The sequence below is a fragment of the Azospirillum brasilense genome, assembly GCF_001315015.1.
Lineage (GTDB): Bacteria > Pseudomonadota > Alphaproteobacteria > Azospirillales > Azospirillaceae > Azospirillum > Azospirillum brasilense.
The window spans coordinates 379,211-436,881 of the sequence record NZ_CP012916.1 but is presented as its reverse complement, the minus strand read 5'-3'; the positions used below and the strand labels follow the sequence as shown (position 1 = coordinate 436,881).

42 protein-coding genes and 1 pseudogene (2 of these 43 running past the window's edge) are annotated in these 57,671 nt (G+C 68.0%); 20 read left to right on the top strand and 23 right to left on the bottom strand.

What is annotated here, in order from left to right:
• From AMK58_RS23345 to AMK58_RS23325, 5 genes and pseudogenes are all read left to right on the top strand, one after another.
• Positions 1 to 362, top strand: the 3' portion of a protein-coding gene (locus AMK58_RS23345) for an MFS transporter (protein ID WP_035679307.1). Its footprint begins 1,228 nt before the window's first position; the window shows 362 of its 1,590 coding nt (coding positions 1,229–1,590); its start codon lies beyond the left edge, outside the window; its stop codon occupies positions 360 to 362.
• Positions 338 to 481, top strand: a pseudogene (locus AMK58_RS30655) (IS3 family transposase); the annotation flags it as partial. The gene AMK58_RS23345 and the pseudogene AMK58_RS30655, both read left to right, overlap by 25 nt.
• Before the next feature lie 384 nt (positions 482 to 865).
• A complete protein-coding gene (locus tag AMK58_RS23335; protein WP_158283153.1) occupies positions 866 to 2,917 on the top strand; it encodes a glycosyltransferase family 2 protein in 2,052 nt (683 codons plus the stop codon).
• Positions 2,918 to 2,933: 16 nt separating this feature from the next.
• Positions 2,934 to 4,478 (top strand): DUF6212 domain-containing protein, encoded by a 1,545-nt coding sequence (locus AMK58_RS23330; RefSeq protein WP_035679310.1) that lies wholly within the window; start codon positions 2,934 to 2,936, stop codon positions 4,476 to 4,478.
• 120 nt (positions 4,479 to 4,598) lie between these two features.
• On the top strand, positions 4,599 to 6,413 hold the full coding sequence (locus tag AMK58_RS23325) for an ABC transporter ATP-binding protein/permease (protein ID WP_035679311.1): 1,815 nt from the start codon (positions 4,599 to 4,601) through the stop codon (positions 6,411 to 6,413).
• 6 nt (positions 6,414 to 6,419) lie between these two features.
• Here AMK58_RS23325 and AMK58_RS23320 read toward each other — a convergent pair whose 3' ends face one another.
• Both AMK58_RS23320 and AMK58_RS23315 read right to left on the bottom strand, forming a co-directional pair.
• Positions 6,420 to 8,492 carry a tetratricopeptide repeat protein gene (locus tag AMK58_RS23320; RefSeq protein WP_059399513.1) on the bottom strand — a complete coding sequence of 691 codons (2,073 nt, stop codon included), beginning with the start codon at positions 8,490 to 8,492 and terminating at the stop codon, positions 6,420 to 6,422.
• A gap of 7 nt (positions 8,493 to 8,499) precedes the next feature.
• Entirely contained in the window at positions 8,500 to 9,876 is a 1,377-nt protein-coding gene (locus AMK58_RS23315; protein WP_301340813.1) for a GH1 family beta-glucosidase, read from the bottom strand.
• A 105-nt stretch (positions 9,877 to 9,981) separates the two neighbouring features.
• Here AMK58_RS23315 and AMK58_RS23310 point away from each other — a divergent pair, with 105 nt between their 5' ends.
• Positions 9,982 to 11,307: a GH1 family beta-glucosidase gene (locus AMK58_RS23310; RefSeq protein ID WP_035679341.1), complete on the top strand. Its 1,326-nt coding sequence runs from the start codon at positions 9,982 to 9,984 to the stop codon at positions 11,305 to 11,307.
• 178 nt (positions 11,308 to 11,485) lie between these two features.
• Positions 11,486 to 11,953, top strand: a complete 468-nt coding sequence (locus AMK58_RS23305) for a Ros/MucR family transcriptional regulator (protein ID WP_014242569.1) — start codon at positions 11,486 to 11,488, stop codon at positions 11,951 to 11,953.
• 83 nt (positions 11,954 to 12,036) lie between these two features.
• Here the strand turns inward: AMK58_RS23305 and AMK58_RS23300 are convergent, their stop codons facing one another.
• From AMK58_RS23300 to AMK58_RS23290, 3 genes are all read right to left on the bottom strand, one after another.
• Positions 12,037 to 13,266 (bottom strand): polysaccharide deacetylase family protein, encoded by a 1,230-nt coding sequence (locus AMK58_RS23300; protein ID WP_236778306.1) that lies wholly within the window; start codon positions 13,264 to 13,266, stop codon positions 12,037 to 12,039.
• A gap of 259 nt (positions 13,267 to 13,525) precedes the next feature.
• Entirely contained in the window at positions 13,526 to 14,188 is a 663-nt protein-coding gene (locus tag AMK58_RS23295) for a class I SAM-dependent methyltransferase (protein WP_035679314.1), read from the bottom strand.
• A 117-nt stretch (positions 14,189 to 14,305) separates the two neighbouring features.
• Positions 14,306 to 15,214 (bottom strand): alpha/beta hydrolase, encoded by a 909-nt coding sequence (locus tag AMK58_RS23290; protein ID WP_051140654.1) that lies wholly within the window; start codon positions 15,212 to 15,214, stop codon positions 14,306 to 14,308.
• Between the two features lie 101 nt (positions 15,215 to 15,315).
• Between AMK58_RS23290 and AMK58_RS23285 the strand changes: the two genes are divergently transcribed.
• The gene (locus AMK58_RS23285; protein ID WP_051140655.1) at positions 15,316 to 15,711 is read left to right on the top strand and encodes a PRC-barrel domain-containing protein; all 396 of its coding nucleotides are present in this window, start codon (positions 15,316 to 15,318) and stop codon (positions 15,709 to 15,711) included.
• A gap of 91 nt (positions 15,712 to 15,802) precedes the next feature.
• Here AMK58_RS23285 and AMK58_RS23280 read toward each other — a convergent pair whose 3' ends face one another.
• The 18 genes from AMK58_RS23280 to AMK58_RS23195 all read right to left on the bottom strand — a co-directional run bounded on the left by AMK58_RS23280 (position 15,803) and on the right by AMK58_RS23195 (position 38,553).
• Positions 15,803 to 16,564, bottom strand: coding sequence for an SDR family NAD(P)-dependent oxidoreductase (locus AMK58_RS23280; RefSeq protein WP_035679316.1), 762 nt, complete (start codon positions 16,562 to 16,564; stop codon positions 15,803 to 15,805).
• Between the two features lie 37 nt (positions 16,565 to 16,601).
• A complete protein-coding gene (locus tag AMK58_RS23275) occupies positions 16,602 to 18,251 on the bottom strand; it encodes an electron transfer flavoprotein-ubiquinone oxidoreductase (RefSeq protein ID WP_059399576.1) in 1,650 nt (549 codons plus the stop codon).
• 49 nt (positions 18,252 to 18,300) lie between these two features.
• Positions 18,301 to 19,128, bottom strand: a complete 828-nt coding sequence (locus tag AMK58_RS23270; protein WP_035679318.1) for a universal stress protein — start codon at positions 19,126 to 19,128, stop codon at positions 18,301 to 18,303.
• Positions 19,129 to 19,159: 31 nt separating this feature from the next.
• Complete coding sequence (locus tag AMK58_RS23265) at positions 19,160 to 20,059, bottom strand: hydroxymethylglutaryl-CoA lyase (protein WP_035679319.1); 900 nt, start codon at positions 20,057 to 20,059, stop codon at positions 19,160 to 19,162.
• Between the two features lie 2 nt (positions 20,060 to 20,061).
• On the bottom strand, positions 20,062 to 22,065 hold the full coding sequence (locus AMK58_RS23260) for an acetyl-CoA carboxylase biotin carboxylase subunit (protein ID WP_035679348.1): 2,004 nt from the start codon (positions 22,063 to 22,065) through the stop codon (positions 20,062 to 20,064).
• 20 nt (positions 22,066 to 22,085) lie between these two features.
• A complete protein-coding gene (locus AMK58_RS23255) occupies positions 22,086 to 22,868 on the bottom strand; it encodes an enoyl-CoA hydratase/isomerase family protein (RefSeq protein WP_035679321.1) in 783 nt (260 codons plus the stop codon).
• 17 nt (positions 22,869 to 22,885) lie between these two features.
• Positions 22,886 to 24,493, bottom strand: coding sequence for a carboxyl transferase domain-containing protein (locus tag AMK58_RS23250; RefSeq protein WP_035679323.1), 1,608 nt, complete (start codon positions 24,491 to 24,493; stop codon positions 22,886 to 22,888).
• Between the two features lie 28 nt (positions 24,494 to 24,521).
• A complete protein-coding gene (locus AMK58_RS23245) occupies positions 24,522 to 25,655 on the bottom strand; it encodes an acyl-CoA dehydrogenase family protein (RefSeq protein ID WP_035679325.1) in 1,134 nt (377 codons plus the stop codon).
• A 118-nt stretch (positions 25,656 to 25,773) separates the two neighbouring features.
• Positions 25,774 to 26,955, bottom strand: coding sequence for an acetyl-CoA C-acyltransferase (locus AMK58_RS23240; RefSeq protein ID WP_035679327.1), 1,182 nt, complete (start codon positions 26,953 to 26,955; stop codon positions 25,774 to 25,776).
• Between the two features lie 36 nt (positions 26,956 to 26,991).
• Positions 26,992 to 28,164 (bottom strand): isovaleryl-CoA dehydrogenase, encoded by a 1,173-nt coding sequence (locus AMK58_RS23235; protein ID WP_035679329.1) that lies wholly within the window; start codon positions 28,162 to 28,164, stop codon positions 26,992 to 26,994.
• A gap of 234 nt (positions 28,165 to 28,398) precedes the next feature.
• The gene (locus tag AMK58_RS23230; protein ID WP_035679330.1) at positions 28,399 to 29,892 is read right to left on the bottom strand and encodes an aldehyde dehydrogenase family protein; all 1,494 of its coding nucleotides are present in this window, start codon (positions 29,890 to 29,892) and stop codon (positions 28,399 to 28,401) included.
• Between the two features lie 60 nt (positions 29,893 to 29,952).
• Entirely contained in the window at positions 29,953 to 31,182 is a 1,230-nt protein-coding gene (locus tag AMK58_RS23225; RefSeq protein WP_035679331.1) for a phenylacetate--CoA ligase family protein, read from the bottom strand.
• A 144-nt stretch (positions 31,183 to 31,326) separates the two neighbouring features.
• Entirely contained in the window at positions 31,327 to 32,187 is an 861-nt protein-coding gene (locus AMK58_RS23220) for an ABC transporter ATP-binding protein (protein WP_014241708.1), read from the bottom strand.
• Between the two features lie 79 nt (positions 32,188 to 32,266).
• Positions 32,267 to 33,550, bottom strand: coding sequence for an ABC transporter substrate-binding protein (locus AMK58_RS23215; protein WP_035679333.1), 1,284 nt, complete (start codon positions 33,548 to 33,550; stop codon positions 32,267 to 32,269).
• Positions 33,551 to 33,601: 51 nt separating this feature from the next.
• The gene (locus tag AMK58_RS23210) at positions 33,602 to 34,675 is read right to left on the bottom strand and encodes a branched-chain amino acid ABC transporter permease (protein ID WP_035679334.1); all 1,074 of its coding nucleotides are present in this window, start codon (positions 34,673 to 34,675) and stop codon (positions 33,602 to 33,604) included.
• A gap of 15 nt (positions 34,676 to 34,690) precedes the next feature.
• Positions 34,691 to 35,578, bottom strand: coding sequence for a branched-chain amino acid ABC transporter permease (locus tag AMK58_RS23205; protein WP_014241711.1), 888 nt, complete (start codon positions 35,576 to 35,578; stop codon positions 34,691 to 34,693).
• A gap of 156 nt (positions 35,579 to 35,734) precedes the next feature.
• Positions 35,735 to 37,666, bottom strand: a complete 1,932-nt coding sequence (locus AMK58_RS23200; RefSeq protein ID WP_035679335.1) for a long-chain fatty acid--CoA ligase — start codon at positions 37,664 to 37,666, stop codon at positions 35,735 to 35,737.
• A complete protein-coding gene (locus AMK58_RS23195; protein WP_014241713.1) occupies positions 37,666 to 38,553 on the bottom strand; it encodes an ABC transporter ATP-binding protein in 888 nt (295 codons plus the stop codon). Before AMK58_RS23195 ends, AMK58_RS23200 begins: the two co-directional genes overlap by 1 nt.
• 202 nt (positions 38,554 to 38,755) lie before the next feature.
• On the opposite strand from AMK58_RS23195, the gene AMK58_RS23190 reads away from it, so the two are divergent.
• The 12 genes from AMK58_RS23190 to AMK58_RS23135 form a co-directional block, all read left to right on the top strand.
• A complete protein-coding gene (locus tag AMK58_RS23190) occupies positions 38,756 to 40,414 on the top strand; it encodes an AMP-binding protein (protein ID WP_035679353.1) in 1,659 nt (552 codons plus the stop codon).
• 414 nt (positions 40,415 to 40,828) lie between these two features.
• On the top strand, positions 40,829 to 42,379 hold the full coding sequence (locus tag AMK58_RS23185; RefSeq protein WP_236778346.1) for an ABC transporter substrate-binding protein: 1,551 nt from the start codon (positions 40,829 to 40,831) through the stop codon (positions 42,377 to 42,379).
• 16 nt (positions 42,380 to 42,395) lie between these two features.
• Positions 42,396 to 46,037: a hybrid sensor histidine kinase/response regulator gene (locus tag AMK58_RS23180; RefSeq protein ID WP_059399510.1), complete on the top strand. Its 3,642-nt coding sequence runs from the start codon at positions 42,396 to 42,398 to the stop codon at positions 46,035 to 46,037.
• Positions 46,038 to 46,067: 30 nt separating this feature from the next.
• Positions 46,068 to 46,487, top strand: a complete 420-nt coding sequence (locus tag AMK58_RS23175) for a response regulator (protein WP_035682094.1) — start codon at positions 46,068 to 46,070, stop codon at positions 46,485 to 46,487.
• Positions 46,488 to 46,778: 291 nt separating this feature from the next.
• Positions 46,779 to 47,084, top strand: a complete 306-nt coding sequence (locus AMK58_RS23170; RefSeq protein WP_236778345.1) for a hypothetical protein — start codon at positions 46,779 to 46,781, stop codon at positions 47,082 to 47,084.
• 3 nt (positions 47,085 to 47,087) lie between these two features.
• A complete protein-coding gene (locus AMK58_RS23165; RefSeq protein WP_035682097.1) occupies positions 47,088 to 47,405 on the top strand; it encodes a hypothetical protein in 318 nt (105 codons plus the stop codon).
• A 43-nt stretch (positions 47,406 to 47,448) separates the two neighbouring features.
• Complete coding sequence (locus tag AMK58_RS23160) at positions 47,449 to 49,074, top strand: PepSY-associated TM helix domain-containing protein (RefSeq protein ID WP_035682101.1); 1,626 nt, start codon at positions 47,449 to 47,451, stop codon at positions 49,072 to 49,074.
• 217 nt (positions 49,075 to 49,291) lie between these two features.
• Complete coding sequence (locus AMK58_RS23155; protein WP_059399509.1) at positions 49,292 to 51,214, top strand: TonB-dependent receptor domain-containing protein; 1,923 nt, start codon at positions 49,292 to 49,294, stop codon at positions 51,212 to 51,214.
• 106 nt (positions 51,215 to 51,320) lie between these two features.
• Positions 51,321 to 52,583 (top strand): enterobactin transporter EntS, encoded by a 1,263-nt coding sequence (gene entS / locus AMK58_RS23150; protein WP_035682107.1) that lies wholly within the window; start codon positions 51,321 to 51,323, stop codon positions 52,581 to 52,583.
• Complete coding sequence (locus AMK58_RS23145) at positions 52,580 to 53,665, top strand: efflux RND transporter periplasmic adaptor subunit (RefSeq protein WP_079285780.1); 1,086 nt, start codon at positions 52,580 to 52,582, stop codon at positions 53,663 to 53,665. Before entS ends, AMK58_RS23145 begins: the two co-directional genes overlap by 4 nt.
• Before the next feature lie 171 nt (positions 53,666 to 53,836).
• A complete protein-coding gene (locus AMK58_RS23140) occupies positions 53,837 to 56,986 on the top strand; it encodes an efflux RND transporter permease subunit (RefSeq protein ID WP_035679361.1) in 3,150 nt (1,049 codons plus the stop codon).
• A gap of 234 nt (positions 56,987 to 57,220) precedes the next feature.
• Positions 57,221 to 57,671: the 5' end (the start) of an isochorismate synthase gene (locus AMK58_RS23135; RefSeq protein ID WP_051140657.1), read on the top strand. 755 nt of this gene lie beyond the right edge of the window; the window shows 451 of its 1,206 coding nt (coding positions 1–451); the start codon lies at positions 57,221 to 57,223; the stop codon falls past the right edge of the window.

Here is a 57,671-nt window from a genome sequence, read left to right as displayed (position 1 = left end):
TCAACACCGGTCGCCAGCTTGGCGGCCTGATGGGAGTCGCGGCGCTCCAGACCCTGATCGACCATGACATCTCCGCCAACGTTGCGGTCCTCGGCGCCAACGTCACCGCGGGAGGCTCCATGCCCATCGAGTGGCTGGTGTCCACCGCAGCGACGCTGACGGCGAAGGGGCTGGAGGCGGCCGCCGCGAGCCGGGTCGCAACGAGCCTTCTGGGCCGGACCGTGACGGGGCAGTCCACGGTGATCGCCTTCGACACGGCGTTCACCGCCGTCGCCCTGCTCTTCGTCATTGCCGCTCCCGTGTTGGTCGGCATCAAGATCGGCCTCTCCCGCCGCACGACTGGGCGACGCGCAAGGTCCTGATTTGACGGCTGTTGAACAGTATGGACGTCGAGTTCTGCATTGTGGCCGTGGAGAAGGCGATGGCGCGGTACGGCTGGCCAGACATCTTCAACACCGATCAGGGCAGCCAGTTCACGTCCGGGCAATGGGGAGCATTTCACTTTTGCGTTGCGCGCCATCGCGCGGACGCAAACGAATTGCAAACGTCATGGCTTATCAAGGGGTCGAAGTTCTGACGGGGACGGAGCGGCGTCGGATCTGCAGGGCGGGGGAGAGCGAAACTCCCCGGCGCTGGAATCAACCGCCTCAATCAGTCCGCCTGCCTTCCAGCCTGATTGAGCTAGGGGGAGCAGAAAGGTGGTTGCGGACTGGACCGCTCTGGTCCGCGATTTATCACATCGGCTCCAAGCGGAAGCGGTGCTATCGACAGCGGAACGTCATCACTTCGTTTCCCCATGCATTCCATTGGAACCGATATCGATTCAAGGTCCGGTGACGGCGAAGATGTCCGCGCGGCCATTGTCGTGCCGACCTACAAGCATTCGGGTCTGCTGGTCGAGGCTTTGTCCACCGCGCTCGCCCAGGATACGGACTTTGCCTATGCCGTGGTGGTGGTCAACGACGGCTGCCCCTTTGCAGAGACCGGGCAGGTCTGCCGGGAGTTCGCGGCGGCCCATCCGGGGCGGGTCTATTATCTGCACAAACGCAACGCCGGGCTGAGCGCGGCGCGCAACAGCGGGATCGCCTTCGCATTGAACGCCTTTCCGGCGTTGGAAGCCATCTACTTCCTCGATTCCGACAACCGCATCCACCCCCATCTGCTGCAACGGATGTTGGACGCGCTGCGGTCGGCGGGGGTGGAGGTTGGCTGGGTCTATCCGGATGTGGACAAGTTCGGCTTTTTCGAATTCTGCGACATGTCGGGCGCCTATTCGCCACTGGAGCATCTGTTCCGCAACGTCAGCGAGGCGGGTAGCATGGCCTCGCGCCGCCTGCTGGACAGTGGCGCCCGCTTCGACGAGGCGATGCGACAGGGCAGCGAGGACTGGGAATTCTGGCTCCAAGGGCTGGAGCGCGGCTTTCACGGCGTGCATGTGCCGGGCACCGGATTCGGCTACCGCCGCCGTGGCGAGAGCATGCTGACCGAGTCGGAGCGTGACTACCGCCCCATCCTGACCCACATCCAGAAGCGCCACCCCGCGCTGTTCACGGTCCGGGCCGTGTTGCGGGCGGAGGTGGCGGTCGGTCGACGCTACGCTGTCTATATGCCGGACCGTGCCTCCGTTCGCTGCGTCACCGACCCGGCGTTGGGGGAGGAGGAGGTGCCACTCGCCACCTTCGTGCGCCGCGCTCTGCGCGCGCCGGAGCGTCCCGGCTATGGGGAGTGCCCCGGCCTGCTGGTGGTGATGGATTCCGGCCTTTACGACCTGCTGATGCGCCATGGCCTGCTGCGCGGCGCGCTGTGGGTTCTGGAGCGTGCAACGGCGCAGGCGACGCTGGTGCGCGCCGAGGTGACGGCGCGGGCGGCTGGGGGCGGCTGTGCGTTGTCCTGGTCCGGGATGCCTGTTGGGCTGCAGGCGGACGCGCCGTTCCCCCTGCCTGACGGAGGGGCGGCGATGACGATGCTGCCGACGACGGTCCTGCTCGACCTCGTGCGGCGCCAGCCGGTGGGCACCCCCTTGCTGGAGCGGGACCCCCGGAAGTCCTGCGCCGAGGCCCGGTTGAGCCTCGGCCTCGCATTGCCCGACGCGGTGCAACCGCCGGCCAGCGCCGATGCCGCCCTGCTCGCGCTGCGCGAGGAGATGGCCGCGGCGTGGTCGCGGCCGTCCAACGGCGGCTGGGCGGCGGCGCCCATCGACCGCTATCGCGCCGGGGTCGCCATGCCGGAAGATGTCTACCAGACGGTGCATCGCCTGCCCTCGGTGCTGCCGCTGCTCCCCCCGGCGGGAAATCGTCGTCTGGCGGCGCTGGTGGCGGAGCCTGCCGACACGGAGGGGTTGGATACCGCCGTCCGCATGGCCCGCTGGCTGGCCGGGAAGGGCTATGACGCGCATCTCGTGGCGCTGGGCGGCGGTCATCTGTCCCTCACAGAGGCGGCGGCGGAGGTCTTTGCGTCGATCATCCCCCATCCGCTGCCGCTGGTGCTGCCCGAACACCCACTGACCCGCCGCAGCGCCTATCTGGGAACGCCCCTGCGCCCGCTGGGCGTGGACGAGGAGGACATGGCGGTCGGCACCTTGGCGGTCTTCGATCTGGTGGTGACGGTACGGCATGGCGTGGCGCATTCGCTGATGGGTCGGCTGCGCGCGCTCGGCGTGGCGGGCTGGGCGCTGCTGGGACCATCCGTGGCCCCGGATGCACCAACGCTGGCCGATGCGGTCAACGGCTGCGCCGCTTTCGAGCACGCCTATCAGGCCATCGTCCCCCTCGACGCCCGGACTTTTCGCCTGTGCCAGGCGCTGGGCCTTCCGCCGGACAAGCTGCGGCGCTGGGAGGATGCGATGGAACCCGACACCGATTGGCTCGCTTGTCCGCCTCTGTCCATGTGTCTTTCCGAACCATCCGCGGCCGCCTGATAAGGGTGTCATCATCATGAAGCTCTCCGCCCCCGCGGCCCAGTTCGCCTCCCTCTACGACGGCACGCCGAAGCTCATCGCCGTCGGCGCTTGCGCCGGGTTGGAAGCGGGCGCCATGCCCCTTCGCCTGCTGCGGCTGGTCCGTCATGACGGCGGCTATCTGCTGCTGTCCGAGGGCGCCGGAGCGGCGGAGGGCGAGGCGTTGCGACCATTGGCCATCCCGCCCGCCGCCGTCCAGGCGCTGTGGTCCTGCGACGAGGCGGCGCGGCGGGACGCCGAGCGGCTGCTCGACTGGTGGGAGGAGGCCGGAGGGCAGGGCAGCGCGCCGCCCCAAGCGACGGGCGACGCGTCCACGGTGCTGCACGGCCTGTTGACCCAGGCCCTTGCGGAGATCGACGGGCTGCACCGCCGCAACGCCGGGCTTCAGCGCACGTTGTCCACCCTGCGGGAGGAATGGGGCCGCTCCGTCCGCTTGCCGCCGGAAGCGGTGGAACTTCTGGACGCCCTGCGCCTCAGCCCGCCGCGGCTGGTCTTCGCAACGCCGCGCCCGGTGGGAGCGCTGGCGGTGCCGTTGCGTCATGGCCGGAATCCCGCAGGGGCGGCAGAGATCGTGCAGCGCCTGCCGGCGGGCGCGCGGGGGCTGGCCGGACTCGACCTGCATCTCGACCAGGCGCCGAGGGGAAGCGGCGTGCTCGCCATTGTCCTGACCGGGGTGGAGACCGGCGAGACCATCGCGGAATGGGCGCTGTCCTTCGGCGATCTGCGGTCCGGCTGGCTGCCGCTGCGCCTGCCCACCGCCTCCACCCGGATGGATCGTCTTCTCGACCTGCGGATCGGCGCCACCGGGGTGGTGACGGAGGCGCCGCGCCTGTCGCTGGCTCAGGCCGGCCTGCTCGACGAGTACGCCGTAGCGCCGCCGGCCCGCGCCGTAGGGCAGCCGGCCATGCTGGCGTTGCGGCTGTGGGGTGGGTTGCCGGGGCTGGAATACGGTCCGGCGGCGCATCTGGCATCACGTCCGGCGCCTGATCGCATGGTCTGGCCGCTGAACGAGCCGGTGCTGTCGCAACTGCGCAAGGGCCGTGACTTCGAGGCGACTTTCCCCTGGTTCGGCTTGTTGCGCGGCGGGCGCGTCCTGCTCCATCCGCTCCACGGCGTCGTCACGGCAGCTCTCATTCCGCTGGACGAGGTTCCGGGAGCCGTGGCGGTGCGTGCGTGCGCGGTGATCGACGATCCGCGCTGCCGTGCTCCCATCGCCTGCAAACTGGTGGCTGCCCCGCCATCGGTGACGGTGGACGAGGCGGAACGGGAGGAGGGCGTCCTGGCCTCCAGCGGCTGGATGGTGCTGGAGGAGCCGCGCCGCCCGCTGGACCTGACGGCGGTGCTGGCGGCGCCCTGGTCGGGGCCGATGGCGCTTCACCTCTTCACCGATATCCCGGACCGCGGACACGCGCTGTACGGACGAACCATCTTTTCCGATTTCGAGGTGGAGATCGATTCCCAAACCGCATGGGCCCATCCGCCTGCTCTGCCGGTTTCGGAAGAAATCGCCGCCACGCCGTGACGGGCTATGACTTTGTGGCGGTGCACCAATCCTTTGGTGCGCTGCGGGGCAAGCTATTGGTAATAAACTGTTCGTTAGGGTAAAGGAGGTCTTGCTTCAAGCCCAGGGGGTGGGAGGGCCATGTCGATCGCGTCCAAGACGCCGGACCGGTCCGGCTTCACCCGCCGTTTCCTTCGCCTTGCCGGTGGCTTTTGGGCCGGTGGCTTCTGGTCCGGTGACCCGTCGTCAGGTCGGCGGAATTGGACGGTGTGGCTTCTTGCCGGGGCGCTGGGGCTTCTGACGGTCGGGCAGGTTGTGGTTCCCATTCTGCTGAACCTGTGGAGCCAGCATCTGTTCGACGCGCTGGAGCAGCGCTCGATGGACCGTTTCGTGCTGATGATCGCGGCGGCCGGCGGGATCATCCTGTTCAACATCGTCAACACCATCCTGCACCTGCGGGTGAAGCGCCGTCTGCAGCTGGGCTGGCGCACATGGCTGACGCAGAAGCTGCTGGGTGACTGGCTGACGCGCGGCCGGCAGCATCAGGTGACCTACTTGCCCGGCGAACACGACAACCCGGACGGGCGCATCGCCGAGGACATCCGCATCGCGACCGAGGCGGCGATCGATCTCGTCCTGTCGCTGTCCTACTGCGCGCTCCTGCTGATCAGCTTCACCAACATCCTGTGGCGGCTGTCCGGTTCGCCGGAGGTGACGCTGGCCGGGAGCACCTTCCACGTGCCGGGTTATCTGCTCTACATCGCGCTGGTCTACGCGGCCGTCGGGACGAGCATCGCCCTGCTGATGGGAAAGCCGCTGGTGAGGGCGGTGAACCGCCGGCAGGGGCACGAGGCGTCCTTCCGCTTCGGCCTCGCCCGCGTGCGGGAGAACGCGCAGGACGTCGCGCTCCTGCACGGCGAGTCGGGGGAGCGTCAACGCCTGGGCGTGCTGTTCGGCGGGGTGCAGCGGGGCTGGAACGGCCAGACGCATGCCCTGTCCAACATGATGATCTTCAGCGCCGCCTATTCGGTTCTGTCCGCCGTCTTTCCGATTCTGGTCGCTTCACCCAGCTACATCGCCGGCGCCATCTCACTCGGCGTGCTGATGCAGACGGCGCAGGCCTTCCAGCAGACGGTCGGCGCGCTGTCCTGGCCCATCGACAACCTCGCCCGCGCGGCGGAGTGGAAGGCCTCGGTAGAGCGCGTGCTGGGCCTGCACGAGGCGCTCCAACGCCTGGACCGCGAGATCGACGGGCAGGGAACGGAGCGCATCAGCGTGGAGCGCAGCGACGGCGAGCATTGCCTGAGCTTTCGCGGGCTGTCCATCGCCGAGCCGGACGGGCGGCGTGTGGTGGAGCCCTTCGACCTGGAGATCCGCCCCGGCGAGCGAGTGCTGATCGTCGGCGATCCGGCGGCGGCGGTGCGGCTGTTCCGGGCGGTGGCGCGGGTCTGGCCATGGGGAGGGGGGAGCATTGTCCTGCCCGCGCTCACCCGCGTGTTCTTCATGGCCGAACGTCCCTACCTGCCGCACGACACGCTGCGCGCCGCTCTCAGCTATCCCCTGGGGGCGGAGACGGTGGGCGATGCCGCGGCGGCCGAGGCGCTGGAGCGGGTCGGGCTTGGCCATCTGCGGGCGCGTCTGGACGAACCCGACAACTGGGACGAGGTCCTGGCGGTGCCGGAGCAGCAATTGCTGGGCTTCGCCCGCCTGCTGATCCGCCGTCCGGACTGGATTTTCCTGGAGGACGCCACCGGCAGCCTGGACCCGCGGACCGAGGAAGCGATGCTGCGCCTGATCGACAGCGAGTTTCCCGACGCCACCCTGATCACCATCGGCAGCCACCCCGGCCTTGAGGCGCACCACCGTCGCAAGCTGGTGCTCGAACGACGGGATGAGACGGTCCGCATGCGCGAGGAGCCTTGCGGGGACCGGAGGGTCGTGGCGGTTGCGGAATAGGGGATGTCAGACCATGACCCCGATGGCCTTCAGGATCATACTCCGGTCCAATTGCGGGTCTGGGGCCGGAGGGGTTCGTTCCAGCCGGTCGAGCAGGGCGGCGATGGAGGCGGCAAAGCCGGGCTGGTCCTTTTCCGTCAGGATCTGTACGAACAGCCCATCGCCGCAAAGGAACAGGCGGCCCTTCACGGGGATGGGCAGGATGGACGGTCCGTCGCCGCGCCGGACCGCGTCGTCGGTTCCCGCCGTCAGCGCGATCTGGTCCAGGAAATAATGCAGCCGCCGCTCCGCGATCCAGGAGACGAGGAATCGGCGGATCCGGTCGAACAGGGCGATGACGGCGGGGTCCGGCCGCATCACCACCAGCCCGCCGCCCACCCCGTCGTAGAGCCGTGCCAGATTGTCCGGGAAATGCTGGAGCGCCAGCGGGGTTGCCGCCGACAACGGTGCAAGGAAACCCACCGGGTCGGACAGCAGGCAGGCATCGATGTCCGCCACCATTAGCGGCGCTTGGTAAAGCCTCGACAGACGCGGCACGCGCAGAAAACGGGCGAAGGTGTAGAAGGTGGTCCGTGCCTGCGCCGTCAGCCCGGCAGGGGAGGTCTCGTGGCTCCAGCCGAGCCGGACATGGCGCAGCCGTCCCTCCAACGCCCTGACGCGCGCCGCTGTGTCCGGACGGGGGTCGAGGATGTGGAGGTGCGCGGCCTGACCGGGGGTGGAAAAACGATCCAGACTGGCGAGGAACAGCGGGCCGAACCGTTCGAGATAGCCGCTGTCGCAGGAGGCGACGACAACCGGTCCGTTGCCCGGTGGCGCCAGCGTCTCCAGCACGAAGGCGGCTTCCGATTCCGTGTCCGCGGCGGGGGACAGCGCCTCGATCCGGCGGGCGAAGCCGTCACCGGTGGGGATGTGGGCGAGGAAGGGGAGGTGGGGCTCCGCGCGCCGGAACGCCTCCTGCGCTGCTGCCGCCTCGCCCAGCCGGGTGGCCAGGGACCCTTGAAGGAACAGCGCCCAGGCGTGAAGTTCGGCGTCGACGCCGCGGAAGGCCGCGACCGCGGGGGGGAGCAGGGCGGCCACCCGGTCCAGCCGGCCTTCCCCGACCAAAAGATTGCCGATGCGGACCAGATGATAATAGGCAGTCTTCCAATGAAACCGCCCCTCCCGGCTGAGGCGCGCCACCTCCAGCAATGTGGCGACGCAGGCGTCCAACCGTCCCGCCGCCTCCTGCACTTCCGCGCTCCGCTGCCAAGGGGTGGGGTCGGTCGGGGTCAGCGCCTTCAAGCGCTGGAAGACCGTCAGACAGCCATCTACGGCGCCGGCCTGCCGCAGCGCGGTCGCCAGGGCCAGCAGCCGTTCTGCCCGATCGGGCGCCAGCGCGGCGCAGCGGCGCAGCGCGTCCACCGCCTCCGCGGGGCGTCCGGCCTCCAGCAGCGCGGTGCCCAGATTGACGGCGGAGTCTTCGCCCTCGGCAGTGGTGCGCAGGGCGCGGCGATAGCCGCAGGCAGCGTGGTCGGCGTTGCCAGCCGCCTGCTCCGTGCGGGCGAGGTTGAAGAGAAGGGCAGGGTTGGCGGGGTCGCAAGCCAGCCCGGCGCGAAGCTGGCGCAAGGCCTCATCCCTCCGGCCAAGCGTCTCCAGGACCGACGCGGCGTTCATCCGCGTCTCCGGCGCCTCGGGGTGGAGGATCAGGGCGCAGCGGAAGCGTGCCAGCGCCTCCTGCATATGACCGCTCTGCTTCAGGATGTTGCCGAGGCTGAAGAAGGCGTCGGCACTGGGCTGGAGCGCGATGGCGCGGCGCAGGCTGCCGGCCGCCTCCGCCAGCCGACCCTCGGCGCGCAAGGCGCGGGCGAGGTTGGCGTGGTAGGCGCCGGAGTGGCTTTTTCGCGCGATGGCCGCGCCGATCAACTCCACAGCGCGGGCATGGCGCCCGGTCTGCGCACAGAGGACGCCATAGAGATGCAGGGCATCGGGATGGCCGGGCAGGGCGGTCAGTACGGCGGCGTAGAGCGGCTCGGCCTCCGCCAGCCGCCCGGTCTGGTGCAGCGCCGCGGCCTGCCGAAGCTGCGCGATCGGGTCCGTCATGGCCGGGTCAGGAGGCCCGTCCCAGGGCGCCACCGATCATCGTGGAATACCATTTCGCGGACTCCTTCGGTGTGCGCTTCTGGGTTTCGAAGCCCACATGGACGATGCCGAACCGCGTGCCGTAGCCGCCACCCCATTCGAAGTTGTCGAGCAGTGACCAGACGAAGTAACCGCGCACATCGGCTCCGTCCTTCAGCGCCCGGACCATTTCGTGGATGCAGGCTTGCAGATAGTCCAGCCGTTCCCGGTCCATGATTATCCCCTGAGCGTCCGGGGCCTCCGGCGACTTGGTGCCGTAGCCATTTTCCGTCACGTAGATCGGCAGGCGGTAGCGCGCGGTGGCCTGCATCAACGCCTCGTGGAAGGCGCTGGGCTGGAGCGGCCAGCCGATGTCGGTGCGCGGTATGCCCTCCGGCGGGGCGCCGAAGCCGCAGCCCCAGACGGCGCCCGGCTCAGCCTGGGCGAAGAGCGGCGCGTAATGATTCATGCCGAACCAGTCCACGGGCCGGCAGATCCGCGCCATGTCGCCGGGCTGGACGTGGGGTTCGATGGCGCGGGCGATGCGCGGCGGGTAATGGCCGAGAATCTGTGCGTCGGGGAAGCACAGGTTCCATAGCTCGTCGAACAGGGCCGCCGCCTCGACGTTTTCGGGTGCCGGGTCGGCGGGCCGGCAGGGCTGGAAACTGTGCACCGCCCCGATCGAGGCGCCCGGCACCAGATCGCGCAGCACGTCCACGCCAGCCCCGTGGGCGAGGTTGGTGTGATGGATGACCTTCAGATGCTCCCCGCGGTCCGACACGCTGGGAGCGCCCCAGCCGAGCGCGTAGCCGAACAGGGTGAAGACGGAGAACTCGTTGAAGGTCGCCCAGCGCGTCACCCGGTCGCCGAACCGGCGGGCGCAGAGCACCGCATAGTCGGCGTACCAGCCGGCGCTGTCCCGGTTCGCCCAGCCGCCGAGATCCTGCAACGCCTGAGGCAGGTCCCAATGGTAGAGGCAAGCCCAAGGCTCGATCCCCGCTTCCAGAAGCCGGTCGATCAGGCGGTCGTAGAAGTCCAGCCCGGCCTCGTTGACCACCCCACGCCCGCGGGGCAGCACCCGCGGCCAGGAGATGGAGAAACGGTAGGCGCCGACCCCGATGTCCCGCATCAGCGCCACATCCTCGGCGTAGCGGTGGTAATGGTCGCAGGCGACGTCGCCGGTGTCGCCGTTGTCCACCCGGCCCTTCAGGCGGCAGAAGCTGTCCCAAATGCTCGGCGCCCGCCCATCCTCGGTCGCGGCCCCTTCGACTTGAAAGGCCGACGTCGAGGTTCCCCACAGAAACCCGGTGGGAAAACCAGGGATGAGAAGGGGCGTCGCTCGCCGTTCCACAGCCTTATGTTCCAAGGGAGACCGCTCCGTCGAACCGTTCGCTCATTATTATGCCTGTTTCTTGACCATTCCGCCAAAGGTAGTATGGGTATGGGCGATCGGCGTGGAATGGAGACGGTGATGACGGACCTGCCGAAGGACTTTGTTTGGGGCGTCTCCACCTCCGCCTATCAGATCGAGGGGGCTGCGGCGGAGGACGGGCGTGGACCCAGCATCTGGGACACGCGCTGCCGTACGGTGGGCGGGGTGGTGAACGGCGACACCGGCGACGTCGCCTGCGACCATTATCACCGCTACGCCAAGGACGTGGCGCTGATGCGCGGGCTGGGAGTGGATGCCTACCGCTTCTCCGTGGCGTGGCCGCGGGTGCTGCCGCGGGGGCGCGGGGTGGTCAATGAGGCCGGGCTGAACTTTTACGACCGTCTGATCGACACCCTGATGGAGGCGGGAATCGAGCCCTGGCTGTGCGTCTATCACTGGGACCTGCCTCAGGCGTTGCAGGATCTCGGCGGCTGGGCGAACCGGGACAGCGTCGGCTGGTACGCCGATTACACGACTCTGCTGGCGCGGCGCTATGGCGACCGGGTGAAGCGGTGGATCACCTTCAACGAGTTTTCCGTCTTTACCCTGTTCGGCTACGCCATTCCCTGGGCAGCTCCTGGCATCACCGACCGGGTCCAGCATCTTCGGGCCATTCACCACGTCAACCTTGCCCATGGGACCGGGGTGGACGCGATCCGCGCTCTGGTTCCGGGTGCCTCGATCGGAGCGGTGCACAACCGCCAGCGGGTTCTGCCGGAAGGCGGCCGGCCGGAGAACGCAGAGGCGGCCGCCCTCCTGGACGAGCACTGGAACCTGACCTTCTGCGACCCACAGCTTCTCGGCCATTACCCGCCGCGCGTCGCCCGCGCCATCGAGCCTTATGTGAAGGCCGGCGACATGGCGCAAATCTGCCGTCCCATGGACTGGTTCGGGCTGAATCACTACGGCCCGATCTTCGCCCGCGTGAATCCGGACACCACCTGGGGCTATGGCTGGGGTGACGCCCCGCCCGATTCGCCGACATACGGTGTCGGATGGGCGGTTTTCCCCGACGCCTTCCGCGACGAACTGCTGGAGATCACCCGCCGTTACCGCATGCCGATCGTCATTACGGAAAACGGTTGCGGCGGCAGCGATTCGCCGGACGAATCGGGTGCCATCGACGATCAGCACCGAATCAACTACCTCCGGCTCTATAACGCCTCAATGCACGAGGCGATTCGTGGCGGGGCGGACGTGCGCGGTTACTTTGTCTGGTCGCTCCTGGATAATTTCGAGTGGGGAAGCGGTTACGGCAACCGTTTCGGCATCGTCCATGTCGACTTCGAATCGCAGAAACGCACGCCGAAAGCCTCTGCCCGCTGGTACGCCGACCTGATAAAGCGCGCACGTTCCGCCGTCTGAACGGGTGGCGATTTCATCACCGAAGTCTACTATTTCCATTCGACTGGCACGCTCGTCCGCGTGTCCTGCATGAAACACATTACACATTTGCATGTTAAACCTGATGCACAGGCTTGCGCTTTGCGCATCACTTTGCCCATCCTCCCTCTTGGATCATTCGTTCTCGAAGGAAACTGACATGCAAAGCAGCGATACCGACGGTTCTGAGAATTCGGCCACCGATCTGGTTGCCATGACGGGTAAGATCGTTGCGTCTTATGTCCGCTCGAACCAGATCGCGGTGAATGATCTTCCGAACCTCATCCGGATCGTCCACCAAAGTCTGTCGGGGACGGGCCGTCCTGCGGAACCAGAAGCGGTGGAACTGCGCCCTGCCGTGCCGGTGAAGAAATCGGTGATGCCGGACTACATCGTTTGCCTCGAGGACGGTAAGAAACTGAAGATGCTGAAGCGCTATCTGCGCACGGCTTATGGAATGACGCCGGACGAATACCGCCGGAAGTGGGGGCTGCCCGCGGATTATCCGATGACCGCCCCGAACTATGCGGAGCAGCGTTCCGCTTTCGCCAAGTCGATCGGTCTCGGCAAGAAAGCCGCCGCACCGGTCAAGCCGGCCCGCCGCGGCCGCGCCAAGAACGTCGCCTGATCATATAGGCAACCGCCCTGAATCGCCTCTTTCCCACGTTGGGAAAGGGGCGGCGTGGGTGAGGGCAGGCTTGGTTCCCGGCCTCAGCGCTGCGCGATGCGCGGCGTGGCGAGGCTGTTCAGGCTGGTGATCCATTCCGACAGGGTGACGAAGCGGCAACCGCGCGTTCGCAGCAGGCCGATGGCTCGGGGAAGCGCTTCCGCCGTCGCGTTGTAGGTGGTGTGCATCAGGACGACGCTGCCGATGGTGCCGGTGGCTTCCAGCTGCGCCATGATCTTGCCGGCGTCGCGGGTGAACCAGTCGCGCGTATCGACGTTCCACAGCGCCGGGCTCATCTTTTCCTGATCGACAGCCGCCAGCGTGTCGCTGTTCCAGCGGCCGGCGGGCGGCCGGAACAGCACCGGATCGGCGCCCGACTCGGCCAGGATGCGGTTCGTTTCGGCAATCTGGGCGCGTTGGGCCTCGGTGGTCAGGGTGCGCATGTTCGGGTGGGTCAGGCTGTGGTTGCCGACCTCGTGCCCTTCCTGGACGATTCGCTGGATGATCCGCGGATGGCGGATTGCGACGTTGCCGATGGGGAAGAAGGTTGCCCGCACTCCTTCGACGCGCAGGATATCGAGGATGCGCGGGGTTACCGTCGGATGCGGTCCATCGTCGAAGGTCAGGGAACAGAGATTCCAGCGACTGGCCTTCAGCGCCCCGATGTCCACCCGCGCTTCGTTTCCGGGCACGATGGCCGCGATGCGCGACAGGCGGGCAGCCTGCCGCTCGATCTCCTGCATTTCCCGGCTCTGGTCCGGGCTGTAGGTGACGACCCCGTTGTGGTCGTTGTCCTCCGGTGTGGTGGCGGGCGTCGCAGCCGTCGGTTGCTCCGCGATGTCTACGACGAGGCAACTGCCGCCGCCGCCGACAATCCGGCGGCAGACGAAGTTGGGGTCGAGATCAGGCAGGGGAGCGGCCCGCAGGACGAAACCCGAATCGGGAATCTCGGGCTTTTGCAGAGAAACTCGGGGAACAAGATCGGCGACCATGTCCGGCTGGCGTCGGACGACCGCCTTCCAGGCAACCCAGGCATCGGCCTCCGTCCGGTAGACGCCGAACTGCAGCATTTTGGCCGGATGCCCGTCAGCGTTCTTCCGCACCGTGGTGACGGTGGTCAGATGCGGCTGGTCCGCCGCTTGGGCGGGACTGACGACCGCGCCGGAAGCGATGGATGCTAGAAAAGCTGTGGCCAGGAACCGGAAACGGGGCCGTTGCCGCGCCGTGGCGGGGCCGAACATATGCGAGGTGGAGAGGCCCAAACCTGAAATCATGTGCGATCGACCATCAACATCGCCGCGGTGAGATCAGGTGTGGGCGATACCTCTTATGAGATAGAGCAAAATTTATCACGTCTCCATAAGGATCGTCGTCCAAGGAACATTGTCACGGAATTCCTCGGATAAATTTTCCATAATTGAACTTATGGGATTTATGTGAACGGCTGGGGAAGGCCTCTCAGGACCCTCCCATATCCGGTGTCGTGCCCCTGCTTTCCAGCCAAGGGGCCGGTCTGCGTGTGGGAGACGCTTCTCAGCGCCGCCGCAGGAGGGTTACGCCGTCTCCGATGGGCAGCATGCACAGGCCCACCCTCTCATCCCGCAGACGGGCAGCATTGAAGGCGCGGATGGCTTCGGTCTTGTCCTTGCGATCGCCGGGATCGGCGACTCGCCCGCGCCACAGGGTGTTGTCCACCACAATCAGGCCACCGCGCCGTACGAGGGTCAGGCAGCGCTCATAATAGGCGTCGTAACTTTCCTTGTCGGCGTCGATAAAGGCGAAATCGAACGACTCGCCGCCGCCATCGGTTAGGAGCTTGTCCAGGCTGTCGAGCGCCGGCCCGATGTGCAGTTCGATCTTCTCGGCGACTCCGGCCTCGGACCAGATCGCGCGGGCTTTGGCCGTCCACTGTTCGTTGATGTCGAGGCTGACGACCCGGCCCTCGTCCGGCAGGGCCTGCGCCACCGTCAGCGCGCTGTATCCGGTGAAAGTACCGATGTCCAAGGTCCGGCGCGCGCCGATCATTTCAACCAGGAAGGCCAGAAGCTGTCCTTCTTCCGGGGCGATCTGATAATGGGCCTCGGTCAACTTGGCCGTCTCGGCGCGCAGCTTCGCCTGGATGGCGGTCTCGCGCAGAGAGGTGTCGAGCATATACCGGTAGATGGCCTCGGGCATGAAGATCGACTGTACGGTCAAGGAGTCCGCTCCCTCATCTGGTTGCCCGCTTCTTGCGGACCTCGGTTCACACATGTGGGGAGTGCGGGGCAATTCGGAAGGTCGCCCGGTGTCTCCGCGATCGCGTTGACTTTCAAATCAGTCCGGATTTCGCCCGAAAGCGAAGCCCAGGGCGTCGGCCACGGCGAGCGGCAGCATGGAGCCGTGGCTTTCCTCGACGAACTCATGGAAGACGAGGCGCAAACCCGGAACCGTCGCCAGGGTGGCCGCGACCTCCCTCCCCGTCTGTCCGGAACGGAGACGCTTCAACCGCTCGGCGTCCGCCGGCGGCAACGGACGTTCCACCAGCTTGCCGGACGTCTCGATCAGCAGCGCCGTGCCGTGCGCTACGCCCTCGCCCTTCGACCGCTCAAGGAACGCCGCCTGCTCTCCCAGGATGGCCTGCCCGTTCCACCAGATCGCCGGGTCGGCCGCGACGTAGGTCTGGAACAGGTCTCCCTTGGTGTAGAGAACGTAGAGGGAGAACAGCCCGCCCAGCGAATGGCCGAACAGGGTCCGGCGTTGCGGGTCGATGGGCAGGCGCGTTTCGACCGCCGGAATCACCTGCGTCTCAACGAAGGTCAGGAAATCGTCGCGCCCGCCGGTTTCGATGATGGAGGCTCCGTCCCGCGACGGCGGAATGAACTCCGGCGGAGTCGGTGGGGTCAGGTCGCGGTAGCGGCGGAGGATGTCGAACGGTCCGTCGATCGGATAACCGATTCCGACGATCACCGCGGAACCGTAGGGCTCCTGTGGATTTGCGCCGATGACCCTCTCCATCATCGGCACGGTCGCGTTGCCGTCGAGCATGTAGATGACTGGATAACCGCCCGGCGGCGGCGGTTCGGCGGGGTGGACGAGAAAGACCCGGTAATCCAAGCCCGTCCGGTCGGCGCGCAGATCGAAAGACTCCACCTTGCGGGCCTCCTTCACGGTTTGCGCCTGCGTGGACTGGACGCCGAAGCCGGACAAGACGACCAGCAGCACGGTCGCGGCGAATCGGAGCATTGGCGGTTCCTGCGCAATCGGACGGTGTGCACCGGCGCATCGGATGGAACCGTGCCGGCAACTCCATGTTGTTGCACGGTCAGCAGCAGGAGAGCAATGCGATGAGAAAGCTCCTTTCCGCAACGGCGGTCGCCCTCGTCATGGTTGCGGCCGGATCCTCGCTCGCCCAGCAGAGCGCCGCCATCCCCAACCCCGCCAACGCCTATCGGGAGGTGAAGGACGACAACGTCATGGTGCCGTCCCTCAAGCGGACGGTCGGGCAGTTGGACGATATGGATGTCATGGGGCCGGACGGCACGAAGATCGGCGAGGTGGAGGAGGTGTTGATGGACGCCTCCGGTCAGCCGGTCGCCGTGGTGGTGGACGTGGAGCATGGGGTGGGGATCGGCGACAAGGAAGTCATCGTCGGGCTGGACCAGCTTCGCGACGATGGGCGGGCCCTGACGACCGCGCTGACGAACGCGCAGCTCGGCACCCTGCCGATCTGGGACGATTGAGGCGGAGGGAGATCCCGTTCGACGCCCTCCCCTTCTCCGCGCTGATTCACAGCGCGGAGAAGGTTCGATGACGGTTGCTCGTCGAATCCCGTTACTGCGGCGCCATCCGGATGGCGCCGTCCAGCCGGATCACTTCGCCGTTCAACATCTCGTTTTCCAAGATGTGCTGCACGAGACGGGCATATTCGGAGGGCTGGCCGAAGCGCTTCGGGAAGGGCACCGTGGCGGCGAGGCTGTCCTGGACCTCCTGGGGCATGTTCAGCAGCATCGGCGTGCCGATCAGGCCCGGGGCGATGGTCATGACGCGCACGGCGCTGCGCGCCAGATCGCGGGCGGCGCAGATGGTCAGGGCGACGATGCCGCCCTTCGACGAGGCGTAGGCGGCCTGCCCGATCTGGCCCTCATAGGCGGCGACGGAAGCGGTGTTGACGATCACCCCGCGCTCCCCCGACTCCAGCGGGTCGAGCGTGCCCATGTCCGCGGCGGCGAGGCGCAGCATGTTGAAGGTGCCGATCAGGTTGACCTCGATCACCTTGCGGAAGTCGTCCAGCGCCATCGGACCGTCGCGCCCGACGATCCGCTTGGCCGGAGCAACGCCCGCGCAGTTCACCGCGATGCGGGCCGGGCCATGGGCCGCGCGGGCTTCGGCCACGGCCTTCTCCGCCGATTCCGCGCTCGACACGTCGCAGAGCAGGCCCAGGCCGCCGATCTCCTCCGCGACCTGCTTGACCGCCGCCTCGTTCATGTCGAGCACGGTGACCTTGGCGCCCAGCTTCGCCAGATGGCGCGCGGTTTCCGCCCCCATGCCGGAGGCGCCACCGGTGACGATGGCGGCCTGACCGTTGATCTGCATCGCGCTCTCTCCCTGATGTTTTGCTGCCGTTTGAGTTTTACATCCCGCCCGGGTAGTTTGGCCCCCCGCCGCCCTCGGGAACGACCCAGTTGATGTTCTGGGTGGGGTCCTTGATGTCGCAGGTCTTGCAGTGCACGCAGTTCTGCGCGTTGATCTGCAGCCGCGGGTCGCTGCCGTCCTCCGCCCGCACGATCTCGTACACACCCGCCGGGCAATAGCGCGTCTCCGGCGCGTCGTAGAGCGCCAGATTGACCGCGATCGGCACCGACGCGTCCTTCAGCGTCAGGTGCGCCGGCTGGTCCTCCTCGTGGTTGGTGTTCGACAGATACACCGACGACAGCCGGTCGAACGACACCACGCCATCCGGCTTGGGATAGGCGATCTTCGGCATCTCCGACGCCTTCTTCAGCGTCTCGTGGTCGCCGTGCCGGTGGTGCAGCGTCCACGGCGACTTGCCCTTGGTCGCCGTCTCGTAGGCGGCGTTGGCCAGCCCCGCCCACAGACCCTTCTGGAAGCCGGGGCGGATGTTGCGCACCGCATGCAGCTCCGACCACACCCAGGACGCCTTCAGCTTCTCCGGATAGGCCACCGCCTCGCGCGCCGGAGCCTCGGCGGAGAGCAATTCATGCACCGCCTCGGCCGCCAGCATGCCCGACTTCATCGCGGTGTGGTTGCCCTTGATCTTGGGCACGTTGAGGAAGCCCGCCGCGTCGCCGACGATCAGACCGCCGGGGAAGGTCAGCTTGGGGATCGACTGGAAGCCGCCTTCGTTGAGCGCCCGCGCGCCGTAGGCGATGCGCCGGCCGCCCTCGAAGGTCGGGCGGATCGCCGGGTGGGTCTTGTAGCGCTGGAACTCCTCAAACGGCGACAGGTGCGGGTTCTCGTAGTCGAGCCCGACCACGAAGCCGACCGACACCAGGTTGCCCTCCATGTGGTAGAGCCAGGAGCCGCCGTAGGTCTTGGGGTCCATCGGCCAGCCGATGGTGTGGACGATCAGGCCGGGCTGGGATTTCTCCGGCGCAACCTCCCACAGCTCCTTGATGCCGATGCCGTAGGTCTGCGGGTCGGCGTCGCGGCGCAGGTCGAAGCGCTCGAACAGCGTCTTGGTCAGCGAGCCGCGGCAGCCCTCGGCGAAGATGGTCTGCTTGGCGTGCAGCTCCATGCCCGGCGTGTAGTTGGCGGTCTTCTCACCGTCCTTGCCGATGCCCATGTCGCCGGTGGCCACGCCCTTGACCGCCCCCGTGTCGTCGTAGAGCACCTCCGCCGCGGCGAAGCCGGGGTAGATCTCCACACCCAGCTCCTCGGCCTGCCCGGCCATCCAGCGGGCGAGGTTGCCGAGGCTGATGATGTAGTTGCCGTGATTGTGCATCTGCGGCGGGGCGAAGGGCGACTTCAGCGCCTTGGTCTCGGTGAGGAAGAGGAAGCGGTCCTCGCGGGCCGGGGTGGTCAGCGGCGCGCCCTTCTCCTTCCAGTCGGGGATCAGCTCGTCGAGCGCGTGCGGCTCGAACACCGCGCCGGAGAGCAGGTGGGCGCCGACCTCCGAGCCCTTCTCCACGACGCAGACCGACAGTTCCTGCCCAGCCTCGTTGGCGAGCTGTTTCAGGCGGATGGCCGCGCTCAGGCCCGACGGGCCGGCTCCGACGACAAGGACGTCGTACTCCATCACCTCGCGCGGATCGCGAGCCATCTCATCAGCCATTTCTTCTTCTTTCCTTGTTTCGTGCGAACAACGTCGGTCAGTGCGACAACAGAACGGGAAGGGTCATCTGGCGCAGAATCTGGCGGGTGTTGCTGCCCCGCCCGAACAGCGGGAACAGCGAGCCGCCATAGCCGCCGAAGCCGCCCATCACCAGAAGATCGGCGCCATGGTCCGAGGCGCGCGACAACACGGCGTCCATGGGAGTCATGCTGGCGATGGTCATGCGTTCCTGCGTGGCCTTCACGCCGTGGCTCGCCAGATGCTCCAGGATGTCGACCTGCGGGACGGTGCCGCCTCCCTCCGCCCGGGGCTGGGTGTGGAAGGCGAGCAAGAGCACGGAACTGGCCTGCTTCAGCAGCGGCAGCGCGTCGTTGACGGCGCGGGCGGCCTCGCGGCTGCCGTTCCAGGCGATCACCGGGCGGTCGGCGAGCTGCGGGTAGCTGCCGCTGTGCGGCACGACCAGGATCGGGCGCCCGGCGTTCAGCACCACCTCCTCAAGGAGATCGGCCGGAACGCGGCTGTCCTCCGGGTCGTGCTGGCCGAACACGGCAAGGTCCACGTAGCGCGAGCAGATCACAGTCTCGGCGATCACATGGCCGTACTCGCCGTGGCTGAGCTGCCACCAGCGCGTGGTCACGCCGGCCTCGCGGGCCTTCTCCTCGAACAGCTCCCGTGCGCGCTGCGCCGCCTGAGTCAGCGCCGGGCCGGCCTTGCGGGTGACGATGCCGGCGCCGGAGCTGTCGCTCTGCGCGAACAGGCCGGTCAGCGCGGCGCCATGCTTCTGCGCCAGGGTCAGGGCGACGGTCAGCCGCTCCCCGCAGCGGTCGCTGTCGTCCACATGCACCAGCAGGTTCGTGAAGCTCATGGCGCCCTTCCCTTCCCTCTTTCCCCGTGTTTTACGCACATCCCCGCGCGCGGGCGACCTTCGAGGCGGTCGGACGGCCGATGGCATCGCTGATATAAGCGCCAGCCGCCACCAGCCGGTCGAGGTCCACCCCCGTCCCGACACCCAGACCGTTCAGCATGTAGAGCACGTCCTCGCTCGCCACGTTGCCCGACGCCCCCTTGGCGTAGGGGCAGCCGCCCAGCCCGGCGACGGAGCTGTCCACCACCGCCACGCCCATCTCCAGCGTCGCCAGGATGTTGGCGAGCGCTTGGCCGTAGGTGTCGTGGAAATGCACCGCCAAGCGCTCCATCGGCACGCGCTCCGCCACCGCCGCGATCATCGCCTGGGCCTTGGCCGGCGTGCCGGTCCCGATGGTGTCGCCGAGCGAGACCTCGTAGCAGCCCATGTCGAGCAGCCGGCCGGCCACCTCGGCCACCGCCGCCGGAGCGATCTCGCCTTCATAGGGGCAGCCGAGCACGCAGGAGACGTAACCCCGCACCGGCACGCCCCGAGCCTTGGCCTGCTCCAGCACCGGGACGAAGCGGTCCAGGCTTTCGGCGATGGAGCAGTTGATGTTCTTCTGGCTGAAGCTCTCCGACGCGGCGGCGAAGACCGCCACCTCGTCGGCGCGGGCGGCGAGCGCGCCCTCCAGGCCCTTGGCGTTCGGGGTGAGGGCGACATAGCGCACCCCCTCCCTGCGCCGGATGCCGGCGAAGACGTCCGGCGTGTCGGCCATCTGCGGGACCCATTTGGGCGACACGAAGCTGCCGGCCTCGATGGCGGTCAGCCCGGCCTCGGTCAGCCGGTCGACCAGACCGATCTTCACCGCGGTCGGGACGATCTGCTTCTCGTTCTGGAGGCCGTCGCGCGGGCCGACCTCCACCATGCGGACGCTTTTCGGCAGGCGCATGCTCATCCCTCCGCCACGTCGAGGACCAGCAGGTCCACGCCTTCGGACACCTGATCGCCCGCCGCGAAGTTGACGGCGCTGACTGTGCCGGCGGCGGGGGCCTTGATGGTGTGCTCCATCTTCATCGCCTCCAGCAGCATCAGCGGCGCGCCCGCCTCCACCGTCTGGCCGGGCTCGACCAGCACGCGGACGACGGTGCCCGGCATCGGCGCGGTCAGGCGGCCGGAGCCGCCCTCCTGCTCCGCGGCGCGGGCGGTCGGGTCGTCCAGATGCAGCCGCCACACCGATCCGTCCGACAGGATGGTCAGGTCCAATCCCTGACAGACCACCGTGGCGCGGGTGCGCACGGCGTCGATGGTGGCGGTCAGCGTCTCGCCGTCAAGCGTCACCCGCTCCGCCCGGATGGCCGGGCGGCCCTCCACCTCGATCTCGTAACCGTCGGGGCGGAAATGCAGGGTCAGGCTGCGCGGCGTGTCGCCGTCGAGCAGGCGCAGGTCGTGGTGGTTGTCGTCGTTGAGGCGCCAGCCGCTGGCCGACAGCCAGGGCGACCAGGGGTCCGACGCGGCGCGGCGGGCCTTGCGCGTGTCCGCGTTGCGGCGGAGCAGCACGCTGAGCGCGGCGATGGCCAGCCCGCGGTCCGGCACCGGGGCCGGCGGGGGCAACAGGTCGGCGCGGTGCCGCTCGATGAAGCCGGTGTCGATCTCCACCGCGCGGAAGGCCGGATGCCCGGCGATGGCGCCGAGGAAGGCCACGTTGGTGGTCACCCCGACCACCTCGTAGGCGGCGAGCGCCACGCGCAGGCGGCGCAGCGCGGCGTCGCGGTCCTCGTCCCAGACGATCAGCTTGGCGATCATCGGGTCGTAGAACATGGTGACCTCGTCGCCCTCGCGGACGCCGGTGTCCACCCGGACATGGTCGTTCTCGGCGGGCGGGCGCAGGCGGACCAGCTTGCCGATGGCCGGCAGGAACTCGCGCTGCGGGTCCTCCGCATAGAGGCGCGCCTCGAAGGCGTGGCCGCGGCGGGTGAGCTGGTCCTGCATCAGCGGCAGCGTGCCGCCGGCAGCGACGCGCAGCTGCCACTCCACGAGGTCCTGGCCGGTGATCTTCTCGGTCACCGGATGCTCCACCTGGAGGCGGGTGTTCATCTCGATGAAGTAGAAGCCGCCGTCCTCGTAGAGGAACTCCACGGTGCCGGCGCCGACGTAGTTCACCGCCTTGGCGGCGGCCACCGCGGCCTCGCCCATGCGGCGGCGCAGGTCGTCGGGCAGCGCCGGGGCCGGGGCCTCCTCGATCACCTTCTGGTGGCGGCGCTGGATCGAGCAGTCGCGCTCGAACAGATAGACGCCGTTGCCGTGGGTGTCGCAGAAGACCTGGATCTCGACATGGCGCGGGCGGCCCAGATACTTCTCCAGAAGCACGCTGTCGTCGCCGAAGGCGGCCTTCGCCTCGCGCTTGGCGCCGGCCACCGCGTCGGCGAACTCGCCGGCGGCGCGGACCACGCGCATGCCCTTGCCGCCGCCGCCCGCCGACGCCTTGACCAGCACCGGGTAGCCGATGCGCCCGGCCTCCGCGCTCAGCGTCTCCAGATCCTGGGCCTCGCCGTGGAAGCCGGGGACCAGAGGCACGTCGGCCTGCGACATCACGCGCTTGGATTCCGCCTTGGAGCCCATGACGCGGATGGCCTCGATCGGCGGGCCGATGAAGACCACGCCGGCCTCGGCGCAGGCCGCCGCGAAGCCGGCGTTCTCCGACAGGAAGCCGTAGCCGGGATGGATGGCCTGGGCGCCGGTGCGCTTGGCGACCTCAAGGATCGCGTCGCCGCGCAGATAGCTCTCGCCGACCGGCGCCGGGCCGATGCAGACGGCCTCGTCGGCCATCTCCACATGCATGGCGCGGGCGTCGGCTTCCGAATACACGGCGACGGTGCGGATGCCCATGCGGCGGGCGGTGCGGATGACGCGGCAGGCGATCTCGCCACGGTTCGCGATCAGAATCTTGTCGAACATGCCTGTCTCAACCATGGGACTCAGCTCCGCCACGCCGGTTCGCGTTTCTCCAGGAAGGCGCCGACGCCCTCCCTCCCCTCGTCGCTCGCGCGCTGGCGGGCGATGCGCTCCGCCGTGTCGCGGACCAGCGCGTCGTCCAGCGGACGGCGCGCCACGGCGCGGATCAGCTCCTTCGCCGCGGTCTGCGAGGCCGGGCCGCATTGCAGAAGGTTGCGCACCATCACCTCGACCGCGGCATCCAGCTCCGTCGCCGGGACGGTCTGGTGCAGCAAACCGAGCCGCAGCGCCTCAGCGGCGGAGAATCGCTCCGCCGTCAGGAAGTAGCGGCGGCAGGCGCGCTCGCCCATCGCGGCGACGACGTAGGGGCTGATGACCGCGGGGATCAGGCCCAGCCGCACCTCGGTCAGGGCGAAGCTGGCGGTCTCGGTGGCGATGGCGATGTCGCAGGCGGCGACCAGCCCCACCCCGCCGCCGAAGGCCGGACCCTGCACCACGGCGATGGTCGGCTTCGGGCATTCGTCCAGCGTGCGCAGCATGGTGGCGAGCCCCATGGCGTCCTCGACGTTCTCGCCATGGCTGTAACCCGCCATCTTCTTCATCCAGCCGAGGTCGGCCCCGGCGGAGAAGCTCTTCCCCGCGCCGCGCAGCAGGATGGCGCGGACATCCGGGTTCGATCCCAGGCTGAGGACGGCGTCGGTCAGATCGGCGATGACCTGCTCGTTGAAGGCGTTGTGAACGTCCGCCCGGTTCATCGTGACGGCGGCGACGCCGCTGGCGGCGATGTCGATCAGAATGTCGCTCATGCTCGTCGTCCCCCCGCTCACATCCGGAACACGCCGAAGGTGGTCTTCTCGACCGGGGCGTTCAGCGACGCCGACAGGCCGAGGCCGAGCACCATGCGCGTGTCCGCCGGGTCGATGATGCCGTCGTCCCACAACCGGGCGGAGGCGTAGTAGGGATGGCCCTGGTCTTCGTACTGCTGGCGGATGGGGGCCTTGAACGCCTCCTCCTCCTCCGGCGCCCAGCTCCTGCCCTGGGATTCCATGGCGTCGCGCCGGACCTGGGCGAGCACGCCCGCCGCCTGCTCCCCGCCCATCACCGAGATGCGCGAGTTCGGCCACATCCAGAGGAAGCGCGGGGAATAGGCGCGCCCGCACATGCCGTAATTGCCCGCACCATAGCTGCCGCCGATGATGACGGTGAATTTTGGCACCTTGGCGCAGGCGACGGCGGTGACCAGCTTCGCACCGTCCTTGGCGATACCGCCCGCCTCGTATTTCCGCCCGACCATGAAGCCGGTGATGTTCTGCAGGAAGACCAGGGGAATCCCTCGCTGGCAGCACAGCTCGACGAAATGCGCGCCCTTCAGGGCGGATTCGCTGAACAGGATGCCGTTGTTGGCGATGATGCCGACCGGGTAGCCGAAGATGTGGGCGAAGCCGCAGACCAGCGTCGTGCCGTAGAGCGGCTTGAACTCGTCCAGCACCGAGCCGTCGACCACGCGGGCGATGACCTCGCGCACGTCGAAGGGCTTGCGCGGGTCGCTGGGGATCACACCGTAGAGTTCGCGCGGGTCGTAGGCCGGTTCCTGCGGCTCGCGCAGGTCCATGTCGATGCGCTTGCTGCGGTTCAGGTTCGACACGACCTTGCGCGCCATGGCGAGCGCGTGGGCGTCGTTCATCGCGTAATGGTCGGTCACGCCGGAGGTGCGGGAATGCACGTCCGCCCCGCCGAGGTCCTCCGCCGACACCACCTCGCCGGTCGCCGCCTTCACCAGCGGCGGGCCGCCGAGGAAGATGGTGCCCTGGTTGCGCACGATGATCGCCTCGTCCGACATGGCCGGAACATAGGCTCCGCCCGCCGTGCAGCTTCCCATCACCACGGCGATCTGCGGGATGCCCTGGGCCGACATGTTGGCCTGGTTGAAGAAGATGCGGCCGAAATGGTCGCGGTCGGGGAAGACCTCGTCCTGGTTGGGCAGGTTGGCGCCTCCCGAGTCGACGAGATAAATGCAGGGCAGGTTGTTCTGCTGCGCCACTTCCTGCGCCCGCAGGTGCTTCTTGACGGTCAGGGGGAAGTAGGTGCCGCCCTTCACTGTGGCGTCGTTGACGACCACCATGCATTCCTGCCCGGCCACGCTGCCGATGCCGGTGATGATGCCCGCGGCCGGGATGTCGTCGTCATAGACCTTGTGGGCGGCCATCTGCGACAGCTCCAGGAAGGGCGATCCCACATCCAGAAGCTGGCGGATGCGCTCGCGCGGCAGCAGCTTGCCGCGGGACAGGTGCTTGTCGCGGGCCTTCGCGCCGCCGCCCTGCTTGATGGCGCCCACCTTCTCGCGCAGGTCGGCGACCAGGGCGGACATGGCGTCGGCGTTCGTCTGGAACTCGGCGGAGCGCGGGTTCAGGGCGCTCTTCAGGACGGTCATGGCCGTCGTCCTCCCGTCTCTTCTTGTTCTACTGCATCAGGGCGCGGCTGATGACCAGCCGCTGGATGTCGCTCGTGCCCTCGTAGATCTGGCAGACGCGCACGTCTCTATAAATGCGCTCCACCGGGAAATCGTTCAGGTAGCCGTAGCCGCCATGAATCTGGATGGCGTCGGAGCAGACGCGCTCGGCGATCTCCGAGGCGAACAGCTTCGCCATCGCCGCCTCCTTCAGGCAGGGCTCGCCCGCGTCGCGGAGGCTCGCGGCGTGCAGGACGAGCTGGCGCGCGGCCTCCACCTTCGTCGCCATGTCGGCCAGCCGGAAGGCCACCGCCTGATGCTGGATGATCGGCACGCCCATGCTCTGCCGCTCCTGGGCGTAGCGGGTGGCGTGGTCGAGCGCGGAGCGCGCCATGCCCACCGACTGAGAGGCGATGCCGATGCGCCCGCCCTCCAGGTTGGCGAGCGCCACCCGGTAGCCGCCGCCCTCCGCGCCCAGCATCAGGTCGGCGGGGATGCGGCAGTCCTCCAGCACGATCTGGCAGGTGTCGGAGCAGCTCTGGCCGAGCTTCTCCTCGACCCGCGCGACCTGGAAGCCGGGGGTGTCGGTCGGTACGATGAAGGCGGTGATGCCCTTCTTGCCGGCCTCGGGGTCGCTGACCGCGAAGACGATGGCGACGTCGGCGTTCTTGCCCGACGTGATGAACTGCTTGGTGCCGTTGAGGACCCAGTGGTTGCCGTCGCGGCGCGCGCGGGTCTTGATGGCGGCGGCGTCGGACCCCGCCTGCGGCTCGGTCAGGCAGAAGCAGCCGAGCTGCTCGCCGCGGGCCATCGGCTTCAGGAAGCGCTCCTTCTGCTCGGCGCTGCCGAACTTCAGGATCGGCATGCAGCCGACGGAGTTGTGCACGCTCATGATGGTGGAAATGGCGCCGTCGCCCGCCGCGATCTCCTCGATGGCGAGCGCGTAGGCGATGTGGTCGGTGCCGGCGCCGTCGAACGCCTCCGGCACCAGCATGCCCATCAGGCCGAGCCGGCCCATCTCGGCCAGCTCCTCCTTGGGGAAGGCGCCGGTGCGGTCGCGCTCGGCCGCGGTCGGCGCCAGCCGCTCAGTCGCGAAGTCCCGCGCCATGTCGCGCACCATCCGCTGCTCTTCCGTCAGCCGCATTGCTTTCCCTCCCGCACGCTTTTTGCCCCCTCCCCACCCCTCCCCCGCTGCGCGGTGGAGGGAGCTTGATCCCCTCTCCCGCGCAGCGGGGGAGGGTTAGGGAGGGGGCACGGTTGCCTTACACCAACTCCACCGCCACCGCCGTGGCCTCGCCACCGCCGATGCACAGCGAGGCGACACCGCGCTTCAGCCCGTTCTTCTCCAGGGCCGCCAGCAGCGTGACGAGAATGCGCGCGCCGGACGCGCCGATCGGATGGCCGAGCGCGCAGGCGCCGCCATGCACGTTGATCTTGTCATGCGGGATGTCGAGTTCGCGCATCGCCGCCATGGCGACCACGGCGAAGGCCTCGTTCAGCTCGTAGAGGTCCACGTCCTTGGCCGACCAGCCGGCGCGCTCCAGCACCTTGTTGATCGCACCGACCGGGGCGGTGGTGAACCAGGCCGGGGCCTGGGCGTGGTTGGCGTGGGCCTTGATCTCCGCCAGGATCGGCAGGCCGAGCTTCTCCGCGTTCGACCGGGTGGTCAGCACCAGCGCTGCCGCACCATCCGAGATGGAGGAGGCGTTGGCCGCCGTCACCGTGCCGTCCTTGGCGAAGGCGGGCTTCAGCGTGGGGATCTTGGCCGGGTCGGCCTTCAGCGGCTGCTCGTCCTTCTCCACCACCGTGTCGCCCTTGCGGCCCTTAACGGTGACCGCGGTGATCTCCTTGACGAAGCTGCCGTCCTCGGTGGCGCGGCGGGCGCGGTTCAGGCTCTCGATGGCGTAGTTGTCCTGCGCCTCGCGGGTGAACTGGTAGTGGGTGGCGCATTCCTCCGCGAAGGTGCCCATCAGGCGCCCGCGGTCGTAGGCGTCCTCCAGCCCGTCGAGGAACATGTGGTCGAGCACGCGGCCGTGGCCCATGCGGTAGCCGCCGCGCGCGCGGTCCAGCAGGTAGGGAGCGTTGGACATGCTCTCCATGCCGCCGGCGACCATGATCTCCGCCGAGCCGGCCTTGATGAGGTCGGTGGCGAGCATCACCGCCTTCATGCCCGACCCGCAGACCTTGGAGATGGTCGTGCAGCCGGCAGCCTCCGGGATGCCGGCGCCGAGCGACGCCTGTCGCGCCGGCGCCTGCCCCAGCCCGGCGGGCAGAACGTTGCCCATGAACACCTCGTCCACGGCATCCGGCTTCACCCCGGCGCGCTCCAGCGCGGCCTTGATGGCGGCGGAGCCGAGCTGCGGTGCGGTCAGCCCCTGCAAGTCGCCCTGGAAGCCGCCCATCGGCGTGCGGGCGGCGCCCGCGATCACAACGGTATCGGTCATGGTTCTTCCCTTCCCTCCGGCTTTACGCCGTTTTCCTCAGGCCGTTTCCTTGAACAGCTCGCGCCCGATCAGCATGCGGCGGATCTCGCTGGTGCCGGCGCCGATCTCGTAGAGCTTGGCGTCGCGCAGCAGGCGGCCCGTCGGGTATTCGTTGATGTAGCCATTGCCGCCCAGAGTCTGAATGGCCTCCAGCGCCATCCAGGTCGCCTTTTCGGCGGCGAAGAGGATCGCCCCGGCGGCGTCCTTGCGGGCGGTCTCGCCGCGGTCGCAGGCCTTGGCGACGGCGTACACGTAGGCCTTGGCGGCGTTCATGATCGTGTACATGTCGGCCAGCTTGCCCTGCATGAGCTGGAACTCGCCGATCGGCTGGCCGAACTGCTTGCGGTCGTGCAGGTAGGGAACCACCACGTCCATGCAGGCCTGCATGATGCCGAGCGGCCCGCCGGCCAGCACCGCGCGCTCGTAGTCGAGGCCGGACATCAGCACGTTCACGCCGCGCCCGACGCCGCCCAGGATGTTCTCCTCCGGCACCTCGCAGTCCTCGAACACCAGCTCGCCGGTGTTGGAGCCGCGCATGCCCAGCTTGTCGAGCTTCTGCGCGACGGAGAAGCCCTTGAACGACTTCTCGATCAGGAAGGCGGTTATGCCGCGCGGGCCGGCGTTGACGTCGGTCTTGGCGTAGACCACCAGCGTGTCGGCGTCCGGCCCGTTGGTGATCCACATCTTCGTGCCGTTCAGCACGTAGCGGTCGCCCTGCTTCTCGGCGCGGAGCTTCATCGACACCACGTCGGACCCGGCGTTCGGCTCCGACATGGCAAGCGCGCCGATGTGCTCGCCGGAGATCAGCTTCGGGAGGTAGCGGCTCTTCTGCTCCGCCGTGCCGTTCTTGCGAATCTGGTTGACGCAGAGGTTGGAGTGCGCGCCGTAGCTGAGGCCGACCGAGGCCGAGGCGCGGGAAATCTCCTCCATCGCCACGACATGCTCCAGATAGCCCATGCCGGCGCCGCCGTATTCCTCCTCCGCCGTGATGCCGAGCACGCCGAGGTCGCCGAACTTCCGCCACAGCTCGTTCGGGAACTCGTTGGTGCGGTCGATCTCGGCGGCGCGGGGCGCGATCTCGTCGGCGGCGAAGCTGCGCACGGTGTCGCGCAGCATGTCCGCGGATTCGCCGAGGTCGAAGTTCAGGGTCGGATACTGGTTCGACAGCATGGTGTTGGCGCTCCCCCCGGAGGTCTGTTCTTCGTTCCCGCCATACGGCGACGTATGGAGCCGTACGGTAGCGTATGGAAATGGGCGTGGCAAGGCCTTCTAGCCCTCTCCCCTCCGGGGAGAGGGTGGCCCGAAGGGCCGGTGAGGGGGATGCGCGTGGCGGTGCGTCCGGCAAAAGCGCAACCCCCTCACCCTAACCCTCTCCCCGGAGGGGAGAGGGGACAGAAAGTCCGCTCACTTCATGTTGATGATGATCGTCTTCTTGTGGGTGAAGTGCTCCAGCATCGCCTCCAGCGAGGCTTCCTTGCCGAGGCCGGAGGACTTCACGCCGCCGTAGGACAGATTCGGCTGCACGACCAGATTCTGGTTCACCTGAACGAACCCGGCCTCCAGCCGGTGTACCGCGTCCATCGCCACCTTCAGGTCACGGGTCCAGATGGTCGCGGCGAGACCGTATTCGGTGTCGTTGGCCTGGGCGATCACCTCCTCGTAGTCGGTCCAGCGGATGACGCAGCAGACCGGGCCGAAAATTTCCTCCTGCGCGATTCGGTCGCTGTTCTTCACGCCGGTGAAGATGTGCGGCTGCACGTACAGGCCCTTGGTCAGCTTCGGATCGGACGGCATGGCGGAGCAGACATGCGGGGTCGCCCCGCCCTCCTTGCCGATGGCGATATAGCTCTGCACCCGGTCCAGCTGCTGCGGCGAGACGATGGTGCCGATGTCGGTCGACTCGTCCAGCGGGTCGCCCATCTTCATGGCGTTCACCTTCTCCTTCAGCTTTTCCACGAAGGCGTCGTGGATGCTGTCATGGACGAAGATGCGCGACGACGCGGTGCAGCTCTGGCCCTGGCGGGTGAAGCGCATGCCGGCGATGGCGCCCGCGATGGCCTGCTCCAGGTCGGCGTCGCCGCAGACGATCATCGGGCTCTTGCCGCCCAGCTCCAGCGTCACAGGGATCAGCTTCTCGGCGGCGGTCTTGTAGACGATCTTGCCGGTCTCGACCGAGCCGGTGAAGGTCACCTTCTTCACGTCCTTGTGCGCCACCAGCGGGGCGCCGCATTCCGGGCCGTAGCCCGACAGGATGTTCACCACCCCCGCCGGGATCACCGTGTTGATGAGCTGCACGACGCGCAGGACGGCCAGCGGCGCCTCCTCCGCCGATTTCACAACCACGGCGTTGCCCGCCACCATCGCCGGGGCGATCTTCAGCGCCATCAGCAGCAGCGGCACGTTCCACGGGATGATCGCGCCGACCACGCCCACCGGCTCACGCACCGTCATGGTCAGCATGGACGGGTTGAAGGGAATGGTTTCGCCCTTCAGCTCCGGCGCCAGACCGCCGAAGAAGACGAACGCGTCGGACAGAACGCCGGCCTCGACGCGCGATTCGGTGCGCAGCGCCTTGCCGGTCTCCAGCGCGATCAGCTTGGCGATTTCCTCCTTGTGGGCGTCGAGCACGCGCCCGCATTCGGCGACCAGCTTGCCGCGCTCCCGCACCGGACGCTTGGCCCATTCCTTCTGCGCGGCCACCGCGGCGGCCACCGCGGCATCGACGTCCGCCGCCTCGCCGAAGGCGGCCTCGGCCACCGTTTCGCCGGTCGCCGGGTTCACAACGGGAAAGCCCTTGCCGGAGGAGGCCGGGCGGAACTCGCCGCCGAAGAAATGCTTGCCCGACAGCTCCCTGGCGAGCGCGAAGGGGTCGAGCTGGAGGTCGGTGCTGACGCTCATGTCGAAAAGGTCCTCGTGTGTATCGGGTCGGTTATCGTTGTTTTCGGGCATCAAAGGGTCTTAGGCGCGGGCGTCCTCGATGACCTTGCCGTCGTTGGGCAGGCTGCCGGGGGCCGCGAACTCCACGACACCCTTCAATTTGGTGACGGCGGCCAGAGTTTCACGCACCGATGCCGCCAAAGCCTCGCCGGATTCGGGCGACTCGCAGCGCAGGGTCATGGTGTCGTTGGCGTCCTGCCGCCCGACGACGAGGCGGGCCTTGCCGATCTGCGGGTGGCGACGCAGCACCTCGGCGATCTGCTGTGGATGGACGAACATGCCCTTGACCTTGGTGGTCTGGTCGGCGCGGCCCATCCAGCCCTTCAGCCGCATGTTGGTGCGCCCGCAGGGGCTCTCGCCGGGCAGCACGGCCGACAGGTCGCCGGTGGCGAAGCGGAGCAGCGGATAGGCCTGGTTGAAGGTGGTGACGACGACCTCCCCCACCTCGCCTTCCGGCACGGGATCGCCGGTGCCGGGGCGGACGATCTCGACAATCACGCCCTCCTCCACCACCAGCCCGGCGCGGGCCGTCGTCTCGTAGGCGACGAGGCCGAGGTCGGCGGTGCCGTAGCTCTGGTAGGCGGCGATGCCGCGCCCCTCGTAATAGGCGCGGGCATCCGGCAGGAAGGGGCCGCCGGTCAGATGGCCGATCGCGATGGAGGACAGGTCCAGCCCCAGCTCGTCGCCCTTCTCCAGGATGATCTTCAGGAAGTCGGGCGTGCCGATGTAGGCGCGCGGCTTCAGATGGGCGGCCACCTGGGCCTGCATCTCCGTGTTGCCGACCCCGGCGGGGATGACCGCGCAGCCCAGCGCGTGCGCCCCCGTCTCGAACATCGAGCCGGCGGGCGTCAGGTGGTAGGCGAAGCAGTTCTGCACGAGGTCGCCGCTGCGGATGCCCGAGGCGTAGAGCGCCCGCGCGGTGCGCCAGGGGTCCGTGCCGTGGGCCTCCGGATCGTGGATCGGACCGGGCGAGGCGAAGACGCGGGCCAGTCGACCGATGGCGACGGTTGTCATCCCGCCGAAGGGCGGCGCCTCCCTCTGCAAGGCGATCAGGTCCGACTTGCGGGTGACCGGCAGGGCGGCGAGCGACACACGGTCACGGACGGCGGCGGGGTCCACATCGGCCAGCAGGCGGGTGAAGTAGGGCGCGTTCGCCTTGGCGTGGGCGATCTGCGCCGGCAGCGCCGCGAACAGCTCCGCCTCGCGCCGGTCGGGGGAGCGGGTTTCGAGTTGATCGTAAGTGTCGGACACCGATGCCTCCCGGCTGTTTTTCTTGGGGTGTCGTGGTGGGCCCCCACCCAACCCTCCCCCGCTGAGCAGGGGAGGGCTTAACTCCTCCCCTTGCGAAGCGGGGGGAGGTTGGGAGGGGGGCCCGCTACGACCACTCCTCTCACGTCAAATCCAGCGCTTCCGGCGCTTGAAGCTCTTGAGATTCTTGAAGCTCTTGCGCTCTTCGTTGCCGCCGCCGAGGTAGAATTCCTTCACGTCCTCGTTGTTGCGCAGCTCTTCGGCGGTGCCGTCGAGAACGACCTTGCCGTTCTCCATGATGTAGCCGCGCGTCGCGGCCTGGAGCGCCATGCGGGCGTTCTGCTCGACCAGCAGGATGGTGACCCCCAGGTCCTTGTTGATCTGCCGGATGATGCTGAAGACCTCCTTCACCATCAGCGGCGACAGGCCCATGGACGGCTCGTCCATCAGGATCAGCTTCGGCCGCGCCATCATCGCGCGCCCGATGGCCAGCATCTGCTGCTCGCCGCCCGACAGGTAGCCGGCGAGGCCGGTGCGCTCCTTCAGGCGGGGAAAGTAGTGATAGACCATCTCGATGTCGTCCTTCACCCCGCCGTCGCGGCGGGTGAAGGCGCCGAGGCGCAGATTCTCCTGGCAGGTCATGTCGCCGATGATGCGGCGGCCCTCCATCACCTGGAAAATGCCGCGCCGGACGATCTTGTCGGGGTCGATGCCGTTGATGCGCTCGCCCGCGAAGGAGATGTCGCCGCGCGTGACCTCGCCGTCCTCGGTCTTGAGCAGGCCCGAGATGGCTTTGAGCGTCGTCGATTTGCCGGCGCCGTTGGCGCCCAGCAGGGCCACGATCTCCCCCTCCGGCACTTCCAGGCTGAGGCCGCGGAGCACCAGGATGACGTCGTTGTAGACGACCTCGATGTTGTTGACGGACAGCAGCGGCGCCTTGGCCGTGCCGGGAACCGGCGCCGGAGCGCTGGCGGGATTGACCGCGGCGGTCGCGGTGGCGGCGTTCATGATGCGGCACCTGATGCAGTGAGACGGGACGGATGCCCCCGCCGCCGGCCTTTCACGGCGACGGCGGGGGCGGTCCGGCTTACCAGCCCAGCCACTCCGGCTTGCGCGGGACGTCGACGGTGGCGATCTTCTCCAGCTTGATCGTGCCGGCCTTCACCAGATCGTCCACCGAACCGCCGGTGTCGCCGGACACGTTGGCGCGGTACAGGTTGACCTTGTCCATGCCGCGGTGGTCGGTCTCGGTCCAGGTAGACGGCACGCAGACGCCCTCCAGCCCCGCCGGCACCCAGTCCTTCTTCTGGTACATGCCCTTGCGGATGTTCGGGCCGGTCACGCCGCCGTTCTGCTTCGCCCAGTCCATCGCTTCCTTCATGTAGAAGGCGGAGCAGATGCCGGAGACGTAGTGCACCGGACGGTAGGCGGTTCCGGCGGCGTCGGAGACCTTGGAGATCTCCTTGACGATCTTCATGCCGGGCGCGTCGCCGCCCCAGATCGCCGCGGTGCGGACCGGGAAGATCACGCCGTTGGCGGCCGAGCCGGCGGCCTTGGCGGCGTTCTCGTCCATGCCCCAGACGTTGCCCATGAACTGCACCTGGGCGCCGACCGTCTGGCAGGCCTTCAGAACGGAGATGTTGGAGCCCGCCGTGTTCCCGAGATAGGCGTAGTTGGCGCCGGCCTGCTTCAGCGTCAGGCACTGGGCGGTGTAGTCGCCCGGCGTCAGGGCGAACTGGACCGCCGGCAGCACGTCGAAGCCCAGCTCCTTGGCGAGCTGCTCACCGGCTTCCTTCGGGGCGTTCGGGTAGGGGTGGTTGGCACCCATGTGGACGTATTTGGGCTTGCCCGAGCCGCCCTTCGTCTTCCAGTCCTCGGCCGCCCACATCAGCATGGCGCGCAGGCCGTCGGAGTAGGACGGGCCGTAGAAGAAGTTGTAGGGGGCCGGCTTGGAACCGTGCGGGCCGTTGCCGGTCGGGTCGGTCAGGTGGCCCGAGTAGGAGCCGGAGTAGTAGGGGATCTCGTCCTTGCCGACGAAGCCGGTCAGCGCCTCGGTGTCGGCGGTGCCCCAGCCCTGGATCGCCGCGACCTTGCCGCTGCCCGACGACCACTTCTTGTACTGGCTGATGGCGCGCGGCGCCTGATAGCCGTAGTCCACGGTCTCGACGTCCATCGTCGTGCCGGCGACGCCGCCGTTCTTGTTGATGTAGGCGAGCGCGTCGGCGACGCCCTGGCCGAAGGGCACGCCCACGTCCGACGTGGCGCCGGACTGGTCGGCGAGATGGCCGACCGGGATCTTCTGGGCGTTGGCGGCCCCGGTGCCGAGCAGGACGACGGCGGCGGACGCCAGCAGGACGGTCTTCATGGTCATGGTGCGTTTTCTCCCAGTCGTTATGTTTTTCAGAAGCCGATGTGCGAGAGGTCAGTGCGAGAACGGGTAGAGCTTCCAGTAGGCCTTGATCTGCTTCCAGCGGTGGGCCAGCCCGTCCGGTTCGAAGACCAGGAACAGGATGATCACCAGGCCGATGGCCATTTCGCGCAGGAAGGCGATGGCCTCCCTCAGGTTCAGCGCGGCGTCGATGGCGGTGCCGGACAGCGCCGTGGTGATGGCCTGCATCACCTCCGGCAGCAGCACCATGAAGGCGGTGCCCATCAACGACCCCATGATCGAGCCCAGACCCCCGATGATGATCATGCCGAGGAACTGGATCGAGAACAGGATCGTGAAGCCCTCAACCGACACGAACTGCAGATAGTGGGCGTAGAGCGCACCGCCGATGCCGGCGTAGAAGGACGAGATGCCGAAGGACATCGTGCGGTACTTGGTCAGGTTGATGCCCATGATCTCGGCGGAGAGATAATGGTCACGCACCGCCACCAGCGCCCGCCCGTCGCGGGACCGCATCAGGTTGGTCGCCAGGATGTACATGACGACCACATAGACCAGCACGACGTAGAAGAAGCTCTCGTCGGTGTCGAAGGCGTAGCCGAACAGGGTGAAGGGCTCCGCGATCGTGCCGGCGGTGCCGCCGGTGAACCAGTCGGCGCGCGAGAAGAAGTCCTGAAGGATGTACTGCGCTGCCAGAGTGGCGATGGCGAGGTACAGGCCCTTCAGCCGCGCCGCCGGGATGCCGAACAGCATGCCGACCCCGGTGGTCATCACGCCGGCCAGCGGGATGGCGAGCGCCACCGGGATGCCGAAGCTGTTCGACAGCCACGCCGACGAGAAGGCGCCGAAGCCGAAGAAGGCGGCATGCCCGATGGAGATCTGGCCGGTGAAACCGACCAGGATATTCAGCCCCAGCGCCGCGATGCCGAGATAGCCGATCTGGATGCACAGGTTCAGCCAGTAGCGGTCCATGAAGGCCGGGCAGAGCAGCAGCAGCGCCACGCCCAGGATCGCGAAGTTGCGGCTGGTCCTGGTCGGGAAGATGGTCGTGTCGGCGGCGTACCGGGTCTTGAAGTCGCCGCTGGGAATGAGACTGATGTTCGCCATGATTACGGCCGCTCCTTACACGCGCTCGATGTCCTTGGTGCCGAAGAGGCCGTAGGGCTTGATCATCAGGATGACGATCAGGACGTAGAAGGGGGCGATCTCGTACATGTTGCCCCAGTTCAGCCACTGGCTGTCCAGGTAGTGCGCGAGATTCTCCAGCACGCCGACGATCAGGCCGCCCAGCACCGCCCCGGCCACGCTGTCCAGCCCGCCGAGGATGACCGCCGGGAAGACCTTGATACCGAAGAAGGAAAGTGCGGAGGACACGCCGTTGACGACGCCGACCGTGACGCCGGCCACCGCCGACACCATGGCGGAGATGGCCCAGCTCATCGCGAACATGTGGCGGACGGAGATGCCCAGCGACTGCGCCACCTGCTGGTCGAAGGCGGTCGCCCGCATCGCCAGACCCATCCGCGAGTATTTGAAGAACCAGCCGAAGCCCGCCATGATCAGGATCGAGATGACCAGGCTCATCACATAGACGGTCTGCACGTCGAGCCCGAGAATGTTCACGGTCGGGCTGGCGAAGATGGTCGGGAACGGCTTGGCGAAGACGCCGAACATCCACTTCATCATGGCCTGGAAGAAGATCGACAGGCCGATGGTGACCATGATGACGGAGATGATCGGCTCCCCGATCATCGGCCGCAGCACGACGACCTGAAGCACGATGCCGAAGACCAGCATGAAGGCCAGCGTGATCGGGAAGCCGATCCAGAAGGGCAGCTGCCAGGAGGTCAGCAGCCACCAGCAGGTCCAGGCGCCGATCAGCAGGAACTCGCCCTGGGCGAAGTTCACGATGCGGCTGGCCTTGTAGATCAGCACGAAGGACATCGCCACGACGCCGTACAGCGCGCCGACGATCAGTCCGTTGACGAGAAGCTGGAAGAGCAAGGTCATGGCGTGGCCTCGTCTTTGTTCCCTCTCCCCTCTGGGGAGAGGGGTAGGGTAAGGGGGTTCAGGAGGGACCGGAAAGTTCGGCAAACGCCGAACCCCCTCACCCCGACCCTCTCCCCGGAGGGGAGAGGGAGTTTAATGCGCGTCATCACCGCCCCCTCACGCCGCGGCCTGCGCCGGCTTCTTGGCCGGTGCGGGCAGCAGGTCGACCACCTTCAGCACGGTGCGGATGCGCTGCTTGGTGCCGTCCTGGAAGGTGATGGTGGTGTCCACGTCGATGGCCAGCTGGCCCGCGTAGATGGAGTCGATGATCTCGCCGTATTTCTCGGCGATCACGCCGCGGCGCACCTTGCGGGTGCGGGTCAGCTCGCCGTCGTCGGCGTCCAGCTCCTTGTAGAGCAGCAGGAACTTGGTGATGCGCTGAAACTCCGGCAGCGCCGCGTTCACCCGCTCCACCTCCTGGCGCAGCAGCTCGTAGACTTCCGGCTTGGACGCCAGATCGGAATAGGTGGTGAAGGCGATGCGGTTCTTCTCCGCCCACTTCGACACGATGGGGAAGCGGATGCAGATGATCGCCGACAGGTAGGGCCGCTTGTTGCCCAGGATCACCGCCTCGGCCACGTAGGGGCTGAACTTCAGCTTGTTCTCGATGTATTGCGGGCTGAAGCGGTCGTTGTTGCTGGTGGTGGCGATGTCCTTGATGCGGTCGATGATGACCAGATGGCCCTTCTTGTCGAAGAAGCCGGCGTCGCCCGTGTGCATCCAGCCGTCGCGCAGGTCCGCCGTGGTCGAGGCCTCGTTGCGGTAGTAGCCGGCGAACATGTTGGGGTGGCTGACGACGATCTCGCCGATGCCGTTCTGGTCGGGCTCGATCACCTTGACCTTCACGCCGTCGTCGAAGGGCACGCCCACCGTGTCGAAGTCCACGTCGTTCGAGCGGTGCACCGTGTAGGCGCCCATCGTCTCGGTCTGGCCGTAGATCTGGCGCAGCGGCACGCCCAGCGCCTGGAAGAACTTGAAGGTGTCGGGGCCGAGCGCGGCGCCGCCGGTCGCCGCCGACTTCAGGTTGGTGAAGCCCAGGCGGTCTCGCAGCGCTGCGAAGAGAATGCGGTCGGCGATGGCGGACCGTGTGCCGTTGGCGAGCGCCTCCAGCCCCAGCTTCATACCGTAATCGTACATCTTCTGCTTGAAGGGCGAGGCGTCCATCATGCGGGCGCGCACGTCGGCGGCGATCTGCTCCCACAGGCGGGGGGCGAACAGCACGAAGCTCGGCCCGATCTCGCGGAAGTCGTTCATCATCGTCTCGGCTTCCTCGACGAAGTTCACGCGCATCCGCGACACCATGCCCATGCCGACGGCGTAGATCTGCTCCATGATCCAGGAGAGCGGCAGCACCGACACATACTCGTCGGTCGGCCCCTTGGGGTCCACCGACAGGTAGCTGGCGACGTGGCGGATCAGCCGCCCGGCCGGCAGCATCGCCAGCTTCGGGTTCGAGGTGGTGCCCGAGGTGGTGCAGAGCACCGCCACGTCGTCGCCGCGCGTCGCGCCGACCAGTTCCTCGTAGAGGTTCGGCTTCTCGGCGTGCAGCGCGTTGCCCAGCTTGACCAGCTCCGACGCCTCCATCAGGCGCGGGTCGCTGTATTTGCGCATGCCGCGGGGGTCGGAATAGATGATGTGCTTCAGCGTCGGCAGGCGCTCGCCGAGATTCAGCAGCTTGTCGACCTGCTCCTCGTCCTCCGCGAAGATGATGTGCACGTCGGCGTAGGTGATGAGGTAGGCAACCTCCTCGTCCATCGCGTCGCGGTAGATGCCCAGGCTCATGGCGCCCATGGCGTGGGCGGAGATTTCCCCCATCACCCAGTCGGGCCGGTTGTCGCCGAGCAGCGCCACCACATGGCCGCGCTCCACCCCCAGCTTGATGAGGCCGAGTGTGAAGGCGCGCACGCGGGCGTGCATGTCTGCCCAGGTGAACTCGCGCCAGATGCCGAAATCCTTCTCGCGCATGGCGACGTCGTCGCCATGCTCGCGGGCGTGCAGGGTCAGCAGCTTCGGCAGCGTGTCATGAGTCTTGATATCAGGAAGGGACATCACGCGACCTCCTGCTTGGGCGGCGGGGCCACGGCCTCGTCCTCCTCGTCATCCTCGCCGAGATAGGCGCGCTTGACGCGCGGGTCGGCCAGAACCTCCTCCGGCGTGCCCTCGGCGATCTTCTTGCCGAACTCCAGGACGATCACGCGGTGGGAGATGTCCATCACGACGCCCATGTCGTGCTCGATCATCACCACCGTCATGCCGAACTCCTCGTTCAGGTCGACGATGTAGCGGGCCATGTCCTCCTTCTCCTCCAGGTTCATGCCCGCCATGGGCTCGTCCAAGAGGATCAGGTCAGGCTTCAGCGCGATGGCGCGGGCCAGCTCCACCCGCTTGCGCAGGCCATAGGAGAGCGTGCCGGCGGTGGCCTTGCGGACGTGCTGGATTTCCAGGAAGTCGATGATCTCCTCGACCTCGCGGCGGTGGGCCAGCTCCTCCTTGCGGGCGCCGGTCAGCCAGTAGAGCGAGCCGGTGAAGAAGTTGTTCTTCAGCAGGTGATGGCGCCCGACCATGATGTTGTCCAGCACCGTCATGTGGCCGAACAGCGCCAGATTCTGGAAGGTGCGCCCGATGCCGAGCGAGGCGCGGTGGTTGGGCGTCATGCCCGTGATGTCCTGGCCCTTGAAATAGACCTTTCCGTCGGTGGGCCGATAACGGCCGGAGATGCAGTTGACCATGGAGGTCTTGCCCGCACCGTTCGGGCCGATGATGGAGAACAGCTCCCCCTTGCGGATGCTGAAACCGACGTCGGTCAGCGCCTGCACGCCGCCAAAGCGCAAGGACACGCCCCGGGCTTCGAAGATGGTGTCCGATGGGGAGGCCGCGCGGGTGGCGTCGGCCGGATGGGCGTAACCGCGTGGCGATGCGACGGGCGCGCCTGACATTTCCTCCTCCGTTGCTGTGGAACTGCCTTTTTTATCGTTCGCCGGACTGTTTGAGTGGCGAACTGGTCCATATTGTGGACCGTCCTTTGTGCAACGCCTGAACTATAGCCTGTGATGCGCACGGTTTTCAACACGGACATTCCGTGTATGCATGTTTTTTGGAGCGACATCCGGCCCGAAGGTCCATAATATGGACCCCATCATGACCCGGCCCGATTCCGACACCGAAACCGCCCCCGCCGGAGCGTCCGGCGGCACGCAAAGCCTGGAGCGCGCGCTGGCCCTGCTGCGCGCCGTCGCCTCGCACGGGGCCGACGGCGCGCGCTTGGCCGACTTGATGAGCGACACCGCCCTGTCCAAGGCGACCGCGCACCGGCTGCTGACCGCGCTGGCGCGGGAGCGCTTCATCGACCAAGACCCGCGCAGCCGCCGCTACCATCTGGGGCCGGAACTGGATTCGCTGGGCCGCATCGCCGCCGCCCGCCACCGCCCCGAAGGTGCAAATGACGTTCCGGCGCCCGGCCCGGCCACCGTTCAGCCCACCGCCTTCCTCCGCCCGGATTACCAAGGTGAGGCGATTCCGCTGGCCGACCTGCTGTGCGACCGTCATGCCCGCGCCGACGGCGCCCGCGCCGCCCTGCTGCACGAGAGCGTGGCCGGGCAAACGACGGAGCTGAGCTTCGCCCGGCTGGCCCGCGATTCGGCGCGATTCGCCACGGTGTTGCGCGGCCTCGGCGTCGTGCGCGGCGACCGGGTGGCGGTGCTGCTGCCCAAGGGGGCGGAGCTGCTCATTGCCGCGCTGGCGATCTGGCGGTTGGGCGGGGTCTACATGCCGCTGTTCACCACCTACTCCGCTGCCGCGGTCGCCTACCGGCTGGCCGACAGCGAGGCGCGGGCGATCGTCACCACCGGTTTCCTGCGCCGCAAGATTCCGCGCGACAACAGCCGCCCCGTGGTGATGGTGGAGGGAGATGAAGCCTTCGGCCCCGGCGCCGACGCGGTGCCCTTCTGGTCGGCGCTTCACGAATCGGCCCCCTTGCCCGACATCGCCCGCTACGCCGACCGCGACGCCTTCGCGCTGATGTACACCTCCGAGGCGGAGCCGAAGCCGCTCGGCGTCTCGCTGCCCGTCATGGCGCTGGCGGGAATCGAACAGTACATGCGCATCGGCCTCGACCTTCGCGACGACGACATCTATTGGAACATGGCCGATCCCGGCTGGGCCTACGGCGCCTATTACGGGCTGGTCGGGCCGCTGCTGCTCGGGCGCACCACGATCTTCTGCGACGGCCCGTACGACGTGCGGCAGGGCTACCGCATGCTGACGAAGTTCGGCGTCACCAACCTGACCTGCGCGCCGTCCCAGATCCGCGCCTGGCACAGCGCCGATCCGGAAGGTGGGCCGCACAAGCTGGCGCTGCGCATCCTGTCGGTGGTCGGCGAGCCGCTGCCGCCGGAGCTGATCGGCTGGGCCAACCGGGTGGTCAGCGTCCCCCTGCTCGACCAGTACGGGCAGCGTGAGACCGGCATCTTCATGATGAACCGCTACGACCCCGGCCACGCCGACCGCACCGCCGATTCCTCGCTGGGGCGGCCCCTGCCCGGCTTCCGCGTGGTCATCCTCGACCCGCAGGGACGCGAGGCGCCGGTCGGCGGTGCGGGCGAGATTGCCATCGACGTGGAGTCCTCGCCGCTCTTCTGGTTCGACGCCTACGCCAACGACCCGGGACGCACCGCCGCCCGTTTCCGCCACGGCCGCCGCTATTACCTGACCGGCGACTGGGCGTTCCTGGACGGCGACGGCAACATCCACTTCCGCGGCCGGGCGTCCGACGCCATCGTCATGCAGCAGGCGGATTGAGACGCCAACCGGCGGCCAAGCGTGCCGAAGTCGATGCAAACTGCACCTTGCGGTTCGATTTCGGCACGGGCGACGACCAATTAGGGCAAGACCGTCTCTCGCAAGGGCGCCCGACCACCGTCAACCACCGGTGGATTCTGCTGTAACTCCGATCTAAGCGCCGAAGCGGTCGTCATTGAAAATTTCGATGAAGAAGCATTGTTTCCCCGAAGAAACTTAAAGATTGTCTTATGAAACATATCATCAATTGAAAGTATGCGTTCTTTGGCTTTAATCTCCGCAAGCCGACCGGGGGCTCGGGCAGATGATTGGTTGAAGGAGTGCGGTGCAGTGAAGCCAGGTTTGTTGAAAAGTGGGGCCGCCCGCTTGGGCGGGGCACTCCTGATCGCGGCGTCTGCTCTGGCGGGAGGCGGAGTGTTGCAGAAGGCCGAGGCGGCATCGACGCTGGTCTTCTGTTCGGAGGGCAACCCGGACAATCTGGCCCCGGCGCTGGCCCGCACCAACACCAGCTTCGACGCGATCCTGCACGCTTACGACACGCTGGTGCGATTCGATGCGGAGTCGAAGAGCATCGTGCCCGCGCTGGCGGAATCCTGGACCATCTCGCCGGACGGCACCGTTTACACCTTCAAGCTGCGGCCCGGCGTGCGCTTCCACGACACGCCCGGCTACACGCCGACACGCACGCTGACCTCCACCGACGTGCTGTTCAGCTTCTTCCGGCAATGGCACAAGGACCACCCGTACCATTCGGTCGGAAACGGGGCCTATAACTATTTCAACGACCTCTCCATGGGCTCGATCCTGAAGTCGATCGAGGCGGTGGACGACCTGACGGTGCGCTTCACCCTCAACCGGCCGCAGGCGCCCTTCCTGGCCAACCTGTCGATGGTCTTCGCCGCCATCACCTCGGCGGAGTACGCCGACACCATGGTCAAGCGCGGCACGCCGGAGCTGTTCGATCTGGAGCCGGTGGGGACCGGCGCGTTCCAGCTTCTTTCCTATCAGAAGGACAATCTGCTCCAGTACAAGGCGTTCGAGGGGCACTGGGCGGGGCGCCCGCCGCTGGACAACCTGGTCTTCGCCATCACCCCCAACGCCACGGTCCGGTTGAACCGGCTGCAGGCCGGCGAATGCCATGTCATGCCTTATCCCAACCTGACCGACCTGCCGAAGATCCGGAACAGCCCGTCGCTGACCCTGCTGCGGCAGGAGGGCTACAACGTCGCCTTCCTCACCTTCAACGTGGAACGGAAGCCGCTGGACGACGTGCGGGTGCGCCGGGCGATCAGCATGGCCATCGACAAGGAAACGCTGGTGGACGCGCTCTACGGCGACACCGGCCGCACGGCAAAGAATCCGTTGCCGCCGACGAGCTGGGGCTACAACGACGCCATCAACGACATTCCTTACGACCCCAAAGGGGCGAGCCAGCTCCTGGCCGAGGCCGGCTACGCCAACGGCTTCGAGATCGAGTTGTGGCACATGCCGGTGGCCCGGCCCTACATGCCCGCCGGCAAGCGGGCGGCGGAAATGATGGCCAACGATCTGGCCCAGGTCGGAGTCAAGGCGACCCTGGTGACCGACGACTGGTCGGTCTACATGAAGCGGCTGATGAACGGCGACCACCAGCTGGGCATGATCGGCTGGACCGGCGACAACAGCGACCCGGACAATTTCCTCTACACGCTGCTGAGCTGCGAGGGAGCCCGCAAGGGCGGCGGCAACATGGGCAAATGGTGCGACCGTTCCTTCGACGACATCATCATCGAGGCCAAGCAGACCACCGACGTCGCCAAGCGCACCGCCCTCTACCACCGGGCGCAGGAGATCTTCAAGGATCAGGCGCCGTGGCTGCCGCTGGCCCATTCCATGGTGTTCATGGTGCTGCGCGAAGAGGTGACGGGCTATCGGATGAATCCCTTCGGCCTGCACCTGTTCCACCGCGTCGATCTCGCCCAGTGAGCGGCGGCGCGAGGTGATGATCCGCACCAACATCGCACAGCGGATCGCCGCGGTCGGCGGCATGCCGGTGCTGGTGGCGGCGGCCATCGCCATCGTCGCATGGTTCCTGCTGCAGCAATCCGATCGCGCCAACGGCTCGGTGGTCACCGCCGGCACGATCTACCGCGAACTGCTGGGAGCGGAGGCGGCGCGCTCCGACTATCTGAACACGGCGGCCAACCGGCGTGCGGCGCAGGCCGTCCGTTTCGACGCCCACACCGGCGAGGCGCGCCGCCAGCTGGACGCTCTGGCCGACGCCACCAAAGACGATGCGCTGGAGAGCGCCGTCAGCGAGACGCGGCGGATTCTGGACCGCTACACCACGCAGATGCGGGAACTGAAGGCGGTCACGGAGCAGAACGACGCCCTGATCGGCGCCATGGCCCAGCAGGCGGCCCGGTTGATCGACATCACCGACGCCGCCCGCCAGCGTCAGAACCTCGCCAACCTCGGTTATGCCGAGACGGTGGCGGACTCCGACCGCCGCCTGAGCCTGCACCGCGATGTGCTGGACAACGCCCGCAGCATCTACGCCGCGCTGGCCGGTCTGTGGCGGCACGAGGCGGCACGGCTGTCCCAAGAACACGGTCAAAATCAAGGCGGCGGCGCCACACCCGGCAACGCTGGCTCGCACGATACCGGCGTTCTGATGCTGCGCCTGAGCAACAGCGCGGAAGCGCTGGAGGACGCGCTGGAACGTGCCGCCGCCGCGGAAGGACGCGGGGGCCGCGGGCAGAAGCGCATCATCGCGGCCGTCTCGCAGGTTTCCAGCGCGTTGATGGACGGCGGCGACATCCGGGACGGTGCGCAGGAACTGGAAAAGCGCATCGACCAGATCCTGAACATCTACGGCACCGCCTACGCCGCCACGCTGAACGAGGTCACCGAACTCACCGCCCACGCCGTGTCGGCCAACGAGACCGAACAGCAGGCGCAGGGGGTGACCATCGCCGTGCTGAAGCTGGCGCACAGCACCGCCGACGCGGTGAGTCACCGGGACATCGGCGCGACCATCGCGCTGATCGCGGACGGCGTGGCGGTGGAGGAGCAGATCGAGCGGATTGCGCTGCCTCCGCTGGTCCGCGGCGGCATGATGTCCGCCGTGGCCGGCTGGCGGGAAAGCCTGGACAAGGTGCGCGATGGGCTGAGCATCCAGGACTTGGTGATCGCCCAAATGGACGCGGATGCAAAGGAGATGGCGTCGGGTGCCAGCGCGCTGAACGACATCTTCCGCAGCAACGCCGAAACCATCGGAGCCTTCCTGCGGTCCGCCCTTGTGCTGGGCGCAACCACCGGCCTGCTGCTGGCGATCGCCGGGGCCTTCTACGCCGCGCGCTCGATCACCCGCCCGCTGGACCGCCTGCAAAGGCAGATGGTCCATCTGGCCGGAAACCCGCTGACCGGCGCCATCGTGGACACCGGACGCCGGGACGAGGTCGGGGCCATGGCCCGCTCGGTGCAGCATTTCGTCACCGAGATCGCCCAGCGGGAAACCGCCCTGCACGAGGCCAAGAACCAAGCGGAGGAGGCGACGCGGGCCAAGTCCTCCTTCCTGGCGGTGATGAGCCACGAGATCCGCACGCCGATGAACGGCGTGACGGCGATGGCCGAGATGCTGGATCAGACCGATCTGACCGAGGAGCAGCACGGCATGCTGGGCGTCATCCGGTCGTCGGCCCAGGCGCTTCTCATCATCATCAACGACATCCTCGACTTCTCCAAGATCGAGGCCGGGAAGATGGAGATCGAATCCCTCCCCTTCTCCCCCCTGGAGGTGGTCGAGGAGTCGGCGGAGCTGGTGGCCGGGCGCATCGAGGAAAAAGGGCTTCAGCTGTCCGTCGATGTCGGGCCGGGCGTTCCCGACCGGCTGACCGGCGATCCGACGCGCGTGCGCCAGATCCTCATCAACCTGATGGGCAACGCCGTCAAGTTCACCGAGAAGGGCAGCGTCGCCGTGACGGTCAGCGCCGAGCCGCGGTCCGATACGGATGGCGGGATGATGCTGCGCTTTGCCGTGACCGACAGCGGGATCGGCCTCACCGAGGAGCAGCGGGCCAAGCTGTTCCAGCCCTTCCAGCAAGCCGACAGCTCGACCTCGCGCCGCTTCGGCGGCACCGGGCTGGGGCTGACGATCTGCCACAAGCTGTGCACCATGATGGGGGGTGGCATCGGGGTGGACTCGGTGTTCGGCGAGGGCTCGACCTTCTGGTTCGAGCTGCCCTTCGCGGTGGCCGCCCCGTCCGCCGACTGCCCGCGGCCCCGGACGCCGGCGGCCCCGGCGGTGGCGGTGGACGACGCCCGCGTTGTGGCCATCGGCTTCGACGGCGCCGGCCGCCAAGCGCTGCAGGGTATTCTGGCCGCCGCCGGCATCGTTCCGCTGGGCTGGTACGACCTGACCGGCGGGCTTGAGGCGGTAACCGACACCGAGGCCGGTCCGGGGCGGTTGGTGGTGCTGGTCAATGGTGGGACCCAATCCGAAGCCGCCATCGCCTGCTGCCGCGCCATCGTGCAGTCCCCCGCCTTCGCCGACGGCCCCGTGCCCGCGGTCATCCTGGCCGTGCCGCGGGCGCTGGCCTCCACCATGTCGGAAGCCGACCGCATCGGGCTGCTGTGCGCCGTCAATCTGCCTTTGCGGCGGCGGCGGGTCTGGCTGGCCATCGCGGCGGCGCTGGGCCGGGCCAGTCTGGAGCGGCGGACGGAGCCGCGGGAGCATGACGCAACCGGCTGGGAACCGCCGCCCATCGAGACCGCCATCGCGGCTGGGGCGCTGATCCTGGTGGCTGAGGACAACCCGATCAACCAGACGGTGATCCGCCGCATGCTGAACAAGCGTGGCTACGCCATCGAAATGGCCGACAACGGCGCCCGCGCGCTGGAGATGCTGGAGCCGGGCCGCCATGGCCTGCTGCTGACCGACTTCCACATGCCGGAGATGGACGGGTTCGGCCTGACCCACGCGATTCGCGCCCGCGAGCGGGAGCTGGCGGAGGCGTTGGGCGCCGGTGCCGTGACCCGGCTGCCCATTGTCGCGCTGACCGCCGACGCCCTGCCGGGCACGCAGCAGCGCTGCCTGGAGGCGGGGATGGACGGCTATCTGACGAAGCCCATCGAATCCCGGCTGCTGGCCGAAACGCTGGACCGCTTCCTGCCGCAGGCCCGCTCGCTGCGCCTGCCGGCCCGCCGGACGCCCGCCAAGCCGGAACCGGCGGCCGTGGCCGAAGCGCTCCCCGCGCCGAGCTGGGCGGACGCCGACATCGACCCGCAGATTTTCGACCTCGGCCAGCTGAGCCAGAATTTCGGCCGCGACGACCCGGACGCCATGGTCTTCCTCGGCGATTTCCTGGGCATGGCGCCGGGGCTGATCCGGGCCGCCGTGACGGCGCTGGAGGCCGGGGCCGCCGGCCCGGCCCGCGACGCGGTCCACACGCTGAAGGGGGCGGCCCTGTCGATCGGGGCGGCCCGGCTGGGCCGGCTGGCCGCCGACACCCAGGACCTGCTGGACGCCGGGGACGCGGAGACCGCCGCGCTTCTCGCCGGCATGCTGGACGCCACCCTGGACGAGCTGATCACCGCGACCGCCGCGATGCGGGCGTCGCACAGTCCCGCACCGACGTCTTGAAACCGATGTCTTGAACAAGGGCAGCCCATTATGGCGGTAGATTACTCGAAGCTGAGCATCCTGATCGTCGAGGACGACAACTTCACCCGCGGCTTGATCCGCAAGGTGCTGAAGGAGATCGGCGTCCGCTCGATCTCGGAATCCTCCAACGGCAAGGATGGGCTGATGGAGGTGGTGCGCACACGCCCGGACATCGTCTTCTGCGACATCCACATGGCGCCGATGAACGGGAAGCAGTTCCTGCAAGGCGTACGAGGGATCAAGGTGAAGGATGTGGACAAGACCCCGGTGATCTTCCTGACCGGCGACTCCGACCTCAGCACCGTGCGCTTCGCCAAGGAGCACAACGTCAACGGCTATCTGGTGAAGCCGATCAGCCTCGCCAAGCTGCGCGACAGCATCGACGCGGTGGTATCCAACAATGTTGGAATGACGCAATGGCTGACCTGAAATCAACCTGAGACTGCCATTGCAAACGCCCAGAAGCCAGCGTCGGCGTTCTGCCGTACCTTCAATGGGCGGGTGAGAAACGCTTCGGTTTGAGCGATGCCACGCGGCGGCCCGTCCACCCGCGCTCCACGGCCATGGGCAAAACCAGCTTCCAAGGCTTCTTGAAAGAACGCGGAGCAAGCGCCGGTCCCCGCCGTGGCTGTGATGCTTAATGCAAATAGGAATCACTTGCAATTTCAATTCCTGATTGGCAAAACATGGCCTTTCTCCACCAAATCGGATTGGCGCGCCATGACTGGAACCGCATCGATGGCAGAAGCCGCCTTCCACGGGCTGGCCTTGGCCGCGACCTCGGTCGGAATCGCAGGATTCTACCTTTCGGCACCGCGCCAGCAATGGCTGACCCGGCCGCTGGCCGGCCGCCGCAGCCGCATGATCGGGACGCTCGCTCTGCTGGAAGGGTGGCTGCTGTGGTCGGTGGTGATGCATCCGGTGACCGCGCTGTTCACCAGCCTTACCGTCGCGATGCTGCTCCTCACCATCCTGCCCTTCGCCGCCGCCGCCCGCGGAGCCATGCTCGCGCGCCGGGAGGGTTGAGCGATGGCCGACGCATCCTCCGCCCGCAACACGCAGGCTCCGATCCGTCCTGACTGGTGGAGCAAGAGTCTGGCCGGGGTGGTCCTGGGATTCTCGCTGGCCATCGCCCTGTCGGGACTGTTCGCCTGGATCGGCCCCGGCGGACCGGCCGCCGTGAACAAGCTGCAATTCATCATGTGGCTCGTCGTTCCGGTCTGGCTGGGGGTGGCCAGCGCCTGCTTCCTGTTCCGCAGCGGGCGTCAGGCCTGGCTGTGGCTGGGCTGCGCCAACATCCTGGCCCACACGGCGCTGCTCGCCGCGCGCAGCCCGCTGCTGCACTGACCCTTCGCCCACCCGTCCCGCCCTCACAGCCGCGAGCCGAGCCATGGCCATCCGCACCGACGTTGTGCGCCTCTACCGTCAGGTCCACACCTGGACCGGCATCCTGACCGGGTTGATCCTGTTCGTCTGCTTCTATGCCGGCGCCCTGACCATGTTCAAGGAACCGCTGGAACGCTGGATCACGCCGCCAGTGGCGGTGACGCCGGCGACGCTCGACCGGGCGGAGGATCTGGTCGCCGCCACGCGCGCCCTGCGGCCGGAGGTGCGGGACTTCACACTGGCGGTCGAGCCGGCCCTGGCCGGAGAGGCGCCGCTGCGCCTGACCTGGACGGAGGAACGCTTCGACCCCGCCCCCTGGGCCGCCACCCTGGCGCCGGACGGATCGGTGGCGGTGGAACAGCTCAACCCGTCCGGCATCGGGCTGCTGGTGGATTTCCTGCACCGCACCGTGGGCATTCCGGGCGATCTCGACATCGGCACGACGGTGACCGGCATCGCCAGCGCGCTCTACGTCGTGGCCCTGGTGTCCGGCGTGATCATTCTGCTGCCGTCGCTGGTCAAGGATTTCCTGATCCTGCGCGTCACCCGCAACGTGAAGCGGATGTGGCTGGACGCCCACAACGTGCTGGGGCTGATCAGCCTGCCCTTCCACCTCGTCATTGCCCTGTCGGCGGTGGTGTTCGGGCTGCACGACCACATCTACGACACGCTGGACCGCGTGGTCTATGGCGGGCAGATGCGCGCCGTGGCGGCGGCCAGCAGCCCCTTCCGCACCGTGTCGAAGGACATGGGTCCGGCGGCCATGCTGCCGCCCAGGGAGTTCCTGACGCGCGTCCACAGCCTCGCCCCCGGCTTCCAGCCGGTCAGCCTGGAGTATCACGACGCCGGCACCGGGGCCGCCACCGTGCGCGTCTGGGGACACGATCCGCGCTACCTCGTGCGGCGGGAGGGCTTCGTCCTGATGGGGGCGGTGGACGGCCGGATCATCGACACCGAATACATGCCGGGCCATCAGAATGGATGGTCGGCCACCGTCTCCGCCTTCTTCGCGCTGCATTTCGGGAGCTTCGGCGGCGGCATCGTGCGCTGGTCCTATTTCCTGCTCGGGCTGGCCGGGGCGGCGCTGTTCTACACCGGCAACCTGCTGTGGATCGAGTCGCGGCGGCGGACGGAGCGGCAAGCGAAAGGCCCGGTCGAGCAGAGCGCCACCACCCGCCTGCTGGCCGCTGGGACGGTCGGAGTCTGCCTGGGCTGCGTGGCCGGTTTGTCGCTGACGATCGCCGCCGGGAAATGGCTGAGCGGGCTGGTGGACGACCTGCACGCCTGGCATTGGGGCATCTACTACGTGGCTTTTCTGGGAGCCTGCGCCTGGGCGTTCCTGCGCGGGGCGGCCCGCGCCGGGGTGGAGCTTCTGTGGGCCAGCGCGGCGGCCACCGCCGCCATCCCGGCGACCTCGCTGCTCGGTCTCGTCATGCCGGGTCTTTGGGTGTCGGATGGGCTGATCGGAGTCGATCTGGTGGCATCGGCCGGCGCCCTGGCTTTCACCGCCATGGCCCGCAGCGCGGAGCGGCGCGCCCTCAGCGGTCCGCGGGACAGCGTCTGGGCCGCCACGGGCGAGCGCCCGAAGCCAGAGATGGGCATCCAGCCGCTGGCCCACCCGGCGGAGTGATCGAGAGCACCCGAAAAACAACCGAACCGAGTCATATCCCTTGCGGCCATAGGGGATATGCACTAACAATCCAATCCCGTTATTGCGAATGACTCGCATTAGCAGACACAGATACGCCTAATCAGGGGATATGAGAATGACCATTCGCACATCGGGGGCGTGTGCAAAGGAAGGGGCGGCAGCGGGCCGCCCGGTGGCGGCAGGGAAATCCGCAACCATGATGGGTGCGGCTCTGGCGGCGGCGCTGGCGGGGGGAACGCCGGCGCTGGCCCAGCAGGCCGCCGCGCAAGGGTCGCCTGCCGCCGTCCAGACGCTGGGGCCGGTGACGGTGACGGCGACCGGCACCGCACAAAGCACGCTGACCGCTCCCGCCTTCACCACCGTCATCACGTCGGAGGATCTGAAGAGGGAGGGCGTGGCCTCCTCCGGCCTGCCGGAAGTCCTGGGCCGCTCGGTGGGCGTGAACGACCGCACCGACGCCACCGGCCGCGACGAGGTGGTGATCCGCGGCATGGGCCAGAACTACTCGCTGGTGCTGGTGAACGGGCGCCGGGTGTCCACCTCCGACGCGCTGTGGCGCGGCGGCGACTTCGACTACCACTCGATCCCGATGTCGGCCATCGAGCGGGTGGAGGTCGTGCGCGGCCCGATGTCATCGCTCTACGGCTCCGACGCCATCGGCGGCGTGGTCAACATCATCACCAAGAAGCCGACCGACAAGTGGTCGGGCGAGATCAACGGCGACTACCGCGTCGTCGAGCCGGGCCGCGGCGGCACCCAGTACCGCACCGGCCTCTATGCCGCCGGCCCGATCGTGGACAAGGTGTCGGCCTCGGTCGCCGCTGAGTATTTCAACCGGCAGGCCTGGTACGACGACTCCCGCTACAACGGCGTCGTTCCGGTTCTGGAAAAGAAGAACCTGGCGAACCTGCTGACCACACTGGCCTTCGACGTGACGGAGAACCAGACGCTGGAGGCCAATTACGGCCTGAACCGCGACAACCGGCCACGCGGCTATTACGACCGCTGGCTCTCCTCCCAGAAGCAGGAGATCGTCCGCAACACCTTCGGCGCCGCCCACCGCGGCAACTGGGGCTGGGGCGACACGCTGGTGGAGGCCAACTACGAGGACGGCCGCATCGACGACTACAACTCCTCCTTCAACGCGCCGCAGCAGCGGCACCTGAAGGAGAAGAACCTCTTCCTGCACGGTCGCTCCAACTTCCAGCTCGGCTTCAACCGGCTGACCGCGGGTGCGGAATACCGCAAGCAGACGGTTGAGGACCCCAACACCTTCCTGCAGTCCGGCAAGTCGGAGATCGGGCAGAAGGCCGTCTATCTGCAGGACCAGATCGGGCTGATCGACGGGCTGAGCCTGACGGTCGGCACCCGCTACGACCACCACGAGATCTTCGGCGGCAACTTCACCAGCCGCGCCAACGTCGTCTACGCGCTGACCGACGGGCTGTCGCTCAAGGCCGGCGTCAGCCAGGGCTACAAGGCGCCGGACGCCTACCAGCTCAGCCGCGAATACCGGGTCGTGAGCTGTGGCGGCCGCTGCTTCCTGTCGGGCAACCCGGACCTCGAACCGGAGACCAGCACCAACTACGAGATCGGCCTGGAAACCCGTCATGACCGCTGGGACGGCAGCGTCGTGCTGTTCCACAACAAGGTCAAGGACATGATCCAGGCGGTCTACGATCCGGTGGCCGTCGCCCGCAATTGGAGCAACATCAACAACGTCGACATCTCGGGCGTCGAGGTGACCGGCTCCGTCAGTCTGACGCCGAAGCTGCTGCTGTCGGGCAATTACACCTACCTCTACACCGAGCAGAGCAACGGCGCGGAGCTGGACTACCGTCCGCGCCACAAGGTCAACGCCTCCCTGACCTGGCAGGCGCTGGACAATTTCAGCACGTCGGTGTCGACCAGCTACACCGGCCCGCAGCTCCAGGGTACCAGCAAGATGCCCGGCTACACCCTGCTGAACTGGGGCGTCAGCGCCGACGTCACCGAGGCGCTGACCGTCGGCGCCGGCGTCAAGAACATCACCGACGTCATCCTCAGCGAAAAGAACGTCAATTTCACGTCGGTGGAGGTGGGGCGCAACTATTACGTCTCCGCCAACTACCGCTTCTGATCCGCCGCCGCCCGTCCCCGGCCTGCTCCGGGGGCGGGCGCGCCCGCTGTCTGAAAGCCGCCCTTGCTCCCGTTGCCGCGGGCGCCGGTGCCGGAAAGGCCCGCCCATGACCCTGTCGAACCTTTTCGTCGATCTCAGCCTTCTGAGAACCAACCCCGATTTCCGCCGCGTGCTGATCGCCCGGACGATTTCGCTGATGGCGCTCGGCCTGCTGTCGGTGGCGGTGCCGCTCCAGGTCTACGCCCTCACCGGGTCGAGCCTTCAGGTCGGGATGGCCGCCGCCTGCGACGGCGTCGGCATGTTCCTGGGCCTGCTGCTGGGCGGCGTGCTGGCCGACCGGATGGACCGCCGCCGCCTGATCCTGGTCGCCCGCAGCCTCTGCGGCCTGGGCTTCCTCGGGCTGGCCGCCAACGCGGCGCTGCCCTCCCCGTCCCTTCCGGCGATCTACGCCCTGTCCTTCTGGGACGGCTTCTTCGGAGCCATCGGTGTCAACGCGCTGATGGCGGCGATGCCGCATCTCGTCGGGCGCGCCAATCTGGTGCAAGCCCGCGCGCTGGGCATGCTGTCGATGCGCGTCGCCACCATCCTGTCGCCGGCGCTGGGCGGCCTGCTGATCGCCGGGCTGGGCGTCGGCTGGGTTTATCTGCTGACGGCGCTGGGCACCGGGCTGACCGTTCTGACGCTGCTCGGCCTGCCCCGGATGATGCCGCAGGGCGAGGCCGGGGAGAATCCGTTGCGCGCCATGGCGCAGGCCTTCGCCTTCCTCGCCGGCCACAAGGTGATCTTGAGCGTGGCCGCGCTCGGTTGCCTGACCACGGTCGTCACCTCCATCCGAATCCTCTTCCCGGCTCTGGTCGATGAGGCGTTCGGCGGCGGCGCCTTCGAGACCGGGCTGATGTACAGCGCCGTTCCCATCGGGGCGACGCTGGGCGCCGCGCTCAGCGGCTGGGGTGCGCGACTGGAGCGGCCGGGTCTGGCGATGGGCGGCGCCTGCATGGGCGCCTTCGCCTGTGTCGCCGTGATCGGGGCCGCCGGAAGCCTTCCCAATGGCTTCTATGTGGCGCTGCCCGTGCTGGTGCTGTTCGGCTACGCCACCTCCATTGCCTCGCTTCTGGAATACAGCATGGTCCAGGGCCACACGCCCGACCGGCTGCTGGGCCGCGTCAACAGCCTGTGGACCGCGCAGGACGTGTTCGGCGACAGCGCCGGCACCATCGGCATGGGCCTGCTGGCGACGCTGCTGAGCCCCGCCGTGGGAATCCTGGCGCTGGGCCTGGGCGCCTTGGCGCTCGCCGCCGCCGTGACCGCCACCGCCACCACGATGCGCGGAGCGCCGATGAGCGATCCTGCCTTGGAGGGAAACGGATGATGACCCGCGCCATGCCGATCCTGCTGGCCGCGGCCCTGCTCGCCGCGGCGCTTCCGGCCGCCGCCCAGACGCGGGTGAAGGTGACGGCGGTGGTCGCCGCCCCCGTCCGCCAGACGCTGCACCTCCCCGGCACACTGGTGTCGCCGCAGAGCAGCGCCCTCTCCGCCCAGGTCGAGGGCCGGGTGGACGCCCTGCTGGTCGAGGCCGGCGACCGGGTGGACGCCGGGCAACCCTTGCTGCGGCTGGACGACACCATTGCCCGGCTGGAGCTGGAGCGGCTGGAGCATTCCCTGGCCGAGGCCGAACACCTCCAGCGCGACGCCCTGCGGCTGGCCCGCGAAGCGGAGGCGCTGGCCGGCGTGCAGAGCGTCTCGCAATCCCGCTTCCGCACGCAGCTCGCCCAGGCCGCCATTGAGGAGGCCAAGGTTCGTCAGCTCCGCGCCGCCGTCGCCATCCAGCGGGAGCAGGTGGCGCGTCACGGGCTGACCGCGCCCTTCGCCGGGGTGGTCACCGAACGGCGCACCGGGCGCGGGGAGTGGGTGGGGTCCGGCGGCTCGGTGCTTCAGCTCACCGTCACCGACCCGCTGCGCGTCGTCGTCGATGTGCCGGAGCGCCAGCACGGGCGCATCGAGGCCGGCACGCCGGTCACCGTTCTGGTCGCCGACGCGGCGGAGGGGGCCGGCATCGCCGCGGCGGTCGAGCGGGTGGTGCCCGCCGCCGATCCGGTCAGCCGCAGCTTCCGCGTCCACATCGCGCTTCCCAACCCCGAGGGGCGGCTGATGCCCGGCATGTCGGCGCGCGTCGGCGTCGCGCTTGGCCCGGCGCCGGGAACGGCGGAGATCGCGCTCCAGGTCCCGGTGGACGCGGTGCAGCGCCATCCCGACGGCAGCGCCCGCGTCTGGGTGGTGCAGCGCGGCGGCGACGGGGCGGTCGCTCGCCCGGTGGCGGTGCGCACGGGCCGCCATTCCGGCGACCACGTAGAGGTCCTCAGCCCCGAGCTTCGTCCCGACGATCTGGTGGTCGTCCAGGGCAACGAGGGCCTACGCCCCGAACAGCCGGTCGTCCCGGACATGGTGGGGTGAAGGTCCGAAGTGCGTGTTGATGAACCCTCTCCCCTCCGGGGAGAGGGTGGCCCGGAGGGCCGGTGAGGGGGTTGCGCTTTTGCCGGACGTTCCAAAACGCGCAACCCCCTCACCCTAACCCTCTCCCCGGAGGGGAGAGGGAAAACCGCAAATTTCCTTTCCGGAGTCACGATGACCCGCCTGATCCTGCGCAACCCGCTGGCCGCTTTGGTGTCGGTCCTGATCCTGTGCCTGCTGGGCGCGGTGTCGGTCTTCCGCATTCCGGTGCAGATGATCCCCGACATCAGCCCGCGCCGGATCATGGTGGACACCAATTGGCCCGGCGCCACCCCGCAGGACGTCGAGCAGGAAATCCTGATCGAGCAGGAGAAATACCTGCGCGCGATCCCCGGCCTCGTCCGCCTGTCCTCCAGCGCCGAGTTCGGCGGCGGTCAGGTGGAGCTGGAGTTCCCCTCCGGCACTTCCGTCGACGAGGCGCTGATCCACATCGACAACGCGCTGTCGCAGGTCACCGACTATCCGGAAACGGTCGACCGCCCGCGCATTGTCGCCGAATCCGCGACGGCCGAGCCCTTCCTGTTCTTCGGCGTCGAGCGGCTGGACGGTGCCACCGACGCGGACTCCATCCAACGCGAGACCAACTGGATCGAGAACGTCCTGCGCCCGCGGCTGGAGCGTGTGGCCGGCGTGGCGAAGGCCGAGGTGATCGGCGGGGCCGCGCAGGAAATCCACATCCGGCTCGACCCGCTGAAACTCTCCGCCCGCAACCTGAATGTGGGGACGGTGCGCGACGCCGTGCGGGCGCGCAACCGCGACGTCTCCGGCGGCGACCGCGACTTCGGCAAGCGCCGCTATTTCCTGCGCACCATCGGGCGCTTCGCCGACCTGGAGGATCTGGCCGACCTGATCGTCGCGCGCGAGAACGGAACGGCCATCCGCCTGCGCGACGTCGGCTCGGTGACCATGGCGACCCAGGAGGCGCGCAGCGTCGCCTTCGCCGACGGACGCCCCACCCTGCTCGTCACCATCGGCAAGCGGGCCGGCGCCAACGTCATCGCCGTCAAGGACGCCGTCACCGGGGCGGTGGAGGAGTTGAACCGCCACGCCCTGAAGGAGCGCGGGCTGACCATGCGGCTGCTGTCGGAGGACGTGCGCTACATGGAGCGGTCCATCGACAATGTGCTGAGCAACCTGATCGCCGGCAGCGTCCTGGCCGCGGTGGTGCTCCTGCTGTTCCTGCGCTCCATCCCGGCGACCGCGGCGGCGGCGGCGAGCATGCCGGTCTGCACGCTGGCGACCCTGCTGGTTCTGGCCGCCGCCGGGCGCAGCATCAACGTGATCTCGCTGTCCGGCGTCGCCTTCGCCATCGGCATGACGCTGGACAACAGCGTGGTCGCGCTGGACGCCATCGCCCGCCACCTGCGCATGGGCAAGTCGAAGGCCGCCGCGACCGAGGACGGCATCGCCGAAGTGTGGCCGGCAATCCTGTCCTCCACCCTCACCACCGTCCTGGTCTTCCTGCCGGTGCTGTTCATCACGGCGGAGGCCGGGCAGCTCTATTCCGACATCGCCATCGCCATCACCGGCGCCGTCATCATGTCGATGGTCGCCGCCCTGATCCTGGTCCCCGTGGTCGCCGGGCGCTGGTCGGTGGCGTCCCCGGCAGCAAAGGCGCCAAAGGAAGGCGCGTTGGGCGCCGCGGTGCGCTGGATGTTGCGCAGCGCCCGGCGGGAGCTGGCGATCCTCGCCGTCTCCGCCGCGGCCATGGCGGCCGTCATGCTCACCATGGTGCCGCCCGCCGAATATCTGCCGGAGGGCGAGGAGGCCACCGTCTTCAGCTTCATGGCGGCTCCGCCCGGCTACAACATGGAGTCGATGCTGGAGGTCTGGCGCCAGATCGACCCGCTGCTGAGCCGTCAGGTGGGCGCCGTGGACACCGACGCCGAGACCGGCATTCCGCCGCTGCGCGTCAATCTGAGCTTCATCCGGCCCGGCTTCATCCGTTTCGTGACGGAGCCGATGAACCCCGCTGACACCGACGCGCTGATCGCCAACGTCACCAAGCGGATGCGGGCGATTCCCGGCATGCGCGGCTTCGCCGCGCGCGGGTCGATCTTCTCCGGCAACAGCGGCGGCGCCCGCGCCATCCGGCTGGAGCTGAGCGGCGGCGACCTGACCACGCTCTACGCCACGGCGCTGACGGTGCTCGACCGCGCGGGCGACCTGTTCCCCGACGGGCAGGTCAACAGCGATCCCTCCCCGCCCACGCTAGCCATGTCGCAGCCCTTCCTGGAGCTGCACCCGAATTGGGAGCGCGCCGCCGAGATGGGCATTGGGCTGGCCGAGTTGGGCTACACGCTGCGCGCCTATTCCGACGGCGCCTTCGCCGACGAGTATCTGCTGAACGACGAGACGCTGGACATCTATCTGCGGGTGGCTGGGGGCCTGGGCCACGACCGCCAAGGCTTCGCCGATCTGGTCCTCCACACCGGCCGCGGCGCCCCTGTGCCGCTGTCCAGCCTCGCCGAACTGCGGGAAACCGTGGGCTCCTCCAGCATCGCGCGGATCGACGGGTTCCGGACCGTCACCCTGACCATCATCCCGCCACGGTCGGTGGCGCTGGAATCCGGCATCGCCGCGGTGCGGACCGATCTGGTGGACCGGCTGCGCGCCGAGGGCGTGATTCCCGACGGGATGAGCACCCGCATCACCGGGGCCGGCGGATCGCTGGACGAGTTGCGCTCCGCCCTGACCGGCGGGTTCCTGCTGGCGCTCGCCATCACCTATCTGGTTCTGGTCGCCGTCTTCTCGCACTGGGGCTATCCGCTGATCATCATGGCGGTGGTACCCGCGGGGATCGGCGGCGGGCTGGTCGGGCTGTGGCTCTACAACCTCGTCGCCGGCCTGCCCGGAGGCTTCGGCCCGCCGCAGCCCTTCGACGTGCTGACCATGATGGGCTTCCTGGTGCTGGTCGGGACGGTGGTGAACAACCCCATCCTGATCGTCGAACAGGCCGCCGTGAACCGCCGGACGCACGGCATGTCCGGGGCGGAGGCCATCGCCGACGCCTTGCAGAGCCGGATGCGCCCCATCCTGATCACCACGGTGACGACCATCGCCGGCCTGATCCCGATGGTGGCGGTGTCCAGCGCCGGGACGGAGCTGTACCGCGGGCTGGGGCTGGTCGTGCTGTGCGGATTGTTGATCTCCAGCCTGGTGACGGTGACGGTCCTGCCCGTGGTGCTGTCGCTGGTCTTCCGCCTGTCCGACCGGCTGGGCGCTTCGGCGCACGACCGGAGGGTGGCCGAAGCGGGCGACTAATTCCGAGAGCGAAAAATCCCGCGTCGGTTGCAGAAAGCGCTTGCATGGAGTTGGACATATCCCTATATTGCGAATGAGAATCATTCGCATTTATATGTATGCGGACACCGCTCATGGCCCTGGCAGAACGCCGGTGGTGATTCCCGCGCCCACACGGACCGATGGCGGCGCACTTTTTCCGAACATGTCAACGTCGTCCGCCCTGGCGGATGGACAGTGGAGGCTCGTGTTTCCATGGACGTTCTACCCCTGCCCACCGGGGAGCGGCCGCCCGGCGGCCGTTCCGACCCGGATTTCGCCTTCGCCTCGCGCGGCCGCGTCCTGAAAGCCTACGGCGTGAATGAGCGGCTCGACGTCGCCCTCGACGACCGCAGCTTCGCCGATGGCCGGTGGGAGGAAGCGCTGGACCGCGCCTTCCGCCGCCGCAAGGCCCAGGGTGTCGAGAATCCCATTCTGGTCGGCACCGTCCCCTTCGACGGACGCCAGCACGCCCGCCTGTTCATCCCCGACCATTGCGATTACGAGGACGCCGGCCGCATGGCCGCCGACCCCGACCCCGTCGCTTTGAAAGCCATCGAGGAGACGGTGGGGCGCAACGCCTTCGAAGCGGCGGTGACCCAGGCCATCGGCCTGTTCCGCGACACCGCGTTGAAGAAGGTCGTTCTGTCGCGCCCGCTCGACGTGG

What these genes read in the sequence shown, in the direction of transcription:
- AMK58_RS23330 (WP_035679310.1), top strand. Translation starts at nt 2,934, where the DNA reads ATGAAGCTCTCCGCCCCCGCGGCCCAGTTCGCCTCCCTCTACGACGGC.
- AMK58_RS23325 (WP_035679311.1), top strand. Translation starts at nt 4,599, where the DNA reads ATGTCGATCGCGTCCAAGACGCCGGACCGGTCCGGCTTCACCCGCCGT.
- AMK58_RS23320 (WP_059399513.1), bottom strand. Translation starts at nt 8,492, where the DNA reads ATGACGGACCCGATCGCGCAGCTTCGGCAGGCCGCGGCGCTGCACCAG.
- AMK58_RS23310 (WP_035679341.1), top strand. Translation starts at nt 9,982, where the DNA reads ATGACGGACCTGCCGAAGGACTTTGTTTGGGGCGTCTCCACCTCCGCC.
- AMK58_RS23305 (WP_014242569.1), top strand. Translation starts at nt 11,486, where the DNA reads ATGCAAAGCAGCGATACCGACGGTTCTGAGAATTCGGCCACCGATCTG.
- AMK58_RS23300 (WP_236778306.1), bottom strand. Translation starts at nt 13,266, where the DNA reads ATGATTTCAGGTTTGGGCCTCTCCACCTCGCATATGTTCGGCCCCGCC.
- AMK58_RS23290 (WP_051140654.1), bottom strand. Translation starts at nt 15,214, where the DNA reads ATGCTCCGATTCGCCGCGACCGTGCTGCTGGTCGTCTTGTCCGGCTTC.
- AMK58_RS23285 (WP_051140655.1), top strand. Translation starts at nt 15,316, where the DNA reads ATGAGAAAGCTCCTTTCCGCAACGGCGGTCGCCCTCGTCATGGTTGCG.
- AMK58_RS23280 (WP_035679316.1), bottom strand. Translation starts at nt 16,564, where the DNA reads ATGCAGATCAACGGTCAGGCCGCCATCGTCACCGGTGGCGCCTCCGGC.
- AMK58_RS23275 (WP_059399576.1), bottom strand. Translation starts at nt 18,251, where the DNA reads ATGGCTCGCGATCCGCGCGAGGTGATGGAGTACGACGTCCTTGTCGTC.
- AMK58_RS23270 (WP_035679318.1), bottom strand. Translation starts at nt 19,128, where the DNA reads ATGAGCTTCACGAACCTGCTGGTGCATGTGGACGACAGCGACCGCTGC.
- AMK58_RS23265 (WP_035679319.1), bottom strand. Translation starts at nt 20,059, where the DNA reads ATGCGCCTGCCGAAAAGCGTCCGCATGGTGGAGGTCGGCCCGCGCGAC.
- AMK58_RS23260 (WP_035679348.1), bottom strand. Translation starts at nt 22,065, where the DNA reads ATGTTCGACAAGATTCTGATCGCGAACCGTGGCGAGATCGCCTGCCGC.
- AMK58_RS23255 (WP_035679321.1), bottom strand. Translation starts at nt 22,868, where the DNA reads ATGAGCGACATTCTGATCGACATCGCCGCCAGCGGCGTCGCCGCCGTC.
- AMK58_RS23250 (WP_035679323.1), bottom strand. Translation starts at nt 24,493, where the DNA reads ATGACCGTCCTGAAGAGCGCCCTGAACCCGCGCTCCGCCGAGTTCCAG.
- AMK58_RS23245 (WP_035679325.1), bottom strand. Translation starts at nt 25,655, where the DNA reads ATGCGGCTGACGGAAGAGCAGCGGATGGTGCGCGACATGGCGCGGGAC.
- AMK58_RS23240 (WP_035679327.1), bottom strand. Translation starts at nt 26,955, where the DNA reads ATGACCGATACCGTTGTGATCGCGGGCGCCGCCCGCACGCCGATGGGC.
- AMK58_RS23235 (WP_035679329.1), bottom strand. Translation starts at nt 28,164, where the DNA reads ATGCTGTCGAACCAGTATCCGACCCTGAACTTCGACCTCGGCGAATCC.
- AMK58_RS23230 (WP_035679330.1), bottom strand. Translation starts at nt 29,892, where the DNA reads ATGAGCGTCAGCACCGACCTCCAGCTCGACCCCTTCGCGCTCGCCAGG.
- AMK58_RS23220 (WP_014241708.1), bottom strand. Translation starts at nt 32,187, where the DNA reads ATGAACGCCGCCACCGCGACCGCCGCGGTCAATCCCGCCAGCGCTCCG.
- AMK58_RS23215 (WP_035679333.1), bottom strand. Translation starts at nt 33,550, where the DNA reads ATGACCATGAAGACCGTCCTGCTGGCGTCCGCCGCCGTCGTCCTGCTC.
- AMK58_RS23210 (WP_035679334.1), bottom strand. Translation starts at nt 34,675, where the DNA reads ATGGCGAACATCAGTCTCATTCCCAGCGGCGACTTCAAGACCCGGTAC.
- AMK58_RS23205 (WP_014241711.1), bottom strand. Translation starts at nt 35,578, where the DNA reads ATGACCTTGCTCTTCCAGCTTCTCGTCAACGGACTGATCGTCGGCGCG.
- AMK58_RS23200 (WP_035679335.1), bottom strand. Translation starts at nt 37,666, where the DNA reads ATGTCCCTTCCTGATATCAAGACTCATGACACGCTGCCGAAGCTGCTG.
- AMK58_RS23195 (WP_014241713.1), bottom strand. Translation starts at nt 38,553, where the DNA reads ATGTCAGGCGCGCCCGTCGCATCGCCACGCGGTTACGCCCATCCGGCC.
- AMK58_RS23190 (WP_035679353.1), top strand. Translation starts at nt 38,756, where the DNA reads ATGACCCGGCCCGATTCCGACACCGAAACCGCCCCCGCCGGAGCGTCC.
- AMK58_RS23180 (WP_059399510.1), top strand. Translation starts at nt 42,396, where the DNA reads ATGATCCGCACCAACATCGCACAGCGGATCGCCGCGGTCGGCGGCATG.
- AMK58_RS23175 (WP_035682094.1), top strand. Translation starts at nt 46,068, where the DNA reads ATGGCGGTAGATTACTCGAAGCTGAGCATCCTGATCGTCGAGGACGAC.
- AMK58_RS23170 (WP_236778345.1), top strand. Translation starts at nt 46,779, where the DNA reads ATGACTGGAACCGCATCGATGGCAGAAGCCGCCTTCCACGGGCTGGCC.
- AMK58_RS23165 (WP_035682097.1), top strand. Translation starts at nt 47,088, where the DNA reads ATGGCCGACGCATCCTCCGCCCGCAACACGCAGGCTCCGATCCGTCCT.
- AMK58_RS23160 (WP_035682101.1), top strand. Translation starts at nt 47,449, where the DNA reads ATGGCCATCCGCACCGACGTTGTGCGCCTCTACCGTCAGGTCCACACC.
- AMK58_RS23155 (WP_059399509.1), top strand. Translation starts at nt 49,292, where the DNA reads ATGATGGGTGCGGCTCTGGCGGCGGCGCTGGCGGGGGGAACGCCGGCG.
- entS (WP_035682107.1), top strand. Translation starts at nt 51,321, where the DNA reads ATGACCCTGTCGAACCTTTTCGTCGATCTCAGCCTTCTGAGAACCAAC.
- AMK58_RS23145 (WP_079285780.1), top strand. Translation starts at nt 52,580, where the DNA reads ATGATGACCCGCGCCATGCCGATCCTGCTGGCCGCGGCCCTGCTCGCC.
- AMK58_RS23140 (WP_035679361.1), top strand. Translation starts at nt 53,837, where the DNA reads ATGACCCGCCTGATCCTGCGCAACCCGCTGGCCGCTTTGGTGTCGGTC.